At 65.7% G+C, this 57,671-nt stretch carries 48 protein-coding genes and 1 pseudogene (2 of these 49 cut by a window edge); 18 read left to right on the top strand and 31 right to left on the bottom strand.

The features are described 5' to 3' along the window. From M3I54_RS16745 to M3I54_RS16730, 4 genes are all read left to right on the top strand, one after another. A protein-coding gene (locus M3I54_RS16745; RefSeq protein WP_254337718.1) for a zinc-dependent alcohol dehydrogenase family protein crosses the window boundary here: on the top strand, window positions 1-952 show its 3' portion. It extends 86 nt beyond the left edge of the window; only the last 952 of its 1,038 coding nucleotides appear in the window; its start codon lies beyond the left edge, outside the window; its stop codon occupies window positions 950-952. 560 nt (window positions 953-1,512) lie between these two features. Next, window positions 1,513-2,952, top strand: a complete 1,440-nt coding sequence (locus M3I54_RS16740; RefSeq protein WP_254337716.1) for an MFS transporter — start codon at window positions 1,513-1,515, stop codon at window positions 2,950-2,952. A 21-nt stretch (window positions 2,953-2,973) separates the two neighbouring features. Beyond that, a complete protein-coding gene (locus M3I54_RS16735; protein WP_254337758.1) occupies window positions 2,974-4,173 on the top strand; it encodes a CoA transferase in 1,200 nt (399 codons plus the stop codon). Window positions 4,174-4,175: 2 nt separating this feature from the next. Further along, window positions 4,176-5,018, top strand: a complete 843-nt coding sequence (locus M3I54_RS16730; RefSeq protein ID WP_254337714.1) for a citryl-CoA lyase — start codon at window positions 4,176-4,178, stop codon at window positions 5,016-5,018. A gap of 74 nt (window positions 5,019-5,092) precedes the next feature. Here the strand turns inward: M3I54_RS16730 and M3I54_RS16725 are convergent, their stop codons facing one another. From M3I54_RS16725 to M3I54_RS16630, 20 genes are all read right to left on the bottom strand, one after another. Beyond that, window positions 5,093-5,863, bottom strand: coding sequence for an IclR family transcriptional regulator (locus M3I54_RS16725; protein WP_254337712.1), 771 nt, complete (start codon window positions 5,861-5,863; stop codon window positions 5,093-5,095). 125 nt (window positions 5,864-5,988) lie between these two features. Beyond that, window positions 5,989-6,996: a substrate-binding domain-containing protein gene (locus M3I54_RS16720; RefSeq protein ID WP_254337710.1), complete on the bottom strand. Its 1,008-nt coding sequence runs from the start codon at window positions 6,994-6,996 to the stop codon at window positions 5,989-5,991. 35 nt (window positions 6,997-7,031) lie between these two features. Beyond that, entirely contained in the window at window positions 7,032-8,129 is a 1,098-nt protein-coding gene (locus M3I54_RS16715) for an ABC transporter ATP-binding protein (protein WP_254337708.1), read from the bottom strand. A 9-nt stretch (window positions 8,130-8,138) separates the two neighbouring features. Continuing rightward, window positions 8,139-9,068 (bottom strand): carbohydrate ABC transporter permease, encoded by a 930-nt coding sequence (locus M3I54_RS16710; protein ID WP_254337706.1) that lies wholly within the window; start codon window positions 9,066-9,068, stop codon window positions 8,139-8,141. Then, the gene (locus M3I54_RS16705; protein ID WP_254337704.1) at window positions 9,065-10,009 is read right to left on the bottom strand and encodes a carbohydrate ABC transporter permease; all 945 of its coding nucleotides are present in this window, start codon (window positions 10,007-10,009) and stop codon (window positions 9,065-9,067) included. Before M3I54_RS16705 ends, M3I54_RS16710 begins: the two co-directional genes overlap by 4 nt. 8 nt (window positions 10,010-10,017) lie before the next feature. Further along, entirely contained in the window at window positions 10,018-11,256 is a 1,239-nt protein-coding gene (locus M3I54_RS16700; RefSeq protein ID WP_254337702.1) for an ABC transporter substrate-binding protein, read from the bottom strand. A 241-nt stretch (window positions 11,257-11,497) separates the two neighbouring features. After that, window positions 11,498-12,901: a GH1 family beta-glucosidase gene (locus M3I54_RS16695; protein ID WP_254337700.1), complete on the bottom strand. Its 1,404-nt coding sequence runs from the start codon at window positions 12,899-12,901 to the stop codon at window positions 11,498-11,500. Between the two features lie 208 nt (window positions 12,902-13,109). Next, a complete protein-coding gene (locus M3I54_RS16690) occupies window positions 13,110-14,786 on the bottom strand; it encodes a SulP family inorganic anion transporter (RefSeq protein ID WP_254337698.1) in 1,677 nt (558 codons plus the stop codon). 195 nt (window positions 14,787-14,981) lie between these two features. Continuing rightward, window positions 14,982-16,706 (bottom strand): SpoVR family protein, encoded by a 1,725-nt coding sequence (locus M3I54_RS16685; RefSeq protein ID WP_254337696.1) that lies wholly within the window; start codon window positions 16,704-16,706, stop codon window positions 14,982-14,984. Beyond that, complete coding sequence (locus M3I54_RS16680; RefSeq protein WP_201697064.1) at window positions 16,703-17,971, bottom strand: YeaH/YhbH family protein; 1,269 nt, start codon at window positions 17,969-17,971, stop codon at window positions 16,703-16,705. The genes M3I54_RS16685 and M3I54_RS16680 overlap by 4 nt, the downstream gene beginning before the upstream one ends. A gap of 175 nt (window positions 17,972-18,146) precedes the next feature. Then, complete coding sequence (locus tag M3I54_RS16675) at window positions 18,147-20,069, bottom strand: PrkA family serine protein kinase (protein ID WP_254337693.1); 1,923 nt, start codon at window positions 20,067-20,069, stop codon at window positions 18,147-18,149. Window positions 20,070-20,853: 784 nt separating this feature from the next. Further along, window positions 20,854-21,615 carry a 2-keto-4-pentenoate hydratase gene (locus M3I54_RS16670; RefSeq protein WP_254337691.1) on the bottom strand — a complete coding sequence of 254 codons (762 nt, stop codon included), beginning with the start codon at window positions 21,613-21,615 and terminating at the stop codon, window positions 20,854-20,856. 378 nt (window positions 21,616-21,993) lie between these two features. Continuing rightward, a complete protein-coding gene (locus M3I54_RS16665) occupies window positions 21,994-23,778 on the bottom strand; it encodes a methyl-accepting chemotaxis protein (protein WP_254337689.1) in 1,785 nt (594 codons plus the stop codon). A gap of 192 nt (window positions 23,779-23,970) precedes the next feature. Then, window positions 23,971-24,912, bottom strand: a complete 942-nt coding sequence (rbsK, locus tag M3I54_RS16660) for a ribokinase (protein ID WP_309249613.1) — start codon at window positions 24,910-24,912, stop codon at window positions 23,971-23,973. Window positions 24,913-24,956: 44 nt separating this feature from the next. Further along, the gene (locus M3I54_RS16655; protein WP_254337687.1) at window positions 24,957-25,994 is read right to left on the bottom strand and encodes a LacI family DNA-binding transcriptional regulator; all 1,038 of its coding nucleotides are present in this window, start codon (window positions 25,992-25,994) and stop codon (window positions 24,957-24,959) included. Between the two features lie 139 nt (window positions 25,995-26,133). Beyond that, a complete protein-coding gene (locus tag M3I54_RS16650) occupies window positions 26,134-27,222 on the bottom strand; it encodes an ABC transporter permease (protein ID WP_254337685.1) in 1,089 nt (362 codons plus the stop codon). Next, window positions 27,219-28,922, bottom strand: coding sequence for a sugar ABC transporter ATP-binding protein (locus M3I54_RS16645; RefSeq protein WP_254337683.1), 1,704 nt, complete (start codon window positions 28,920-28,922; stop codon window positions 27,219-27,221). Before M3I54_RS16645 ends, M3I54_RS16650 begins: the two co-directional genes overlap by 4 nt. Window positions 28,923-29,188: 266 nt before the next feature. After that, window positions 29,189-30,151, bottom strand: a complete 963-nt coding sequence (locus tag M3I54_RS16640) for a sugar ABC transporter substrate-binding protein (protein ID WP_254337681.1) — start codon at window positions 30,149-30,151, stop codon at window positions 29,189-29,191. A 155-nt stretch (window positions 30,152-30,306) separates the two neighbouring features. Next, window positions 30,307-31,284, bottom strand: coding sequence for a magnesium/cobalt transporter CorA (gene corA / locus M3I54_RS16635; protein WP_254337679.1), 978 nt, complete (start codon window positions 31,282-31,284; stop codon window positions 30,307-30,309). A gap of 206 nt (window positions 31,285-31,490) precedes the next feature. After that, on the bottom strand, window positions 31,491-31,937 hold the full coding sequence (locus M3I54_RS16630) for a hypothetical protein (RefSeq protein ID WP_254337677.1): 447 nt from the start codon (window positions 31,935-31,937) through the stop codon (window positions 31,491-31,493). 153 nt (window positions 31,938-32,090) lie between these two features. Between M3I54_RS16630 and cydX the strand changes: the two genes are divergently transcribed. Together cydX and M3I54_RS16620 are read left to right on the top strand one after the other, a co-directional pair. Further along, entirely contained in the window at window positions 32,091-32,270 is a 180-nt protein-coding gene (gene cydX, locus M3I54_RS16625) for a cytochrome bd-I oxidase subunit CydX (RefSeq protein ID WP_254337675.1), read from the top strand. Continuing rightward, a complete protein-coding gene (locus M3I54_RS16620) occupies window positions 32,267-32,860 on the top strand; it encodes an ATP-binding protein (protein ID WP_254337673.1) in 594 nt (197 codons plus the stop codon). The genes cydX and M3I54_RS16620 overlap by 4 nt, the downstream gene beginning before the upstream one ends. Window positions 32,861-32,864: 4 nt before the next feature. Here M3I54_RS16620 and M3I54_RS16615 read toward each other — a convergent pair whose 3' ends face one another. Further along, window positions 32,865-33,968 (bottom strand): saccharopine dehydrogenase family protein, encoded by a 1,104-nt coding sequence (locus M3I54_RS16615; protein WP_254337671.1) that lies wholly within the window; start codon window positions 33,966-33,968, stop codon window positions 32,865-32,867. A gap of 221 nt (window positions 33,969-34,189) precedes the next feature. Beyond that, the gene (locus M3I54_RS16610) at window positions 34,190-34,654 is read right to left on the bottom strand and encodes an Lrp/AsnC family transcriptional regulator (protein ID WP_254337669.1); all 465 of its coding nucleotides are present in this window, start codon (window positions 34,652-34,654) and stop codon (window positions 34,190-34,192) included. 226 nt (window positions 34,655-34,880) lie between these two features. On the opposite strand from M3I54_RS16610, the gene M3I54_RS16605 reads away from it, so the two are divergent. Both M3I54_RS16605 and M3I54_RS16600 read left to right on the top strand, forming a co-directional pair. Continuing rightward, a complete protein-coding gene (locus tag M3I54_RS16605) occupies window positions 34,881-35,432 on the top strand; it encodes a Spy/CpxP family protein refolding chaperone (protein ID WP_254337667.1) in 552 nt (183 codons plus the stop codon). Between the two features lie 159 nt (window positions 35,433-35,591). Then, on the top strand, window positions 35,592-36,026 hold the full coding sequence (locus M3I54_RS16600; RefSeq protein WP_254337665.1) for a PGDYG domain-containing protein: 435 nt from the start codon (window positions 35,592-35,594) through the stop codon (window positions 36,024-36,026). A gap of 54 nt (window positions 36,027-36,080) precedes the next feature. Here M3I54_RS16600 and M3I54_RS16595 read toward each other — a convergent pair whose 3' ends face one another. The 8 genes from M3I54_RS16595 to M3I54_RS16560 all read right to left on the bottom strand — a co-directional run bounded on the left by M3I54_RS16595 (window position 36,081) and on the right by M3I54_RS16560 (window position 43,814). Next, window positions 36,081-36,446, bottom strand: coding sequence for a DUF3022 domain-containing protein (locus tag M3I54_RS16595; protein WP_254337663.1), 366 nt, complete (start codon window positions 36,444-36,446; stop codon window positions 36,081-36,083). Between the two features lie 33 nt (window positions 36,447-36,479). Beyond that, window positions 36,480-37,289 (bottom strand): YhfC family intramembrane metalloprotease, encoded by an 810-nt coding sequence (locus tag M3I54_RS16590; protein ID WP_254337661.1) that lies wholly within the window; start codon window positions 37,287-37,289, stop codon window positions 36,480-36,482. Between the two features lie 153 nt (window positions 37,290-37,442). After that, the gene (locus tag M3I54_RS16585) at window positions 37,443-38,522 is read right to left on the bottom strand and encodes a substrate-binding domain-containing protein (RefSeq protein ID WP_254337659.1); all 1,080 of its coding nucleotides are present in this window, start codon (window positions 38,520-38,522) and stop codon (window positions 37,443-37,445) included. Next, on the bottom strand, window positions 38,519-39,484 hold the full coding sequence (locus tag M3I54_RS16580; protein WP_254337657.1) for a D-glycerate dehydrogenase: 966 nt from the start codon (window positions 39,482-39,484) through the stop codon (window positions 38,519-38,521). The genes M3I54_RS16585 and M3I54_RS16580 overlap by 4 nt, the downstream gene beginning before the upstream one ends. Before the next feature lie 20 nt (window positions 39,485-39,504). Beyond that, window positions 39,505-40,788 carry an MFS transporter gene (locus tag M3I54_RS16575; RefSeq protein ID WP_254337655.1) on the bottom strand — a complete coding sequence of 428 codons (1,284 nt, stop codon included), beginning with the start codon at window positions 40,786-40,788 and terminating at the stop codon, window positions 39,505-39,507. 108 nt (window positions 40,789-40,896) lie between these two features. Continuing rightward, the gene (locus tag M3I54_RS16570; protein WP_254337653.1) at window positions 40,897-41,874 is read right to left on the bottom strand and encodes a sugar kinase; all 978 of its coding nucleotides are present in this window, start codon (window positions 41,872-41,874) and stop codon (window positions 40,897-40,899) included. 64 nt (window positions 41,875-41,938) lie between these two features. Beyond that, window positions 41,939-42,736: a TIM barrel protein gene (locus tag M3I54_RS16565; RefSeq protein WP_254337651.1), complete on the bottom strand. Its 798-nt coding sequence runs from the start codon at window positions 42,734-42,736 to the stop codon at window positions 41,939-41,941. A gap of 157 nt (window positions 42,737-42,893) precedes the next feature. Next, the gene (locus M3I54_RS16560; protein ID WP_254337649.1) at window positions 42,894-43,814 is read right to left on the bottom strand and encodes a LysR family transcriptional regulator; all 921 of its coding nucleotides are present in this window, start codon (window positions 43,812-43,814) and stop codon (window positions 42,894-42,896) included. Between the two features lie 152 nt (window positions 43,815-43,966). On the opposite strand from M3I54_RS16560, the gene M3I54_RS16555 reads away from it, so the two are divergent. From M3I54_RS16555 to M3I54_RS16530, 6 genes are all read left to right on the top strand, one after another. Then, a complete protein-coding gene (locus tag M3I54_RS16555) occupies window positions 43,967-45,040 on the top strand; it encodes a YeiH family protein (protein WP_254337647.1) in 1,074 nt (357 codons plus the stop codon). 231 nt (window positions 45,041-45,271) lie between these two features. Continuing rightward, window positions 45,272-46,006: a glutathione S-transferase gene (locus M3I54_RS16550; RefSeq protein WP_254337645.1), complete on the top strand. Its 735-nt coding sequence runs from the start codon at window positions 45,272-45,274 to the stop codon at window positions 46,004-46,006. A 159-nt stretch (window positions 46,007-46,165) separates the two neighbouring features. Then, a complete protein-coding gene (locus M3I54_RS16545; protein WP_254337643.1) occupies window positions 46,166-47,911 on the top strand; it encodes a ClcB-like voltage-gated chloride channel protein in 1,746 nt (581 codons plus the stop codon). A gap of 148 nt (window positions 47,912-48,059) precedes the next feature. Further along, window positions 48,060-49,418 (top strand): C45 family peptidase, encoded by a 1,359-nt coding sequence (locus M3I54_RS16540; protein WP_254337641.1) that lies wholly within the window; start codon window positions 48,060-48,062, stop codon window positions 49,416-49,418. A 247-nt stretch (window positions 49,419-49,665) separates the two neighbouring features. Then, a complete protein-coding gene (locus M3I54_RS16535; protein ID WP_254337640.1) occupies window positions 49,666-49,938 on the top strand; it encodes a hypothetical protein in 273 nt (90 codons plus the stop codon). 245 nt (window positions 49,939-50,183) lie between these two features. Further along, window positions 50,184-50,414, top strand: coding sequence for a DUF2795 domain-containing protein (locus tag M3I54_RS16530; protein ID WP_254337638.1), 231 nt, complete (start codon window positions 50,184-50,186; stop codon window positions 50,412-50,414). Between the two features lie 34 nt (window positions 50,415-50,448). Here M3I54_RS16530 and M3I54_RS16525 read toward each other — a convergent pair whose 3' ends face one another. Then, a complete protein-coding gene (locus M3I54_RS16525) occupies window positions 50,449-51,066 on the bottom strand; it encodes a TetR/AcrR family transcriptional regulator (protein WP_254337636.1) in 618 nt (205 codons plus the stop codon). A 253-nt stretch (window positions 51,067-51,319) separates the two neighbouring features. Here M3I54_RS16525 and M3I54_RS16520 point away from each other — a divergent pair. The 4 genes and pseudogenes from M3I54_RS16520 to M3I54_RS16505 form a co-directional block, all read left to right on the top strand. Beyond that, a pseudogene (locus M3I54_RS16520) lies at window positions 51,320-52,445 on the top strand (efflux RND transporter periplasmic adaptor subunit). Next, window positions 52,442-55,597: an efflux RND transporter permease subunit gene (locus tag M3I54_RS16515; protein ID WP_302058978.1), complete on the top strand. Its 3,156-nt coding sequence runs from the start codon at window positions 52,442-52,444 to the stop codon at window positions 55,595-55,597. The pseudogene M3I54_RS16520 and the gene M3I54_RS16515 overlap by 4 nt, the downstream one beginning before the upstream one ends. Then, a complete protein-coding gene (locus M3I54_RS16510; RefSeq protein WP_375542154.1) occupies window positions 55,594-57,177 on the top strand; it encodes an efflux transporter outer membrane subunit in 1,584 nt (527 codons plus the stop codon). Before M3I54_RS16515 ends, M3I54_RS16510 begins: the two co-directional genes overlap by 4 nt. An 88-nt stretch (window positions 57,178-57,265) precedes the next feature. Continuing rightward, window positions 57,266-57,671, top strand: partial view of a 2-hydroxychromene-2-carboxylate isomerase gene (locus tag M3I54_RS16505; protein WP_254337634.1) — the 5' portion only. 215 nt of this gene lie beyond the right edge of the window; only the first 406 of its 621 coding nucleotides appear in the window; the start codon lies at window positions 57,266-57,268; the stop codon falls past the right edge of the window.

Here is a 57,671-nt window from a genome sequence, read left to right as displayed (position 1 = left end):
CGTCAAGATCTCGAAGACGACGATCTGCGGCACCGATCTCCACATTCTCAAGGGTGACGTGCCGAGTTGCGAGCCGGGCCGCATTCTCGGTCACGAAGGTGTGGGCGTCGTCCATGAAGTCGGCAACGGCGTGTCGACGCTGAAGGCCGGCGACCACGTGCTCGTCTCGTGCATCTCGAGCTGCGGACAGTGCGAATACTGCCGTCGCGCCATGTACTCGCACTGCAAGACGGGCGGCTGGATTCTCGGCAATCGCATCGACGGGACCCAAGCCGAGTATGTGCGCATTCCGCACGCGCAAACGAGCCTGTACCGGATTCCCGACGGCCTCGACGAGGCCGCGCTCGTGATGCTCTCGGACATCTTGCCGACGGGCTTCGAATGCGGCGTGCTCAACGGCCGGGTTGAACCCGGCAGCACGGTTGCCATTGTCGGCTCGGGGCCGATCGGGCTGGCCGCGCTCCTGACCGCTCAGTTCTATACGCCCGCGCAGATCATCATGATCGATATGGACCCCAACCGTCTGGAATGCGCAAAGCGATTCGGCGCGACGGCGTGCATCGATCCGCGCGCGGGCGACGCCGTGGATGCGGTGATGAAGCTCACGGATGGCGTGGGCGTGGATTGCGCCATGGAGGCCGTTGGCGTGCCTGCGACGTTCGAGCTGTGCCAGCAGATCGTGGCGCCGGGCGGCGTGATTGCGAACATCGGTGTGCATGGCGTGCCGGCGTCGCTTTTTCTCGACAAGCTTTGGGACCGCAACGTGGCGATCACGACGCGTCTCGTCGACACCGTGAGCACACCCATGTTGCTCAAGACCGTGCGCGCCGGACGGATCGATCCAAACCGGCTGATCACGCATCGGTTTGGGTTCGACGACATGCCCAAGGCGTATGAGACGTTTTCGCAGGCGGCCAGCACGCAGGCGTTGAAGGTCATTGTCGAGATGTGATGCGGTGGATTCCGATGTTTGAGAACATTAAAAACATCGATAATTTATCTTATGTTAAATAAGAAAAATACTCGGGTGACATCGCCGGGCAAGTATTCCCACCCGTCGGCCGCGTGGCGTTCTGGCCGTTGTCGAGCACGACTTCGGTCGAAGTGCCCGCATTGACCTCGAACCGGCACAACGTGCGCAGATAAGCGCCCATGGCATTGAGCGCGTTGATCGCCTGCTGATCGACGGCGTGCTGCGCCGCGCTCGTGGGGGCGGTTCCCTCGCCGTTGTCGAGGTCGGTGAGCGGCGACAGAACAGTCGATTGCGCCTGCGTCTACCCCCGCTCTCCGGACGCGCGCGACCGCCCAGCGCGCTGTTGGCGCTCACCAGGATACGGCCCCATGTGACGCATGTGCACCGCCCTCTCCCTGCGCGGTCTCATCGCGTCCCACTCAGTAAAAGCCCTGGTCGGTTAGCTCAACGCCACGCAGTATCATCGAGCCATATTTATAGAACGATGTTCTGCCCACCAGAACGCCCAGACGCACAAACGAAGCTTTCAGGAGAGTCCGATGTCCAGCTTGCCAATCGGAGCGACGCGTGCGCCGCTCCGGGACGATGCCGCCGCGCCCCCCAGTGCGGCCGAGATCAACGCGCGCATTGACCGCCTGCCGGCCACACGCGCCATCTGGACGCTCGTGCTCCTCCTTTCGCTGGGCGGCTGGTTCGAGTTCTACGATCTGTTCTTCACGGCCTATGTCGGGCCGGGCCTCGTGAAGAGCGGCCTCTACTCGACCACCACGGCTTCGTTCTTCGGCTTCTCGGGGCTCGGCGCATTCGTGGCGGCGTCGTTCGCGGGGCTCTTCATCGGCACGTTCTGCCTGACCGGTCTTGCCGACCGCTATGGCCGCCGCACCCTGTTCACCGCATCACTGCTTTGGTATTCGGTTGCGACCTGCATCATGGCGCTGCAGACGAGTGCGCCCGGCATCAACCTGTGGCGCCTGATCGCTGGCATTGGCGTGGGGGTCGAGCTCGTCACCATCGACACCTACGTGAGCGAACTCGTGCCCAAGCACATGCGTGGCCGCGCGTTTGCGTTCGTGCATCTGGTGCAGTACACAGCCGTGCCGACCGTCGCGTTGCTCGCATGGTGGTTCGTGCCGCGCGCGCCGCTCGGCTTCGACGGCTGGCGCTGGGTCGTGATGTTCGGCGCGTTCGGCGCGCTCATTGCCTGGGCGATCCGCCGCCGCGTGCCCGAGAGCGCGCGCTGGCTCGCCCAGCGCGGCCGCACCGAGGAAGCCGCGCGCATTCTCGCGAGGCTCGAAGCAAAGATCGAAGCGCAGCATGGGCGCTTGTTGCCCGCGCCTGTCGCCGAATCGGCCAGCGTGCAAATGCTCGCCAAGGCGCGCTTCGCCGAGATCTGGCAGCCGCCGTACCGCCGCCGAACGATCACGCTGCTCGTGTTCAATTTGTTTCAGGCCATTGGCTTCTATGGCTTCGCCTCGTGGGTGCCGACGCTGCTCGTTTCCAAGGGCGTCACGGTCACGCACAGCTTGCTCTACTCGTTCGTGATCGCCGCGTCGAATCCGTTCGGCCCGCTGATCGGCATGGCGATTGCCGACCGCATCGAGCGCAAGACGCTCGTCGTGCTCTCGGCGCTCGCCATCGCCGTCTGCGGCACGCTGTTCGCCATGCAGACGTCGGCCGGCATGCTCATGTTCCTCGGTGTGCTCATCACACTGGGCGGCACGCTGCTCTCGGTCGGCTATCACGCGTACCAGGTCGAGCTGTTCCCCACTCGCATGCGCGCCACGGCCGTCGGCTTCGTTTATTCGATGTCGCGTCTCTCCGCGATGTTCTCGGGGTTCATGATCGCGTTCGCACTGCGCCACTTCGGTGTGCCAGGCGTTTTCGCGCTCATCACCGGCGCGATGATCGTGGTGATGGCGGCCATCGGCATCTTTGGGCCGCGCACGAAAAATCGCGCGCTCGACGACATCTCCCACTAATTTTTTCAATACGAGGCTGCAATCATGCTCCCGTTAGCCGGCGTGCGCGTCCTGGATCTGTCGAATGTGCTCGCGGGTCCGTTCTGCGCCTATCAACTCGCGCTCTTCGGCGCCGAAGTCACCAAGGTCGAGCATCCAGAAGGCGGCGACCTCGCGCGGCGTCTGGGAGCCGACAAGGATGCCGCGGCGCGCAATATGGGTGCGTCGTTCGTGGCCGTGAATGCAGGCAAGCGCTCGATCACGCTGAATCTGAAAGACCCGCGCGGCAAGGCCATTTTGCTCGATCTGGTACGCCGCGCCGACGTGCTCGTCGAAAACTTCCGGCCCGGCGTGATGGACCGCCTCGAACTCGGCTACGATCAGTTATCCGAAGTCAATCCGGCGCTGGTCTACTGTGCGATTTCCGGTTTCGGCGACGAAGGCGAGCTTTCGCGCCGCCCGGCGTACGACCAGATCATTCAGGGCATGTCCGGCGTGATGAGCGTGACGGGGGACGCGGGCAGCGCGCCGCTGCGCGTGGGCTATCCCGTCTCCGATACGGTGGGCGGCCTCACGGCTGCGTTCGGCATTTGCGCGGCGCTCGTCAACGCGCGAGCGAGCGGACGCGGGCGGCGCCTCGACGTTTCGATGCTCGAAGCCACGCTCGCGACCATGGGCTGGGTCGTGTCCAACTATCTGAACGCCGGGGTCGAGCCTGCGCCGATGGGCAACGAGAATTTCACGGCCGCGCCTTCGGGCACGTTCCGCACCGGCGCGGGCCTGCTCAATATCGCGGCAAACGAAACGCGCCAGTTCGAAAGCCTGTGCGAGGTGATCGGCCGCCCCGACCTGCCGCGCGACGAGCGCTTTTGCGCGCGCCATTCGCGCAAACAGTATCGCGAAGCGCTCAAGGCCGAGATCGAAACCGCGCTCGCCGCGGACAGCGCGGCCAACTGGGAAACGCGCCTGCTCGAGCGCGGCGTGCCCGTGGGCCGCGTGCTCTCGGTGCCCGAAATCCTCGCGCATCCGCACCTGGCCGAACGGCGCTTCATACGCGAGTTCGCACCGGCACAGGGCGAAGCCGCGCAACGCGTGACGCGCGCGGGCCTGCGGCTCGCCGATGCAGACGCCGCGCCCGCAACACCCGCCCCGACGCTCGGCGCCCACACGCGCGAAACGCTCGCACGACTCGGTTACGAAGCCGCCCAAATCGACGCCCTCCACCATGACGGAGTGATCTGACCATGCCGACGACGAACCCAACCACGCCCGATCTCGCCGCCCTTTGCGCCGACTACTGGAGCACCTCGATCACCGACATCCATCCGGGCTCCATCAAGGTGCGCGGCTATCCAATCCAGGAGCTGATCGGCAATGTGAGTTTCCCGCAGATGATCTGGCTGATGCTGCGCGGCGAGCTGCCCGGCGACGAAGAGGCCACGCTGCTCGAAGCGGCGCTCGTGGCCTCGGTCGATCACGGGCCACACGCGCCTTCGATCGCGATTTCGCGCATGGCCACGAGCTGCGGCTTGCCGATCAACGGTGCAATGGCCTCGGCGCTCAACGCACTCGATGACGTGCACGGCGGCGCTGGCCAGCAGGCGGTCGAACTCTATGCCGACATTGCCGCACGCATCGTGGCGGGCAGCCCGTTCGACGCGGCGGTCGAAGCAGGCGTAGACGAGTTCATCGCCGCTCATGGCAAGTATCTGCCGGGCTTCGGCCATCGCTTTCATCCGGTCGATCCGCGCGCCGGACGGCTGCTCGCGCTCGTCGATGCACGTGTGGCGTCCGGCACGATCAAGGGCCGCTATGCCGCGATTGCGCGCGGCATCGAAGCCTTGCTGAAAAGGCGCAAGGACCGTCCCGTGCCGATGAACATCGACGGCGTAACGGCCGTTATCTACGCCGAACTGGGCTTTGCGCCCGAACTGGCGCGCGGCGTGTTCTGCCTCTCGCGCGCGGTGGGCATCCTTGCGCATGCGTGGGAGCAGCGCGGGCGCGGCGAGCGTAACAAGGGACCCATGCCGCGCCAGATTCCGTATGCCTATACTGGTGCGCCGGAGCGCCATCTGGAGCAGTCCTGATCAACTCGCCGGGAAGGCGGCCGCGTGCAAACGGCGATTTTCGGCCGCAGTGTTTCCGCTAGCCTCGCGTGGATTCAGGCGTCCTGGCGTGTGCGCGCAGCCTGTGCGCGTTGGGCGGCGCGCAGCGCGCGCGAGTCGCCGCCGAGCGCGTCGGTAGCGCGTACCGCACAATCGAACAGCGCGTCGAGATGGCGCTCGACGAACGCGCCGTCGATGCGCGAACTCGGCCCGGCGAGCGTGAGCACGCCACGCAAGATATCGTGAACGCCGAACACTGGCATGGAAACGCCGGCGGTCTCGCGGTCGCGCTCACCGATCGAGATGCAGTAGAAGTCGCGGCGAATGCTCTCGAACGGCTCGCCCGGCTCGCCGCCGAAGGCAAGCAGCGCGCGGCCGCCAGATCCACTATCGAGCGGCAGCACGTCGCCCTCGCGCACATGGTGGCGCACCACATGATGTGAATCGACGCGATGCAGGCACACGCGCACGGCGTTGTCGCGCACGTAAAACGAAACGCTTTCCCCGCTCGCAGCGGCCAGATCACGCATGAGCGGCAGCAGAATGTCGCCCATGTTGAGGCTGCGCTGATAGAGCGCGCCCAGGGCGAACGTGGCCGGGCCGAGCTGGTAGCGTCCGTCGTCGAGGCGCAGCAGCAGGCGATGCTGAATCAGCGCGCCGGCTAGCCGCAGCAACGTGCTTTTATAGAGGCCCGTGCGCGACGCGAGTTCGGCGAGCGTGAGCGCGCTGTCTCCGGGTCGAAACGCGAACAGAATGGCACACGCGCGGTCGATGACAGCGACGCCTTCTTCTTTCTTGACCGTACCAGCCGGGTCGTGCGCGGGCATGAATGGAAAAGGTGGGGATTGGGAATGCGTTCGATTTTACGCGACTTGCCGCCTCCCGGGTGCGGCTCCCCACCCTCACCTTCGACTTCACCGCTGTTGCTCGATGCACGCGACGCGCGCGGGCGTTACTTCGCCGGCGCCACCGAATCGCGCATCGTCACGCTCACCGGAAACGTGCGCTCGATCGGCCACTGTGTGCCGTAGCATTGGTTGATGAGCCAGCGCACCGCATTGCGCGTGAGCTCCGCGGTGGGAATGTGCACCGAGGTCAGCGCCGGCGCCATGTAGGCCGCCGAATAATCGTCGTCGTAGCCGATTACCGAAACGTCGTGGGGCACGCGCAACCCTGCCTGCTGCAGGCGCGCGAGCGCACTCATGGCCATCGTGTCGTTCGCGCAGAAAAGCCCTGTGAAGCGGTGTTTGCGTTCGAGAAGGGTCCCGGCCGCCACATAGCCGCCTTCGGGCGAGAAGTCCGAGACGATATGCGGCACGGTTCTGCGCTCGATGCCGTGACGCGCCAGCTCGGCGAAAAAACCATGCAGACGTGCCGCATTGTCTGATGACGTGGACGGCCCGCCGATCACCGCAAGCTCGCGATGGCCGTGCTCGATGAGCGTGCGGGCAGCCATCTCGCCGCCGTGAAAGTGATCGGCGCAGAACGATGCTTCGGGTAACTGATCGAATGCGCGGTTCAGGAAGGCCATGCGCGGGTGCATGGCGTGCAGCATCTGCAGGTCGTCGTCGTACAGATCGTGGCTGATGACGACCACGCCGTCGCAATCGCGGCCAATCAGGAAGCGCACGGCCTCCATGGCCTGCTCGCGCGGCGAAGCTTCGCCGCAACCGGTGGCCACCACCACATGGCGCCGCACGGCGCGCAACTGCGTATCGGTTTCCTTCAGGATGGTGCCGTAGTACGAGCCGAAAAACGTCGGTACGAAGATACCGATGATGCCGAGCGACTTGGTAGCCATCGCGCGGCCGATGGACGAAGGCCGGAAATTGAGTTGCTCGATTGCAGCCTGTACGCGCGCGGCCGCCTCCGCCGACACCGGGCCGTTGCCCGATATCGCCCGCGAAGCCGTCGAAAGGCCCACGCCGGCCAGCGCCGCCACGTCTTTCAGGGTCGCCACGTTCCTGGTCTCTCTTTCTTTGTCGGTTGTGTGCATCAGATCCGCGCGCCGGTTTCTTCGTCGAACAGCGAAACATGTGCACCGTCGATCGAAAACGGCACCGCCGCCGCACTTGCAAGCGGCGTCTTGTCCTGATCGATCGACGCGATCTGCCCCCCCTGGTGCTCGATCCACAGTACACGATGATTGCCCATGGGCTCCACGAGCGTCAAGCGGCCTTCCCACGCCGCTTCGTGCGGGCGCACCGAACCGCCTGCGCGCACGTCTTCCGGACGCACGCCGAGCACGCAGGCGCGCGTCGGATCCGGCGTGCCCTTGAACGCGTAAGCCGAAACATCCACGTCGAGGCTTGGCCCGCGAAAGCGCAGCCGGCCCTCGTCGGCTTCGAGCCTGCCACGCAGCAGGTTCATCGGCGGCGCGCCGAGGAAGGTTGCGACGAACAGGTTCTCGGGACGCGCATAGACTTCGGCCGGCGTGCCGAACTGCTGGATCGCCCCGCCCTTCATCACCGCCATGCGCGTGGCAAGCGTCATCGCCTCGACCTGGTCGTGCGTCACGTAGATCATCGTCGCGCCGAGTCGCTGGTGCAGCTGCTTCAGCTCGCGGCGCAATTCGGTGCGCAACTTGGCGTCGAGGTTCGAGAGCGGTTCATCGAACAGGAACACGTCCGCCTCGCGCACGAGAGCGCGCCCAATCGCCACGCGCTGGCGCTGGCCGCCCGAGAGCTGCGCGGGTTTGCGCGAAAGCAGCGGCCCGAGCTGCAGCATGTCGGCAGCGCGCTTCACGCGGCGGTCGATCTCCGCCTTCGGCGTGCCATTGATACGCAGTGCGAACGAGAGATTGCGCTCCACGTTCATGGTCGGATAAAGCGCGTACGACTGGAACACGAGCGCCACGCCCCGGTCCTTCGGGTCGGCCCATGTCATGTCCTCGCCGCCGATCTCGATGCTGCCGTCGGTCACGTCGACGAGGCCCGCGATGCTGTGCAGCAAGGTGGATTTGCCGCAGCCCGATGGCCCGAGCAGCACGACGAACTCGCCTGCGCGCACATCGAGATCGAGTTCGTCGATCACCGTGTTCGCGCCGAGGTCGATGCGCAGATTGCGTACGGAAACGTTCGTCAGATTGCCCATGCCCTGCTCCTAGCCTTTCACTGCGCCCGAGGCGATGCCGCGCACGAACCAGCGCCCCGAAATGAAGTAGATCGCGAGCGGCACGGCTGACGTGAGGATCGTCGCGGCCATGTTGACGTTATAGATACGCTCGCCGGTCGTCGTGTTGATGATGTTGTTCAGTTGCACCGTCATCGGCAGGTTTTTCGTGCCCGCGAACACGAGGCCGAGGATGTAGTCGTTCCAGATGCCGGTGACCTGCATGATGATCGCCACGACGATGATCGGTACCGACATGGGCAGCATGAGCTGCACGAAGATGCGCCAGAACCCGCCGCCGTCGATGCGCGCGGCCTTGAACAGCTCCTGCGGCAAGGACGCATAGTAGTTGCGGAACAGGAGCGTCATGACCGGCATGCCGAAGATCGTGTGAATCACGACGATGCCCGTCAGCGAGCTGAAGAGATGCACGAAGGCCAGCACGCGCACGAGCGGGTACACCATCACCTGTACGGGAATGAAGGCGCCCGCGAGCAGAATGCCGAACAGCACGCCCGCGCCGCGCGGCCGCCAGAACGACAGCGCGTAGCCATTCACGGCGCCCACGGCGATAGAGAAGACCGTGCTCGGCACGACGATGCGCACCGAATTCCAGAAGCCCACGCGAATGCCGTCGCAGTCGAGACCCGTGCACGCGGAGGCCCACGCGTCGCGCCACGGTGCGAGCGTGAGATGCACCGGCAGCGCGAGCAGATGACCGAGGCGGATCTCGGCCATCGGCTTAACCGAAGTCACCAGCATCACATAGAGCGGCAGCAGGAAAAACAGCGCCGCCGTGAACAGAAACGCATACACGCCGAGCCGCGCGGGCGTGAAGCGGCTGCGCGGCTTGCGCCGCTTTGGCGCCGCACGCTGTCGAGCAGGCGCGGGACGCAGCGAATCGGCCAAAGGCGTGCTCATGCCCGGTCTCCTTTGAGCGCCGCGCGGCTGCGCGCGTAGAAGAATGGCGCAAGAATCGCGAGCACGGTGGCGAGGAGTACGATCGACGCTGCCGAAGCGAGCCCGATGTTCGCGCGATTGAACAGGTAATCCATGATGAATTTCGCGGGCACCTCGCTCGCGGTGCCGGGGCCGCCCTGGGTCATCGCGACCACGGCGTCGTAGAGTTTCACGACCATCACGAAGAGCAGCACGAATGCCGTGGAAAGCGAGGTCTTGAGCATTGGCACGACGATGCTCGCGTACACGCGCCAGCGCGGAATGCCGTCGAGGCGCGCGGCCTTCCATATTTCGTCGTCGATGCCGCGCAGGCCCGCGAGCATGAGCGCCATCACGAGGCCCGAGGCCTGCCACACCGTGGCGATCACGAGCGTGTAGATCGCAAAGCGCTGCGTGACGATCCAGTCGAAGCGCGCGTGCTCGAACCCCATGTGCCGCAACACAGCCTGCACGCCGAGTTCGGGGTTGAGGATCCACTGCCAGACGAGGCCCGTGGCGACGAACGACATCGCATACGGATAGAGAAACACCGTGCGCAGTGCGCCTTCCGCCACGACGCGCTGGTCGATGAAAATCGCCAGCAGCAGCCCGATCACGAGACACGCCGCGACGAAGCACGCGCCGTAGATCACGAGATTCTGCAGCGACAGGATCCAACGGTCGTTCTGGAAAAGCCGCACGTACTGCGTCACGCCCGCGAAGGTGTTGGTGGGCAGCGAGCGCGAGAAGCTGAACGAGACGCGCGCCGTCCACAGCATGGTGCCGAGATACGCGAACAGGACCGTGGCCACCATCGGCGCGAGCGCGATCCAGGCGGCGAGCGAGAGCCGCCGCCGTGCGGGGCGCGCGCTGCGCGCTTGCCCCGCTTGACGTTTGGCCGGGTGCAGCTTGGCGGCGTACATGGTTGCGCTCAGCTCTGGATTGCCGTGGCGAAGGCCTTCTGCGCGTCTTCGGCCGACTGGTTCTTGTTCCAGAAGTTCGTGATGACGTCCTGGAGCACGCCCTGGACATCAGGCGGAATCAGCATTTCCGGATTCGGCAGTTGCCGCGGCTTGTCCTTCATGATCGCCATGCCCTCCTTCGCGCAGACGTCGAAGCCCGAGGTGTCCACGTCCGGGCGAATCGGAATCGAGCCCTTCTTCTGGTTGAACGCGACCTGCGCGGCAGGCGACGTCATCACCGTGGCGAGCAGTTGCTGCGCCTTGACCTGTTCGGGATTGTCGGTCTTCGGGAACACGAACACGTCGCCGGCGATCATGTACGGCGACTTCGGGAAACCGGGGAAACATCCGAAGTCCTTGCCCGCCACCTGGTTCGCGGCCGAAAACTCGCCCTTGGCCCAGTCGCCCATGATCTGCATGCCCGCCTTGCCGGAAATCACGAGCGCCGTGGCATCGTTCCAGTTTCGGCCGGGCGAGCCCGGATCCACGTAATTATGCAGCCGCTTGAAGGTCGTGAGCACGTTGCGGAACGCAGGTGAATTCACGGCGTTCGCGTCGCGGTCGCGGTAGACCTTCATGTAGAGATCGCGGTCCATGTCGGCGAAGATGGCGTCGAAGGTGATCTTCTCCTGCCATGCCTGGCCGCCCAGCGCGAGCGGAATCAGGCCAGCCGCCTTGAGCTTGTCGAGATCGGCGAAGAGTTCGTCGAAATTCTGCGGTTCGCTCTTGATCGCGGCCTTGGCGAACGCGGGCTTCGAATAGAAGAACCAGTCCTGCATGTGGATGTTGACGGGCGCCGCGTAGTAATGCCCTTTGACCTTGATCGCCGTGAGAATCGATTCAGGGAAGGTGCCGCTCCAGTTCTCTTTCGTTGCGACCGCATCGACATTGTTCAGGAGTCCCTGGTCGATGAGATCGTGAAACTGCTTGGACGTATTGAACTGCGCTGCAGTGGGCGGATCGCCGCCGACAATGCGGTTGATTGCCGTTGCGCGCGCCTGGTCCGCTCCGGCGATCGCGTTGTCTACCCACTTCCCACCCGCCTGATCGTAGGCAAGCGCAAACTGCTTGATCGCGGCCGACTCGCCGCCCGACGTCCACCAGTGAATCACGTTGGCCTTGAGCGGCTCCGCGGCATGGGCCGCGAGCGCGCCGGCCAGCGCGAGAGCGGCCACAATGCCGCGCAGAACGGGTACGTTGTGCTTCATTGCGTCTCCTGTCGATCCGGAGTTGGCGCTTCAGCTGTCGCCTGGCGTCAGTGCTTCAGCACCGACGTCGGGCCCATGCAGGGCTCCGGTTGCTCCGGGTTGGTCTGCAAAAGCTTTTGGTTGGAAGTTTCGCGGCCACGGCGCATCAAGCAGCATGCCCGAGCGTCGCATGTCGTGCCGTGGTTGTCACGCTAGTTGTTGCCCTTGCTCGGTAACCCTGTCAAACGCCCTTGAAGTGCCATCAAGCGCCGTCAAGCGCACGCCGCTGCGCGATGAAATGCGCAATGAGTTCCGCGCTGCGCTTGGGCGTGCGAACCTGTGTGTCGTAATCGACATGCACGACGCCAAAGCGCCGCTCATAGCCGAACGCCCATTCGAAGTTGTCGAGCAGCGACCAGACGAAATAGCCGCGCACGTCCACGCCGGCCTTGATCGCGGCGTCCACCGCGGCAAGATGGCGCTTGAGGAACGAGATGCGCTGCGTGTCGTTCACCTCGCCGTCGCTCACGCGGTCGTCCGAAGCCATGCCGTTCTCGGTGATATAGATGGGCGGCAGGTTCTCATAGGTGCGCCCGAAACCAATCAGCAGGTCGCGCAGACCGTCGGGGTGAACTTCCCACCCCATTTGCGTGCGCTCGACGTCCTTCAGCGGCACTTCGACGAAGCCGTGCGCGCCGTCGCTCTTCACGTTGGTGCGGAAGTAGTAGTTGATGCCGACGAAATCGAGCGGCGCCGAGATCGTCTTCATGTCGCCTTCGAGCACGAGCGGCTCGGTGCCCGGCCACAGCTCGAAGAGTTCTTCGGGATACACGCCCTTGAGCAGCGGATCGAGAATCCACGCGTTGTGCTGCACTTCGAAGCGGCGCGCGGCGCGCTCATCTTCCGGCGACTGCGAATCGGGCGTGCCGCGCCCCACGTTCGCCACGATGCCCTTGGTCGAGCCCGGATCGTTCGCGCGCAGCACGCCGGTGGCCAGGCCGTGCCCGAGCAGCAGATGATGCATGGCCTGGGTGGCGAAGCGACCGTTTGCGAGCCCCGGCGCATGATGGCCGTTGCCGTAGCCGAGGTACGCCGAGCACCACGGCTCGTTGAGCGTCATCCATGCGTCGACGAGGCCGGATAGTTCGCGGCTCATGAGGTCCGCGTAGTCGGCGAAGCGGTATGCGGTATCGCGGTTGAGCCAGCCGCCGCGATCTTCCAGATGCTGCGGCAGGTCCCAGTGGTAGAGCGTGGCAAAGGTGCGCACACCCTTCTCCTTCAGGTGCTCCAGCAAGCGCTTGTAGAACGCGATGCCTTTTGCATTGGGCCGCCCTGCTTCGTCCATCACGCGCGGCCACGCGATCGAAAAGCGATATGCCTCGAAGTTCAGGCTTTCGAGCAGGTCGAGATCGGCCTCCCAGCGGTGATAGTGGTCGCAGGCCACGGCGCCCGTGTCGCCTGCGAGCACCTTGCCTGGCGTAGCGCTGAACGTGTCCCAGATCGACGGCAGGCGGCCGTCTTCGTGAATCGCGCCCTCGATCTGATACGAAGCCGTGGCCGCGCCAAGGAGGAAGTCGCTACGCCACAGCGCGGAACTGGCGGGCGGAGTGAACGGATCGTCGGCAACTGCGGCGGCGGAATGCGGCGATGCGGTGTCCTGAGTCACGAAGCCTCCTGCGCGGGAATCACCGGTGTATGCGTTTTGGGCAGCCGGATCGGATTGGAGTGGAAGCGCTTCCACAGCGCTTGAGGCGCACAATAGCAGTGGCTAATTCCGGCGGGCAATCGGGGTTTTTCTGGAGATTTTTATGTAGCTGCTTCACATGTTTTTTGGACTACACAGCTCGTCGGCTTGTAGCATGGCTACACGAGCGTCACGCATCCGAGCGCGACGCCAGTTCGGGACGCACCGCCGCGAGCGCTTCGTGAAGGGTCGGGAAGATGTTCGCACGGCCCACCACGGGCGTGATGCCATGCCGATCCATGTCTGAAAGCAGATAGCGGTTCACGCGCCCGAAAATCACCTTCACGCCGCGCTCCGCGAGTGCCGAGCAAAGGTCGATCACGGCGCGCCCCGCGGAATAATCGAGATCGGTAATTGCCCCCGCATCCACGACCACGCAACGCACGGGCGACGGCGCCCGATCGATCAGCGCGCGCAGTTCGTCGACGAACAAGTGGTCGTTCGCATAGAACAGGTCCGCACCGAACCGGTAGACGATCAGCCCCGGCGCCGTGAGCTGGCCCGCTTGCGCGGGTTCGGGCAGCCAGTGCCCCTCCTCGTTCGGCACGAGCACCATGGTGTGCGGCCGGTAGCTATGGCGTACGTGGCGCAGCAATGAAAGGCCGATGGCGATGAGGATGCCGTTCTCCACGCCGATCACGACAACGGCGAGCGCCGTCGTCACCGCAAGCCGGAATTCGCCGGGACTTTCGCGGCGAATGTCGACCAGCTGGCGAATGTTCACGAGTCCCACGGCAATCGTGAAGACGATCGCGGCCAGTACGCAATGCGGCAGATACTGCAGCAGGCGGCTGAAGAACAACAACACCACGAGCACGACGCCCGCAAACACGAGCTGCGCGAACTGGCTGCGCGCGCCGGCCTGATCGGCCATGGCGGTCTGCGTGAGGCTGCCGTTCACGACGAAAGCGCCGCTCATCGAAGCCGCCGCATTGGCCGCCGCGAGGCCGAGGAGGTTGGCGTCCTCGTCGGTGCGCTCGCCGTAGCGCTCGGCAAACGCGCGGCTCGTGGCAGCGCTCTGCGCGACGATGATGACGAAGCACGACGCCGCCACCTGCAGCAAATCGATCATCTGGAACCAGCCCACGGCGGGAAAACTCATGCGCGGCAAGCCGCCCTGCACCGGGCCGATCACCGAAATTCCGTGGCCCGCGAAGTTCAGCATGGCGCTCGCTGCGATGCTCCCCACCACGGCGACGAGCGGCACCGGCCAGCGAGGCCGGAACTTCTTGAAGATCAGGATCGCGGCCACGACGACCACGGCGATGCCAGGCGTCGGCCAGTGAATCGTGCCCAACTGCGTGACGATCTGCTTGACCTGAAGGACCGTGCGGCGTGAATTGACAGTAATGCCAAGCATGTCGCCGAGCATCGCCACGCCCACCTGCACGCCCACGCCCGTGAGAAAACCCGCGAGGACGGTGCGAGACAGAAAATCCGCGAGAAAGCCGAGACGAAACACGCGCGCGATCAACAGCATCACGGCCGTGAGCAAGGCGGTCATGCCCGCGAGCGCGACATACTCGGCGCTCGAAGGCGCCGCCATGGTCGTGAGGCGGCTCGCGAAAATGGTGGCCGTGGCGGAATCGGCGGCGACCACGAGATGACGCGACGCGCCGAAGAGCGCGAACGCAACGAGCGGCAGAAAGCCCGTGTACAGACCGGTTACGGCAGGCATGCCCGCGATGCGCGCGTAGCCAAGCAGTTGCGGCACGTTCATCGAGGCAAGCTGCACGCCGGCGAGCGCATCGCGCAGTGCAGACGTGCGAGAAAGCGGCCGCACGCCGCGAAACAGTTCAAACGCCATTACGCCATCCTTTCGAAATCCGCCTCTACGCGCGGTGTTTTTTAGCTGCGGGTTCACTGGCGCAGTATGTTAGCGCGCGTGGGCGCTCCAGTACGTTCTCGATTGCAACGTCGTTGCACGCGCATCAATGAAAGAGGCCAGCCCGCAGGCTGGCCTCATGACTTATGCGCTCAATCGCGTCACGTAGCGAGCTGGCTATACCCGGATCGGCGGCGGCATATAACGGCATTCGTAGCGTTTTCGGACCGTGCCGTTCTCGTCCACGCTTTCGAGGAACACGTCGAACTGCCAGAGGCGCGCCATGTGGCGCAGCACTTCGTCGGTGTCGCCCGTAAGGTGACGATTGTCGCTCATGAAGTGACGCAGCGTGAGGCTGCGATCGCCGCGCGTGTTCACCGACCACACCTGAATATTCGGCTCGCGGTGATGCATGTCGTACTGACGCGAGAGCGCCTGGCGTACGTACTGGTAGCCGCTTTCGTCGTGGATGGCCGAGACTTCGAGCGCGTCGCGCATATCGTCGTCAAGCACCGAGAAAAGCCGCATTTCGCGGATCAGATGTGGCGACAAATACTGTGCCACGAAGCTCTCATCCTTGAAATTGCGCATGGCATAGTGCAGCGCCTTGAGCCATGGACTGCCGGCCAGCTCAGGGAACCACTTGCGGTCCTCCTCCGTGGGGTTCTCGCAGATGCGGCGAATGTCGCTCATCATCGAGAATCCGAGCGCATACGGATTGATACCGCTGTAATACGGCTTCGTCACCGGCGGCTGATAGATCACGTTGCTATGCGAATGGAGGAACTCCATCATGAAGCCGTCTTCGAGCTTGCCCTGCGTATAAAGCGTATTGAGCAGGGTGTAATGCCAAAACGTGGCCCAGCCTTCGTTCATGACCTGGGTCTGCCGCTGCGGGTAGAAGTATTGCCCGATCTTGCGCACGATGCGGATGACTTCGCGCTCCCACGGTTCGAGCAGCGGCGAGTTCTTTTCCGCGAAATACAGCAGGTTTTCCTGCGGCTCCGGTGGAAAGCGCTCGTCGATCTCCTCGGCAACGGGCATTTGCTGCTTGGGCAGCGTGCGCCAGAGCTCATTTACCTGGGACTGCAGATAAGCCTCGCGGTCCCGGCGCAATGCGGCCTCGCGTTCCAGCGATAGCTTTTGCGGACGTTTGTAGCGGTCTACGCCGTAATTCATGAGCGCGTGGCACGAGTCGAGCAACTCTTCCACGCGGTCGAGACCATAGCGTTCCTCGCATTCAGCGATGTAATTCTTCGCATAGACGAGGTAGTCGATGATGGCGTGCGCATCCGTCCAAAGACGGAATAGATAGTTGCCCTTGAAGAACGAGTTGTGCCCGTACGCGGCGTGCGCGATCACGAGCGCCTGCATCGTCATGGTGTTCTCTTCCATGAGATACGCAATGCAGGGGTTGGAGTTGATGACGATCTCGTAGGCGAGACCCATCTGGCCGCGGCGATAGCTCTTTTCGGTAGAGAGAAAGTGCTTGCCGAACGACCAGTGGCGATAGTTCACCGGCATGCCAACGGACGCATAAGCGTCCATCATCTGCTCGGCGCTGATCAATTCGAGCTGGATCGGATAAACATCCAGTTCGTATTGCTCTGCAACATGCGAGATATGAGTGTCGTACTCCTCGATGAGTTCGAAGGTCCAGTCGGAGGGGCACGGCAACGGCCGTTTGTCGGCTACGTTCATTTGCACTTCCCTTTGCTGGGCGAGCCCATGCTCCTTGTGGCGAGCAGCCCCGGCGGCAGGTCCGGGCGCTTCGGCGTCTTCGCGGTGGCCGGGCTTGCGCTCGTCACCGTGTTCACCATGATGCCCTTTTTCGTGGCCGCTCGTCTTCCGGCGCTCCGGCTGGTAGCCGCGCGCCTCATTGTGCAGGTGGCGTGTCGTCATGAGTGCTCCACCTGCTTTTCGAAAAGCTCCCGGAACACCGGGTAGATGTCCGCCGCGGTGTCGACTTTTTTCATCGCCAGATGCGGTTCGGTGAGTGCGAGCTGCGCGTATTCAAGCCAGAGGTTCTGCTCCTCCGGCGTCACCTGAATATACGCAAAATAGCGCACCTGAGTCAGTATGTCATCCGCGAGAATCTTGCGGCATTTGGGTGAATCATCAGTCCAATTGTCGCCGTCCGAAGCCTGTGCGCCGTAGATGTTCCAGTCGCTGGGCGAATAACGGTCCTCGATCACTTTTTTCATCAGTTCCAGCGCGCTCGACACGACCGTGCCGCCGCTTTCGGTGGAATGAAAGAAGGTGTCCTCGTCCACTTCCTCGGCGCGCGTGTGGTGGCGAATGAAGACCACCTCGATCTTTTCGTAATTGCGCTTGAGGAACAGGTAGAGAAGGATGAAGAAGCGCTTGGACAAGTCCTTGCGCTGCTCGTCCATCGAGCCCGACACGTCCATCAGGCAGAACATCACCGCCTGGCTCGACGGTTGCGGCTGCTTCACGCGATTCACGTAACGCAGATCGAACGGGTCGATGAACGGAATGCGCCAGATGCGCCCGCGCAGGTGATGAATCTGCTCTTCGAGCACCGCGATCTCTTCGCGCCGGTCGGCAGGGTCGGCCTTGAGCGCTTCGAGTTGCTCTTCGAGTTCGTGCAGTTCGTTGACGAGCGGCGCACCGAGCGCGATGCGCCGGCCGAGCGCACTGCGCAGCGAGCGTACGACGTCGATGTTGTTCGGCGTGCCCTCGGCAGCCCAGCCCGCGCGGATGCTCTTCCACGTAGGCACGGCCATGAGATGGGTTTTGACGAGACGCGGCAGTTCGAGGTCGTCGAAGAAGTACTGCATGAATTCTTCGCGCGAGAGTTCGAACACGAAGTCGTCCTGACCTTCGCCCTCGTTGCTCGCCTGGCTGCCGCCACCGCCCCCGCCGCCCTGTGGCCGCGGAATGCGGTCGCCGCGAATGTAGTCCTCGTTGCCTGGGTGAACCATTTCGCGCTTGCCGCCAGGGCCGTGCCGGAACGACGGCTCCGCGATGTCCTTGCGCGGGATGGTGATGCTCTGGTTGCTTTGTATGTCCTTGATGCTGCGGTCACGCACCGCTTCCGAAACGGCGTGACGAATATAGTTCTTCACGCGGCGCAAAAAGCGCTCGCGGTTAGCGATGCTCTTGTTCTTTCCGGCTAGCCTGCGGTCGATGATTTGATGAAGCACATTCAGTCTCCCGCTCCAGTTGCGAATGGGCGAGGTGCGCAGTGTTCATTGCCGCGTCCGCCATCGTGCGTGCCGCGTTCACCCGCTCATGGCCACGCCGCCTACGCCCCGCCTGGGGTCCGCTTGCGCCGCCGCAAAACTGCGGCAGCGCATTCGGACGGTAAAGCCTCTACGTTCACGACGACTTGCGCACCCGCAGATACCAGTCGCAGAGCAACCGGACCTGCTTCGGCGTGTAGCCCTTCGCCACCATGCGGTTGACGAAGTCTTCGTGCTTGCGCTGCTCTTCCGCCGAGCCTTTCGCATTGAACGAGATGACCGGCAAAAGTTCTTCCGTGTTCGAAAACATTTTCTTTTCGATCACCACGCGCAGCTTCTCATAGCTGATCCAGGCCGGATTCTTGCCGGCATTGGCGGCACGCGCGCGCAGCACGAAGTTCACGATCTCGTTGCGGAAGTCCTTCGGGTTGCTGATGCCCGCGGGCTTCTCGATCTTCTCGAGCTCGGCATTCAACGCCGCGCGGTCGAAGCTTTCGCCCGTGTCGTGGTCGCGGAACTCCTGGTCCTGAATCCAGAAGTCGGCGTACGTGACATAGCGGTCGAAGATGTTCTGCCCGTATTCGGAATACGACTCGAGGTAAGCGGTCTGGATTTCCTTGCCGATGAACTCCGCGTAACGCGAGGCCAGCACGTCCTTTACGAACGACAGATACTTCTGTTCGGTTTCCGGCGGGAACTGCTCGCGCTCGATCTGCTGTTCGAGTACATACATGAGGTGCACTGGATTCGCGGCCACTTCGGTCGAGTCGAAGTTGAACACGCGCGAGAGAATCTTGAACGCGAAGCGCGTGGACACCCCGTTCATCCCTTCGTCCACGCCCGCGAAGTCGCGGTACTCCTGGTACGACTTCGCTTTTGGATCGGTGTCCTTGAGGTTTTCGCCGTCGTACACCTGCATCTTCGAGAAGAGACTGGAGTTCTCCGGCTCCTGCAAGCGCGTGAGCACCGACATCTGCGACATCATCTTCAGCGTGCCCGGCGCACACACAGCCTCGGCCAGTGACGAATTGCGCAACAGCTTCTCGTAGATCTTCATCTCTTCCGAGTAGCGCAGGCAGTACGGCACCTTCACCACGAAGATACGATCGAGCAGTGCCTCGTTGTTGCGGTTGTTGCGGAACGCCTTCCACTCCGACTCGTTCGAGTGCGCGAGGATGATGCCGTTGAACGGAATCGCCCCGAATCCTTCGGTGCCCTTGAAGTTACCTTCCTGGGTGGCCGTGAGTAGCGGGTGCAGCACCTTGATCGGCGCCTTGAACATTTCGACGAATTCGAGCAAGCCCTGATTCGCGAGACACAGGCCGCCTGAGTAGCTATACGCGTCTGCGTCGTCCTGTGCGTATTGCTCGAGCTTGCGGATGTCCACCTTGCCGACGAGCGACGAGATGTCCTGATTGTTTTCGTCGCCAGGCTCGGTCTTCGCAATGCCGATCTGGCGCAGGATGGACGGGAAGCGGCGCACCACGCGGAACTTGCGGATGTCGCCGTTGTATTCGTGCAGGCGCTTCACCGCCCACGGGCTCAAGATGCTCCTCAGGTAGCGGCGAGGTATGCCGTATTGCTCTTCGAGTATGGGACCGTCTTCGTCGTAGTCGAAAAGCCCTAGCGGAGATTCGTTCACGGGCGAGCCCTTGATCGAGTAGAACGGCACGCGCTCCATGAGCTGCTTCAGACGCTCGGCGATGGAGGACTTGCCGCCGCCCACCGGACCGAGCAGATAGAGAATCTGCTTCTTCTCTTCGAGTCCTTGCGCCGCATGGCGGAAGTACGCGACGACCTGCTCGATCACGTCTTCCATGCCATAGAACTCGCGGAATGCGGGATACACCTTGATGACCTTGTTCGCAAAGATGCGCGACAGACGCGGGTCGTTGCGGGTGTCGATCTGTTCGGGTTCGCCGATTGCCGTCAGCATGCGTTCGCCAGCCGTGGCGTACGCATTGGGATCTTCCTTGCAGAGCGCGAGATACTCCTCGAGCGAGAACTCCTCCTCTCGCGTTTTTTCGAAGCGGGTCGCGAAGCTGCTGTAGATATCCATGCTACCTCCTCGCCGAGATCTGCGACCGATGTCGTGCGCGGCGCGCTATTCGGAAACGACATCGCTCAAATTCATCCTAAACCCTTTTGAAATTTTTCGCACCGTTAAATCGCGCCGGATGTGCCCTCGAAAGCTAAGCATTTTTGAGCGCTTGGAGGGCGCCAGACAACGACTTACAATGATCTTCCCCACTGGTGCAAATTTCAGACCGGGGTCACGCTCCCTCTCAAACGCTGTGCCGCGTGTTGGCCAATTCTGTCGGGCCGGGCATTCGCAGCAACAAGCTTTTTACCTGATGTTCGACCGGTTTTCGCCTTGTCATCCGGCTTGTCCGGCGCAACGGCATACGCAGCGCCTCTTCATCAAACGCACCATTGCAGCGCCGGTGCACACCCACTCGTTACGATTTGTTCGCGAGCCCGCATAGCGCGCTCGCATTGCGCACTGCCACGCAATTGTTGTGAGCACGCGTCAATGCGAATTTTTTCCCTTTTTACGCGTCGATTCCGCCATCGTCGGTGACCTGCCGCGCATTCTTGCGCGGATGCGAGCCGACGCTGACAAGCCCTGTCGGCAGTAGTGGTTTTCCCGCTCCAATCGAACGACGCGCGAACGACGCGCGCACGCCTGCGATGAAGATGACGCGCGTGACAGGTTGCCAGGTTTACACCCATGAGGTGCACAGCGCGCACAAAAAAATAAAGCCGCCGCGCGATGCGCGCGGCGGCCGTTCGTTAGAACAAATGTGACAGGTGCGACAGTTACATGGCGCGCCCTGGGCTACCTAGACGAACTCGACTTCGACTTCCCCTAACCCGTCGATATGGCCGTGCAGGAGACCCGGTGTATCGATGCGGTGCGCACCGACATAGGTGCCGGTCGTAATGGTCCATTCGGGCTCGATCGTGATGCCCATTGCGGCGCAATGATTGACGAACCAGACGAGCAGTTCGCGTGGATCGCCAGCGGGGTTGCCCGGCGCCTCCGGCACGAGCGAGGCGCCGTCGAACGTCAGTTCGAGCTCGGGTGCTACAAAATCGAGCACGCGGGCAAGCGCTGGGTAGGGCAGCGCATGGCCGGTCACGAGTGCGCCATTGTTCTGTGCATCGGCGAGCTGGGCGAGCGGCGCGACGTTGGGCCACTGCGCGAAACGGCTATCGACGATCTCGATGGCCGGCAGGATCTGGCCGACGCGCGCGAGCACCTCGTCGCGCGCATAGGCTTCGGCGCGAGGGACGATCGGTTCCGAAAAGCGAAACGCGATCTCCAGTTCCACGAGCACGCGGAAGAAGTGGCGACGCTCGAAGCGCGCCGGCGAGGCGTGCACGAGCGGCGCCGGGATCGGCGCGCCGGAGGCGGGGCCGCCCGGGGCGCGCGCGCCCACCTTCCAGCCGCCCGTGGTCGTTTCGAGCCCGGCGAGCACCGCCTGCTGGATCGCGTAGGCCGTGGCCGCATCCGGCGGTATGCGCTCGGGTTCCAGCGTTTCGATCAGATGATGATGCCGGCGCGCATTCACGAGGCGTTGCGCGAGATCGTCATGCGTCATGTCGGGTTCCTTGTTTGTGCTGTCATGCGGCACCGGCGCTCGATGCCGGCGCAATCCGTCCTGCATGGCGCTGTGCGCCCTCCCTTGCTGTGCGGCGCGGGTCCTTCCCCTCCGGCGCCACCCCGTGCGGTCCGCTCGTGCGTGGGCACGGGCTGAACCGTCCAGCACAGCGCCATGCCGCTCGCGGGCACCGCTCGGCGCCGCAGTGTAGCGCGCCGACCGGGCCGCGCAGATGACACGGCTGACAATGTACCGTAACGGCGCGCGCATGGCGCACGGCGGGGCCGCACAACGGGGTCAAAGACGCAAAAAAAAGCCGCTGCGGCGCAGCGGCTGGCTATCGTGCGCGGACGGCCCGCGCGTCTGATCGGAAGAACTTCAGAAGGTTTCCCAGTCGCCGTTCGAACCGGCGCCCGACGCCACAGCACTCACGGGCGCGCTCGAGGCTGCCGCGGGCCGTGCGGCCGGCTGGACGGGAGCGGGAGCGGGAGGGCGGCGCGGCGCGCGCTTTGGCGCAGGCGCAGAAGCCCCGCTGGCCGATGCCGGGCGCGAGACGGAACGGGAGACAGAAGCCGCCCTGGCGGCTACCCGCACGGGCTGCACCGGCACCACGCCGCCCGCTGTGTCATCCAGGTTAAACACCGCGACAGCCTGGCGCAGGCGTCCGGCCTGGTCCTCGAGCGACTGCGCCGCGGCCGCCGCCTCCTCGACGAGCGCCGCGTTCTGCTGGGTCACCTCGTCCATCTGCGTGACCGCGCGCGCGACCTGGTCGATGCCCCCCGACTGCTCCTGCGAAGCCGCCGCGATCTCGCCCATGATGTCGGTCACGCGCTGCACCGCGGCGATGATCTCGGTCATCGTGCGGCCCGCCTCGTCGACGAGCGCCGAACCCGCCTGCACGCGCTCGACCGAGGTGTCGATGAGCCCCTTGATCTCCTTGGCCGCCGCCGACGCGCGCTGCGCGAGGCTGCGCACCTCGCCCGCCACCACGGCGAAGCCGCGCCCTTCCTCGCCCGCGCGCGCCGCTTCGACGGCCGCGTTGAGCGCGAGGATGTTGGTCTGGAAGGCGATGCCCTCGATGATCGTGATGATGTCTGCGATCTTCGCGGAGCTGTCGTTGATGTCGCCCATCGTGCCGACCACCTGATTGACGACCGAGCTGCCCTTGTTGGCGATTTCCGAGGCGTTAGCGGCGAGCGCGCTGGCCTGGCGGGCGTTGTCGGCGTTCTGCTTCACGGTGCCCGTGAGCTGCTCCATGCTCGAAGCGGTCTCCTGGAGCGCCGAAGCCTGCTCTTCGGTGCGCGACGAGAGGTCGAGGTTGCCCGCGGCGATCTCGCGCGTGGCGGTGGCGATCGATTCGGTGCCCGAGCGCACCGAGCGCACCGTTTCGGTGAGGCTGCGCTGCATTTGCGCGACACCGCCCAGCAGTTCGCCCATCTCGTCGTTGCGGCGCACGACCACGGGCCGGCGCAAATCGCCGGCGGCGATCGCATGGAAAGCGCCGAGCGCTTCGCCGAGCGGCTCCGCAATGGCGCGGCGCAGCGAGAAGAACGAATAGGCGGCCGCGCCAATGCCCACGAGCAACGCCGCGATGCACGCGATGCGCAGTTGCGAGAACGCGCCCTGGGCGTCGTCGAAGCCCTGCTGGGCTTGCGTCATCTGGAACTTGTCGAGCACGGCGTCGGCCTTCGAGAGCCCGTCGTAGGCCTCCTTGAGTGCCTTGGCGCCCGCCACGACCTTCGCCTGATCGCCCGACTGGACGGTCGTCATGAACTGGTCCGCGATCTGGTGCAGGGCGTCGCGCCGGGCCTCGACCTCCTGGGCGAGGCGCGCTTCCTCACCGTCGTGCGGCAAGGCCATGTACTTCTTCCAGAAGTCGTCCGACACGCCACGCAGCATCCGCGCGCGATCAATCGTCGCGGCGGCGTCGGACGTACCCAGTTCGAAGGCGGCCCGGTCGAGTGCGAGACGCTCGCGCGCCGCGTAGATCTCGGCCAGGTTGACTGCGTGCGAACTGGGCATCTGGTCGGTGAAGGTCTCGCGATACGCGTCGTTCGAACGCGTGAGGCCCAGCAAGCCGACAGCACTGATCGCGACAATCAACGTCGCCAGAAAGCCCATTGTGATGCCGATGCGCGCCTTGATACTGATGCCCTTGCCCATGACTCCCCCAACGCTTGTGGTGTGGTCGGGCCCAGCGCCCGACATCGAGCTGTCGCTCTAACAGGCGTTTACGGCACAGGTTTTCATGGTCTTGAAATGTGTATATGGTATGAAGTATTGTTGAAATACATTCATGCATGGCGGGAATAACTCGCGCCGCGGCAGCTATGGCTGCAAGACGTGCAAATACGTTCAGCCCGCGAGTTCGGCGAGCGTTGGAATGGAAGGTTGAGCGCCCGCGCGCGTGACGGAAACCGACGCCGCACGCAATGCGAAAGCGATGGCTTCGAGCGCAGGGGCACCGACGGCCAGGCGCGCGGCCAGGCCGCCGATGAAGGTGTCGCCGGCCGCCGTCGTGTCCACCGCATTGACGCGTGGCGCGGGCAGATGGGCGGCCGCAGTGCCATCGAGCAGCACGCATACACCCTGCGCACCGAGCGTGACCAGCACGTTGCATGCGCCCGCCTCGCGCAGCGCCAACGCCGCGCGCGCCGCCTCTTCGGGCGTGCTCGCAGGCAAGCCGGTGAGCGCGGCGGCCTCCAGTTCGTTCGGCACGAGATAGTCGATGAGCGGGAGCCACTGCGCGGGCAGCGGCCCCGTAGCGGGCGCTGGATTCAGGATGGTGATCTTGCCGAGCCGCCGCGCGGCGGCGAGCGCGGCCGCCACGGCGTCCGTGGGTATTTCGAGCTGGCAGACCACGACGTCGGCCTGCGCGAGCACGGCCTCATGGCGCGCGATCGTTTCAGGCGTGACCTCGCCGTTGCTGCCAGCCACGATGACGATCGCATTCTGGCTCGCGTCGTCGACCACGATCAGCGCCACGCCAGTCGGCGCACCCGGCGACGTTTCGAGCGCGCCGCAGTCGATACCTTCTGCCACCAGCCCCGCACGCAATACCTCGCCGTTGCTGTCGGCGCCGACCCGGCCGACCATCGCCACCTGGGCGCCCAGGCGCGCCGCGGCCACTGCCTGGTTGCCACCCTTGCCGCCGGCCACCTGGGCAAACGCATTGCCCGCGAGCGTCTCGCCCGGAGCCGGCAAGCGCGGCGCACGCGCGACGAGATCCATATTCAGACTGCCGACCACGGCCACGCGAGCACGCGCGTCGGTCGGCTTTGCTGCATCAGTCGTCACGATGCCTCCTGAATGGCTAACGCCTGCGGTACGACCGCCCTGCCTCAGGCCGCGAGCGGCGCGTATTCCTCCGCGCCGACCCAGGGCCCCGTCGATTCACGAGCGAAGAGCGTAGGCGGCATGACGCGGCGCCGCGCCCTCGCGCCTTCCTCGCGCGCGTTCGCGATGCGCTCGATCAGCGTGAGCGCCGCCATGTCGCCGAGCGCGCGCGCCGGCTGGCCGACCGTCGAGAGCGCGGGCCAGGTGAAGTTGCCGAGCTCGATATCGTCGAAACCGATGATCGAGCAGTCGCCCGGCACGCGCAACCCGCGCTCGGCGGCCGCGCGCAAGGCGCCGATGCCCATCATGTCGTTGCCGGCGAAGATCGCCGTCGGCCGCACGCTGTCGAACAGTTGCGCCGCCGCGCAGTAACCGCCCGCGCCGGAGAAGTCGTTTTCTACGATCGCACCCGGCGCGATCTCCACACCCCGCTCAGACATGGCGCGCAAGAAGCCGTGCATGCGCATCGCGCTCACCGCGGTCGTCACCGGCCCGATGATGCAGCCAATGCGCGAGTGCCCGAGTTCGAGCAGATGCCGGGTGGCGAGCCAGGCGCCGCGCTCGTGGTCGATCTGCACGAGATCGGCGTCGAGTCCCTCGATGTTGCGGTCGATGACGACGATCGGCTCGCGGGTACCGGCAAGCGTCGAGGCCAGCACGGCGTCGTCACCGGCCGAGGCGACGATGAGGCCGTCGATGCGCTTTTCCTGCAGCACGCGCAGGTAGCTGCGCTGCTTGGCCGGGTCGTCGTCGGAGTTGCAGAAGAACACGCAGTAACCCTTGCGCGCGCAGGCGTCCTCAACGCCGCGCGCAAGCTCCGCGAAATACGGGTTGGTGCCGTTCGGCACGAGCAGACCCACGGTCGCCGTGGCACGCGCCTTGAGCGAGCGCGCCACCGCCGACGGCACGTAATTCAGGTCGAGGATCGCACGCTCGACCTTGGCCCGCACGTCCGCCGACACTGGACGCGAATTGTTCACCACATGCGACACCGTCGTGAAAGACACCCCCGCCACGGCGGCCACATCCTTGATCGTCGCCATATTTATGTTGCTCCTGCTTTTTTGCTGCCCTGTTGCTGCCGGCTCTCGGCGCGCCCGTTGTTGGTTTGGTCTGGCGTCGCGTCCCCGGTCATTTCCGCCGGCCCGCGTTGCGTTGCGGACCGCGCCCTCGAAAAATTTGTTATGCCCTGCTGCCTCTACGACTTCGCCTGCTGCGGTACGTGTCGAGCACGACCGCCACGACGATCACAGCGCCGGTGATGATGCGCTTGGTGGGCTCGTTCGCGCCGATCTGCGCGAGGCCCGCGGCCAGCACCGAGATGATCAGCACGCCGAAGAACGTGCTGATGACCGACCCGCGCCCGCCCATCAAGCTCGTGCCGCCGATTACCACCGCCGCGATCACCTGTAGCTCCAGCCCCACGCCCGCGTTCGGATCGGCGGCTTCGAGGCGCGAAATCTGGAACAGCGCCGCGAGCCCGGAAAACGCACCCATCAGCGCGAACACGATCACCTTGTACGGCCGCGGATCGACGCCCGCCAACCGCACCGCCTCCTCATTGGTACCGATACCAATCAGATAGCGTCCGAACACGGTGCGCGTCAGCGTGAGCTGCGCGATCACCATCACCGCCACCGCGATCAGGAACGCCGGCGAAATGCCGAATGCGATCGGGTTCGAGAGAAAGTCGAACGCGTCGCCGATATACGCCGTGCGCGAATTCGTCATCTGGTACGCAAGCCCGCGCGCCGCTTCGAGCACGCCGAGCGAGACGATGAACGACGGGATGCGCCAGCCCACCGTCACCGCGCCCGTGAGCGTGCCCGTGGCCGCCGCGGCGACGAGGCCGAGCAGCGCCGCCGGCAGCGCGCCCCAGCCCCACTTGAGCGACGCCACGCTCACCACCGAAGCGCCGAGCGCGAGTACCGAGCCTACCGAAAGATCGATGCCCGCGATGATCAGCACGAAGGTCATGCCCACGGCCATTACCACGAGATCGGGAATCTGGTTCGCGATCGTGATGAACGTATCGTACGTGAGGAAGTGCGAACTCAGCAGCGAGAACAACACGATCATCGCGATCAGCGCGAGCGCGAGGCCCAGGTAGTTCGACAAGCCAAAGCGCGTCCCCACGGGCTTGCCGCTCGCCTGCATCGCACGCGGCGCCGACTCCGGCGCGGCGGCCGGCACAATTTTGGCCGAACCGGTTTGCCCACTGCTTTCGTCACCCTGCGGCGACGGTTGCCCGCGCAACGGGTCGTTCGTCATGAAGCGCTCCCTCGTGGGTCGTCGTTTCGTTGCTGCAGCTTGCGCGTTTCTACGTGTGGCGGTACATCGCCCGTCCCGGGCAGATCGCACGCGTCGGCGACGAGCGCATCCTCGGCGCGTAGCCCCGCGAACGCAGCGGCCAGCAGCTTATCCTGGCTCCACTCGTCGCGACCGTAGATGGCCGTCATCTTCCCCGCCGACATCACGCCGATGCGGTCGCAGATCAGCATCAGCTCGCGCAGGTCGCTCGACACCACCACGAGCGCCCGGCCTTCGCGCGCGAGCGCGCCCATCAGCGCGTAGATGTCGAACTTCGCGCCGACGTCGATGCCGCGCGTAGGCTCGTCGAACAGCACGACGCGCATCGACTGCGTAATGTCGCGCGCGAGCCAGCGGCCGATCACCACCTTCTGCTGGTTGCCGCCCGAAAGCTCGCCCACCGGCTGCGCGGGTCCGGACGTGCGGATTCGCAGTGCGTCGATCTGCGTGCGCGCCAGCGTGTTCTCGCGCGCCGCGTCCACCACCCCATAGCGCGATACCGCGCCCACGTTGCCAAGCGTCACGTTCGCGGCGAGCGGCTGCGGCAACAGCAGCCCTTCGCCCTTGCGGTCCTCGGTGATGAGCGCGATACCGAGCCGAACCGCGTCGGCTGGCGAGCCGATCTGCACCGGCTCCGGCGTCGCGCCCGGCGTGGGCGCCAGCGCCACCGTGCCGCGCTCCATGCGGTCGGCGCCGTAGATGAGCCGCATCAGCTCCGTCCTGCCTGCGCCGATCAGTCCCGAAACGCCGAAAAGCTCGCCTGCGCGCACGTCGAACGACACGTCGCGCACGGCCTTTGCGCGCGTGAGCCCGTCCACCTTCAAGAGCGGCGCGCCGATGCGCCGCTGCCCCAGATCGATGCGCTCCCCGAGCTCGCGCCCCACCATCAGCGCGACGATGCGCTGGGGCGTGAGGTTTGCCATGGCGTCCACACGCACGAGCTTGCCGTCGCGCAGTACCGCGACGCGCTGCGCGATGCGTTCGAGTTCTTCGAGCCGGTGCGAGATGTAGACGATCGCCACGCCGCGCGCCTTCAGCCGCGCGATCTGCTCGAACAGCAGTTCGACCTCGCGAGCCGTGAGCATGGCCGTCGGCTCGTCGAGGATCAGCACGCGCATGTCGCTGCCATCGGCACCGTCGGCGCTGCCGATCAAATTGCGCGCGATCTCCACGAGTTGCTGATGCCCGATACCCAGCTCCCCCACCGGCGTGTCGGGGTCGATCGCCTCGAGCCCGACTTGCGCCATCGCGGCCCGCGCGTTTTCACGCAGCCGCTTGCGATCGATCCAGCCGAACCGCAGCGGCCCCGACTGCGGCAGGCGGTCCAGAAAAAGATTCTCCGCGACGCTCAGCGTAGGCAGCAGGTTCAGCTCCTGCATGACCATGCGCACGCCGAGCGCCTCGGCTTCGCGGCGGCTCGCCGGGGCGTAGGGGCGGCCCATCAGCGCCATGCTGCCCGCGCTCGGCGCCGTGAGGCCGCTCACGATCTTCGAGAGCGTGCTTTTGCCCGCGCCGTTTTCCCCCGTGAGCGCAAGCACTTCGCCGGCGTGCAGCGCGAGGCTGACGTCGGCGAGCACCGGCTGCTCGTAGGTCTTCCCGACGCCCGTAACCGTAAGCACGGCGGGCGCAGGTGACACTACGTCGGGGACATTTGCATCCATCACGATCCTGTAGTCGCGAGCCGCGCCGCCGGGTTCAACCGGTGAGTCGCGCCGCCCGGATACTGCGGGTCCGCACCGCCGCCGCACGCTCCGGTAGAGCGTGCATCGAACGGCGCGCTGGGCAGCGAATCGCCACACAGCGGAAGACGACCGCCCATGCGGCCATCCCGGTACAAATAACGGCTGCGCGGCGAGATTCTTGAGCGTTTATTGAGTTGCGCACGCAAATACCGCCGCGGCACGCCGTGGCGCCTGCCAGCGGCGCTTTACTTCGTGACGAGCACCACAGGCGTTTCGACGATGCCCGACAACTCCGACTGCTTCTTGTGCTCCTTGAGCGCCTTCAGGGCCGTGTCGATGCCGAACACGGCCTGCTTGGCCGCGTACTGGTCGGCGGTGGCGAGCACGCGGCCGTCCTTGAGCATGGGCTTGATGGCGCCAATGTTGTCGTAGCCGACCACGTACACCTTGCCCTGCTTGCCCGCCGCGCGCACGGCCGACACGGCGCCGATCGCCATGTTGTCGTTGCCGCACAGGAGCGCCTTGATGTCCGGGTATTCATTGAGCATCGCGGAGGCGACGGCGTTGCCCTTGTCGATCTCCCATTCGCCCGATTGCGTCGAGACGATCTTCGCGCCCACGGTATCCATCGCGTCCTTGAAGCCGGCGGTGCGCTGCTGCGCGTTGGTCGTGGTGGAGACGCCCTCGACGATGCCCACCTGGTCGCCCGATTTCAGGCGCTTGGCGAGATAGTCGCCCACGAGGCGGGCGCCCTTGCGGTTGTCCGGGCCGACGAACGGCACGTTCAGGTCCTTGGACTTGAGCACGTCGGCGTCGAGCTTGTTGTCGATGTTCACGACGATGATGCCCGCGTCCACCGCCTTCTTCACGACGGGCACGAGCGCCTTGGAGTCGGCGGGCGCGAGCACGATGGCGTCGACCTTCGAGACGATCATCTGCTCGACGATCTGGATTTGCGCGGCGGTGTCGGTCTCGTTCTTGATGCCGTTGGTGATGAGATCGAACTGGTCAGCATTGTGCTTCTGATAGTCCTTCGCGCCGGTCTCCATGGTGAGGAAGAACTCGTTGGCGAGCGACTTCATGACGAGCGCGACCTTCGGCTTGTGAGGCGCCTGCGCGCGGGCCGCGAGCGGCAAGGCGCCGGTCACGGCGGTCGTGGCGAGCGCGCTGGCGGCGAGGAGGATGCGGCGGCGAATGCGGGAGTTCATTTTTGGAAGTCTCCGGTTTGTCGGGCCCGGCTGGGCCCTGCTTTCTGGTTATGCGCAAACGTTTTCTGCCGGCCCATTCTCGGCGCAGGCGCTGAACGATGTCAACTCGGGTGTCGATGCGGCATCGCAGCAACCCGAAGCTGGCCCGCCCCGCCTCAGAGCCAGTTGATACGACGAAACAGGAAAAACAGGAAGATATCGAGCACGAGCATGGCAGCGAGGCAGATCTGGTAGCCAAACCTGAAATGTAGCTCCGGAATATGCTCGAAGTTCATGCCATAGATGCCCGCAATCATCGTCGGCACGGCGAAGAGCGCGGCGAACGAACCGAGCCGCTTCGTCACCTCGTTCTCCGCGAGCGAGATCATGCCGAGATTCACCTGGATGGCCGTGACGATCATTTCGCGGCGCGCGTCGATCATGTTGGACACGCGCCCGAGGTGGTCGTATACGTCGCGGTAGTACGCTTGCATGCCCACGCAGATCTGCGGAATGCGCCCGCCCACGAGCTTGCCGACGGCATCCACGAGCGGCGTGACGTGATGCGCCAGGATCACGAGACGGCGCTTGAGCGAATAGAGGTCCTCGATGATCGCCCGCGAGCCCGCGAGGTCGTGCTTGTCGAAGATGCGGTCCTCCAGTTCCTCGATTTCGGCGGAGAGCGTTTCGAGCACCGGCGCGTAGCGGTCGACCACGCTATCCATGAGCGCGTAGAGCACGAACCCGGAGCCTTCGCGCAGCAAATCGGGCTCGCGCTCGCAGCGTGCGCGAACGTCGGTGAAACCCTGCTGCGCGCGGTGGCGCGCCGAGAGCACGAAATTGGGGCCGGCGAATACGTTCACCTGGCCTATGATGACTTCGCCGTCGTCGTCGAGTTCGAGCGTGTGGAGCACGCAAAAGAGCGTGTCGCCGTATTCCTCGATTTTCGGCCGCTGGTTGCCGTTCATCACGTCTTCGATGGCGAGCGTATGCAGGCCGAACTCCTCCTTCATCGCCGCCATTTCGCCGGCGTCGGGATCCTTGAGCGCGACCCATACGAAACACTCGGGCTTCGCCAGATAGTCGCTGATGGCTTCGACAGTGACGTCGGCCAGTTTCTTGCCGCCTTGATACGCGACGCAGTTGATTAGCATGTTCCTTTTCTTCCGGGCGGCGGGTCGCGCCCGCGCCGCTTCGAGTTGCACCGGTTGCCAAGTGTAAGGTCTTCTGTCGACCGGCGGCGCCTGGACGGGATTCCCTGCGCCCGTCTGACGGGGCCTGACTGGCGCCTGAGCCCTGTCCGTGCCCGCTGTGCAACGGCGGCGGCCTGCTGGCGGCCGCCTTCCGGCCTACTGCGGGCCTACTGCGCGACGCGGCGCATGCCGATGCTGTCATCCTTGTCGAATGTGACGCTCGCGCGGTTGGTGTAGCGCGGATCCACGAGGAAGCGCAGCTCGATCACGGGATCGAACTGCGTCGTCACGCCGATGCGGTGCACGCCCGGCTTGAGGTAGAACGTGACGTGCTCGCCGTCCATGAGGTCGGTCACGCGCTCGCCGTCGATGTAGACGGGCGCGTCGCGAAATTTGACGATGACGTTGCGGGTGCGCTCGCGGCGCACGTCCACGGCCACGAGGCCCTCGCCCGGCTGGGTGTAGCCCGGCTTCAGGATGCGTTCGGCCGGTACGGGCTTGAATGGCATGGGCTGCGGCTGCTCCTCGGCGCAGCCGCCGAGTGCGAACGCGGTTACCGCCGTGACGGCGGCGGCGAGGCTCGCAATCGACCTGCGCGATGGCATAGGCGGCATGGGCGCTTTCCCGTTCTCGGACCTGCCGTACCCGGCCTGGCTCCTGGTTCGCGCCCATCATATACGTACGGGCGCCAGAGCGATCATCGTTGTTATATGCTGCGGGGAATGCGCGGCAGCGCTCGCAACCGGCATCAAGAGGAGGCAACGGCCATGTGGTACTTCTCGTGGATCCTCGGCATCGGCGTTGCGCTCGGTTTTGGCATCATCAACGTGATGTGGCTCGACGCCAACGGCAAGTTCCTGAACGGACACGGCCCCGGCCAGACCGGCCCGGAAAACGCTCCCTCTGGAGACACCGACACGCAACGCGGCGAGGCACGCCGCCCGTGACAAGACTGGTGTTCTTCTGCGGCCACGCCGGCGCAGGCAAAACGTCGCTCGCCAAACGTCTGTTCGCCCCGCTCGCACGCCAGACCCGTGAGCCGCTCTGCCTGCTGGACAAGGACACGCTCTACGGCAGTTATAGCGCCGCCGCGATGGACGCGCTCACGCACGACCCGAACGATCGCGACAGCCCGCTCTTCCTGCAACATTTTCGCGATCCCGAGTACCAGGGGCTCATCGACACCGCCCGCGAAAACCTCGAGCTTGACGTGAGCGCGCTCGTGGTCGGCCCGCTTTCGCGCGAAGTGCGCGAGCGCAAGCTGTTCGATCGCGCGTGGCTTGGCGTCGGGCAGGAGGTAGGGCTCACCGTGGTGTGGGTGCATACGAGCGAGGACACGGCGCACGCGCGCATCGTCGCGCGCGCCCATCCGATCGACGCCTACAAGCTCGCTCACTGGGACGAATACCGGCAGCGGTGCTTCATGCCGTCGGGCGCGCAGCTCGACGGCCTTCTGCTCTTCGACAACACCGCGCCCGCCGCGGCCGACTACGACGCATTGCTACAACGCATCGTGTCGGCAACGGCATCGACCTGAGATTTCAGGCCACCACCTTCGCGCGGCTGTCGAGCGTCGCGCCTTCGTACACCTGACCAAAGCGGTTCGCGAGGAACTGCTGGAGCGACACCTGCTCCTGGCGCACGAACCCGGCTTGCGGCAGACGCTTTTCGCGGAACAGATCGAGCACCGCGCACATGGCGCCGGCGGTGGTGATCTGGATCGCGCTCATGGGCACGCCGCACACCGTCTTCGCGAAGATCTTGCGCGTGAACACTTCCTGCACGAGCTTGCCGTCGCGCATGCCGGTCACGGTCATGAAGATGAGCACGACGTCCTGCTCCGTGGCGGGCACCGAGCGGCGCATGATGGACTTGAGCGTGTCGCGGTCGCTGGAAAGGCGCAGGTCTTCGAGCAGGAACTGCATGAGCGCGCGATGCCCCGGATAGCGCACCGACTTGTAGTCGAGCGACTCCACTTTGCCTGAAAGCGTCTCGCAGAGCGTGCCCAGGCCGCCCGAGGTATTGAAGGCCTCGTACTCCACGCCGTCGAGCGAAAAATGCTCGAGGCCTTCGAGCGGCTGCACCCACTGCGTGCGGCCGTCGCGGATTGCTTCGCACGGCTGGCAATACTCGTTGATGAGACCGTCCACGCTCCACGTGAGGTTGTACTTGAGCGCGTTGGTGGGGAACTGCGGCAGCGCGCCCACGCGCATCTTGACGTCGCGGATCTCGGTGAAGCGGCTCGCGAGCGCATGCGCCGCAATGCCGATGAAGCCGGGTGCGAGACCACACTGCGGCATGAAGACATGTTCGGAGCCTTCGGCGAGCGCGCGGATCGCGTGGGTCGCGCGCACGTCCTCGGTCAGGTCGAAGTAATGGACGCCCGCGCCCTTCGCCGCCGAGGCGACGTTCACCGCCAGGTAATACGGCAGCGCGTTGATCAGCACGTCGTAACCTTCCAGCGCGCCGCGCAGCGCGGCGGCGTCGCCGGAATCGACACGCGCGGTGGGGATGCCCTGCGCCGCAAGCGGCTCGAGCGCCTTCGCATCGCGGTCGAAGGCCGCGACTTCGTAGTCGCCGCTTTCGCGCAGCATGTGGGCAATGGTGTGGCCGATCAGGCCGGCGCCTGCAATCGCAACTTTCATGTGTCATCTCCTTTGGTTTTCTATGCTTGGGGATGGGCAGCGCCCGCTCAAACACAGTCTAGGGAGAGACAAAAACGGTTCATAGACGCAAAACGATGCGTTTCGACCGAGATTTTCGTCATTATGACGATCAGTTTCGTCGAAATGACGAAAACGTTCCATTTCGATGGTGCATGCCTCGTCGTTCGGCCCGCATTTCAACCTTCGGTTTAGCCCTCGGTTCAGTCCATCACCGAGCCGCGATCGACCTTGCGCGCGAGCACGATCGACGTGGTCGTGCGCTCCACGCCGGGCATGCCGCCGATCTGGTCGAGCAGGTCGTTGAGGCGGTCGGGCGAATCGGCGCGCAGCCACGCCACGTAGTCGTACTCGCCGCTCACCGCGCATAGCAACTGCACTTCGGGCATCTTGCCGAGGCGCTTTTGCACGTCGGGCCCATGGCGCGGCGCGATGATGAGCCCGACCCATGCCTGCAGGCTCGCATCGAGCACGTCCTGGCCCAAGCGCACGCCGTAGCCTGCGATCACCTGTGTGCGTTCGAGCCGCTCGATGCGCGCAAGCACCGTGGTGCGAGCGACGCCCAGGCGCCGTGCGAGATTCGCGACGCTTTCGCGCGCGTTTTCCTGCAGCAGCGCGACGAGGCTGCGGTCGAGGTCGTCGAGTTGATCGAGGCGCGGAGGTCTCATCGGGCGGCGGTCTGTATGGGAAGTCTGAACGGCGTCATTATCGCGCGTGGCTGCGCGCCCCGGGCGGCGCTCGCGGCTTGCAAGCCATGCGCGACGGGTATTTCCACGCGTTTCGTTTGTAAGCAAGTGTCGCAGCCGGGGCGTGGCGTAGCGAGAACGTGGTACTAATATCGGCTGCAGCCCTTCTGGCCATGCTACCCGCTACGAAATGATTCAAGGAGTCACAATGAAGAAAGCTTTCGTCATCCTTGCCGCCTCGCTCTCGATGAGCGGCGCGTTCGCGCAAAGCGCCGCGCCGGCCGCTTCGGCAACCGCCGCGGCCGCGTCGAGCGCCGACGTGCGCGCCGCGCAGCATCAGCAGCGCGTCGAGGAGCGCATCACGTGGCTGCATACGCAGCTCAAGATCACGCCCGAGCAAGAGCCGCAATGGAAGACGTTCGCCGACGTCATGCGCAGCAACGGCGAGACCATGTCCAGTCTCTTCAAGCAGCGTGCGGAAAGCGAAAACTCGCGCAACGCGCTCGACGACATGAAGCAGTACGCGCAGATCGCCCAGGCGCACGCGGACGACATGCAGAAGCTCGTCTCGGCGTTCGAGCCGCTCTATACCAGCCTCTCGCCGGAACAGAAGAAGCTCGCCGATCAGTCCTTCCGCCACGGCAATGAGCACGGCCCGTCGGGCAAGCCGATGAAGCCGAAGCACAAGGGCCACGCCAAGCCGTCCGCAGGCGCCGCAGGTAGCGACACCGAAGCGGCCAGCACGCCGGCCGCGCAGTAAGACGGAGTCAGGCGCACCCGCCAATCGGGCCACGCTCCCATGCGTGCGCGACGGCCCGATCCAGGGTACCCTTGCGGACCGCGCGACGGCCGGGCAGTTTCGCCCGGCCGTCGCTTTTCTGGAAGCCGTTTTTTGTCAAGCAGGTCCGCTGCTGCCGCCATGATTGAACTGACCCAAGTCGACCTGCGTGTCGACCCCGCCGCACAGCGCGTCGTCAAGGACGAGACCGTGAGCGTCGAGTTCGCAGCCCTCGCCGGCGAGCTGATGAGCCTGGAAGGGCCGAACCGCTATGCGCCAGGCGACGCGATCATCACCGGTTCGACCGGCGATCGCTGGGTCGTATCGCGCGATCGATTCGATGCGAAGTACCTGCCGGGAAGCGACACCCTCGCCCACGGCGACCCAGGCGCGTATCGCAACCGCCAGGTCGTGGTCCTCGCAAGGCGCATGGACGAGCCGTTCACGCTCGTGCGTTCGGCCGGCGGCGACAGGCTAAGCGGCGTGGCCGGCGACTGGGTCATGCAATACGCGCCCGGCGACTATGGCGTCGTGCAGGCCGCACGTTTCGCCAAGGTCTACAAGCTCGCCGACTAAGTCTCAGCGCAACGCCGACCGGGCGCGATGCGCCCGGCGCTTCAAGCAAACCCTTTACGCAAATTCTTCGTCCAGCGCGATCGTCACCTCGCGCGGCACGTCTTCGCCCTTCGCGTGCTGTTCCTCGAGCGATTCGATCGTCGTCTCCACGTAGACTCGCAACACCGCGAAGCTGCGTGAGCGCAGCCGCGGCGGCAATGCGCGATAGCGTGCGAGCGCGGCGGGCGCGATTGCGACCGTGAGCGCCATGCGGCGCGCCTTCGAGCCGAAGCGCATCGCCACCCAGTGCACGACCAGTTGCGGCACGCCGCTCTCGTTCGGCTCTTCGGCAAAGCGCGTTTGCTCGGGAAAGATGTCGGCGATCACGCGGGCGAGTTCGTCGAAATCGGGGCTCGCGCATTCAAACAGATAGGCTTCCATTGACGCCAGAATAAAGTAGTGAGACGCGCGCACTCACGCCGCGCGTGCGACGCGCCGCTGCGGGCGGCACGTCCTGAAAAGCACGATGGCGACCACGACGGCCGCCACCCCATACAAACCGTCCACGGCCACGAGCGGCGCGAGTTGCGCCTGGTACATCGCGGCAGGCACGTCGATGAGCGCGTGCACGAGGATCGCGAGCGGCAAAATCCCCTTCCATCCCGCGCGCACACCGCGCCACATCAGCACCGACAAGGCAATCTGGAACACGAACGCGGCCGTGCGCTCGAGCGCAAACACGCCGGCGAAAAGTGGCGAAAGGCTAGCGAGAATCAGATGCAAGCGCAAGACCGAGTCCATCGTGAGATTGGAGAGATGCTCGTCGAGATCGCCGCGATTCGCGAGCACCGCGAACACGATCCATTGCAGTTGCACGAGCACGCCGACGAACCACGCCTCCGCACCCGCATGGCCGATGCCGTAGCCGAGCGCCGCGCTGTCAGTGGGGGCGTTGGGCTTGCGTGCGCTGCGGCGCGCGATGATCCGCATGGCGATATAGCGCCCGACTTCCTCGCACACGCCCGCGGCGAACGCGCCGTACAGGACAAAGAAAACGGGATTCGAAAGCACCTGCGCGGCGGCGGCGTTCTCGTGCAGCAGGTAGTCGTTGATGGCGCGCTCGATCACAGTCGCGAAAAACGCGAAGATGGCGACGCCCGCGATCGTATCGCGCCAGTCGAGCGCGAATGGCACGCGCAGCCGGCGATAGAGCGATACGGGCAAGGCGGCGACGAACAGCGTCGCGAGCGAGAGGCAGACGAGCGTGACCGGAGCTACGGACATGGGCTTCCTTATGACGTTCGGCACGCACGCACGCGCGCCGCAGCCCGAATGATCGCAGATATCGGCGCCTGCGCGCAGCCCTGGCTGCGCACGAGACCAGGAATCGCACCGTCGGACCTCTCCGTCAGGACGAAACGAGTGCCCGCGCCATAGTCACCCCAGCGTCGAAGCCCTCACCACCAGTTCGCCCTCGAACGCCGCCGCGCGCGCCTTGGGCGCCGCGCCCTCGATGCGCTCGTGCAGAAACTCCACCGCGCGATAACCAATCTCGCGCGTAGGCTGGCGGATCGTCGTAATGCCGGCAAGCTCGGCCCACTCCGGATCGTCAATGGCGACGAGCGCCACGCGCTGTTGCCACTGCGCGCCGAGCGCCGCTTTCAGATGCAAGGCGAGGCGCAGCGCCACCGGCGCGTTGGCCGCGAACAATGCGCAACGCGCACCGCGCGCGAGCGCCTGGGCCACGTGGGTGTCGAGCGTGGCGAGCGCGGCTTGCACGGCGGCTTCATCGTGGAGATCGAGCACGTGCGTGAGGCCACGCGCCGCGCCCTTCGTCGCCTGCATCGACTCGCGAAACGCCGCTTCGCGCTCGCGCCGCGAACTTACCTGCTCGAACGGCTGCACGACGAACACGATGTCGTCGTAGCCACGCGCAAGCAGATGCTCCGTGCCGAGGCGCACGGCCGCCGCGTTGTCGAGGCCGACCATGTCCGCATCCAGGCCGTCGACGGTACGGTCGATCAGCACCGCCGGAATGCCGCCGCTGGCCACGGGTTTCAACATCGATTCACGCACGCCGAGTGCATTGACGATCACGCCTTCGACGCGATACGTGGTGAGCAGCTGAAGATAGCGCCGCTCCATGTCGATTTCGTTCGCCGCGTGGCAGATGAGCGGCATGTAGCCGAGCGCGTGACACGCCTCCTCCACGCCCTGCAGAATCTCCACCGAATAGGGATTGGCGAGATCGGCGAGCAACAGGCCGAGCAGACGGTTGCGGCCGCGCTTGAGGCCGCGCGCCATCTGGTTGGGGCGATAGTCGAGCCGCTCGATCGCCGCTTCGATGCGCGCGCGCAGGTCGGGCGAAAGCACGCCCAGCTCGCCGTTCAGATAGCGCGAGATGCTGGTCTTGCCGGTGCCGGCTTCACGCGCGACGTCGCTGATGGTCGCGCGGCGCGGCGCCGTGGCCGCGGCGCCCTGTTCAGCGTGATCCGTGCTGCCCGGACCCGCGCTCATCGCGCGAGCACGTCGCGGTTGACGACGTTCACGTCGAGCGTGCCAGCGAGCGCCGCGACGAGGTTCTCCGCTGCGCAGCGCGCCATCGCGTGACGCGTCTCGTGCGTCGCCGAGCCGATGTGCGGCAGCGCCACCACGTTCGGCATGCTCAGGAGCGGCGACGCGGGATCGATCGGCTCGCGCTCGAAAACGTCGAGGCCCGCGCCGTGGATCGTGCCCGCTTCGAGCGCCGCGATCAGCGCTTGTTCGTCGACGGTCGCGCCGCGCGAGGCGTTGATGAGAATCGCGCTCTTCTTCATCTTCTTCAGCTGCTCTGCGCCGATCAGGTGGCGCGTGGCGTCGGTGAGCGGCACCTGGAGGCACACGAAGTCCGAGCTTGCGAGCAGTTCGTCGAGTTCGACGCGGCGCGCGCCATAGTTGCGTTCGGCCGCTTCGTTCGGGCTGCGGTTCGTGTAGAGCACCTTCATGTTGAAGCCGAGTGCCGCGCGGCGCGCGACGGCGCCGCCGATGCGCCCGAGCCCCACGATGCCGAGCGTTTTGCCCTGCACGTCCACGCCGAATTGCGCCGCGCCGATGCTGCCCTTCCAGTGGCCCGCCTTGACCCAGTCGGCCAGTTCGACCACGCGGCGTGCGCTCGCGAGGATGAGCGAGAACACGGTGTCGGCCGTCGATTCGGTCAGCACGTCGGGCGTGTGGGCGAGCACGATGCCGCGCTTCGTGAGATCGGGCACATCGAACTGGTCGTAGCCCACGGAGATCGTGGAGAGCGCCTTCACGCGCGAACCGTCCAGCATCGCCGGTGTGATCTTCACGCTCGCGCCGATCGCGCCGTCGGCGTCTTTTAGCGCGGCGGCGAGTGCGCCGGGCTGGTCGGCGTCGACATCAATCAGTTCGGCATGCTCGCGCAGATAGTCGGCGACATCGGCGGGCAAGGCTTTGTAGACAACGATTTTCGGCTTCATAAGTGCGCTAGAAAAGAGAGTTATTTTCCGTGTGCCGGCGATGCATAACCACGGGCGGCGTCGCGCTGCGGCTTGACGGCGAGCGTGAGGCCCACCGAAACGAGCAGCGCCGCGCTCATGAACGCATAGGATGCCGCAGGCGAGCCCGTCGCGCCATTCAGATACCCGACCACATAGGAGCCGACGAACGAGCCGAGCGCGCCCATGCTGTTGATCAGCGCCATCGCGCCGCCGGCGACGTTCTTCGGCAGCAGTTCCGGCACGATCGCGAAGAACGGGCCATACGGCGCGTACATCGCCGCGCCCGCCACTACGAGCAGCGCGTAGGATACCCAGAAGTGCGTCGAGCCGAGCGCGTAGGAGCCCGCGAAGGCCAGCGCGCCGACCAGCAGGAACGGCCACACGAAGGCACGGCGATTGTCGAGCTTGTCCGATGCCCACGAGGCGGCGAGCATCGCAATGGTCGCCGCGAGATACGGCACGGCGGAGAGCCAGCCCGTTTCGACCATGCCGAGCGCCGAGCCATTCTTCACGATCGAGGGCAGCCACAGCACGAAGCCGTACACGCCAATGCTCCAGCAGAAGTACTGCGCCGAGAGCAGCATCACGGCAGGCGTGCGGAACGCCTCGGCGTAGTTGCGCACCGGCTTGATGGCGGCCTGCTCGGCGCGCATCGCGGCGTCGAGCGCGCGCTTTTCATCGTCGGAGAGCCAGGTGACCTGTGAGGGCTTGTCGCGCACGAGGAACCACCAGCACACGGCCCACACGACAGCCGGCACGCCTTCGGCGATGAACATGTGGCGCCAGCCGAAGGCATGCACGAGATAGCCCGAGACGACCGACATCCACAGCACCGTGACCGGATTGCCGAGGATCAGGAACGTGTTGGCGCGCGAGCGCTCCTTCTTTGTGAACCAGTTGCTGATGAAGATGAGCATGGCGGGCATCACGGCCGCTTCGACCACGCCGAGCACGAAACGGATCGCCATGAGCGACGGGATGTTCGTGACGACGCCCGTGAGCGCCGCGCAGCCGCCCCACAGCACGAGGCTCGCGAACACGAGCGTGCGCACGCTGCGGCGCTCCGCATACATGGCGCCCGGCAGTTGGAAGAAGAAGTAGCCGAGGAAGAACAGCGCGCCGATCAGCGACGAGAGCGCCGGGCTGATACCGAGATCGCGGTTGATGCCGGCCGCCGAGGCGAAGCCGTAGTTGGCGCGGTCGAGATAGGCGAGGCTGTACGTGATGAACACGACGGGCATGATTGCCCACCAGCGGCGCGGTGCGAGCGAGGTTGAGGTCATCGGTGTCTCCAGTTGATTGGGGCTCGGTACCTGACAGTGCCGCCCTCTGGTCTCATGTCATCTGGCGCGCCGCATGCGAATACGCTTTGCGTGGCGCCCCTTGTTCCGCTATGCGGCTGCCGCGGCAGCCTGCGTTTGCGCGCCTTCGAGCGCGTCGAGCTGCGCGCGCGTCGGCAACCCTTCCGAGTCGCCGATCACCTGGACGGCCAGCGCGCCGATGCGGTTGCCGCGAGCGACGGCCGCGGCAAGCGGACGCCCCTCGAGCAGCGCGCTCACCACGCCCACGGCGAAGCCGTCGCCGGCGCCCACGGTATCGACCACGCACTCCACGCGCTGCGCCGCAACGCGGCCCTGCTCGCCTTCGGCCGTGGCGTAGTACGCGCCTTCTGCGCCGAGCTTCACGATCACGCCGCGCGCGCCGCGCGCAAGGTAGAACTGCGCGATGGCTTCCGGGTCGTCCGAGCCCGTCAGCACGCGGCCTTCACCGACGCCCGGCAGCACCCAGTCGGCGAAGCTCGCGAGTTCGTTGAGCGTGCCGACCATTTCGGCTTGCGAGCCCCAGAGCGTTGGGCGCAGGTTCGGGTCGAACGAGATCGTGCGGCCCGCGGCGCGCATCTCGTGTGCAAGCTTGAACGCCAGTTCGCGCGACGACGAGGAGATCGCGGGCGCCACGCCGCTCAGGTGCAGATGGCGCGCGCCGAGCACGTAGTCGGCCTGATAGTCGCGAGCCGAGAGCTTGCTCGCCGCCGAGCCGCGGCGGAAATATTCGACAGCGGGATCGCTGCCGTCGTCGTTCCTCGACTTGAGCTGAAAGCCGGTCGGAAAGCGCGTGTCGGTGCTCACGCAGCGCGCGTCGATGCCTTCGTGCGCGAGCACGTCGCGCACGAACTGGCCGAACGAATCGGCACCCACTCGGCTCACCCAGCCCACCTTGAAACCCAGGCGCGCGAGGCCGGTCGCGACATTGAGCTCCGCGCCCGCTGCGCGTTTCGTGAAATGCGCGACCTGGGCGAGCGGCCCCGGCTCCGTGGCGACGAACATCGCCATGGCTTCGCCGTAGGTAATGACATCGAGTGCTTCGGTCATGAGATGCGTTCCTGATGAATCGTATGGGGAGCCTGGGGCTCGACTTCGAGGCTTCGCGCGGAGCTCAAGCGGCCGCGAGCCACTCGACGTAATGTGCGGCGGCGGCGTCCACGCGCGCCGGATCGAACGGAAACTCGATGCCGCGCGGCACGTGCGTCGGCAGCAGTGCGAGTGCGGCGCGGCACAGCGTGTCGTCATCGCCCGGCGCAGCGGCGAAGCGGCGCGCGCCCTCGCCCACCACGGCCTTGCAATGGATGTATTCGACGTACGGCGCGAGCGCGGCGGCGGCGAGCAGCGTCGGCTCGCCCGGCCATTGCCAGTTGCCGATGTCGAATGTCATGCCGATCACACCCGGCGCACCGCCATCGCGCAACGCGTTGAAGAGGCCGATGAACTGATCGAGCTTACCGCCCTGCTCGAGCTGGCCGTTCTCGACGACGACGCGCGGGCCGTTGCTCGCTGCAACGGTGTCGCCGGTGCGCGCGCCCAGTTCTTCGAGCAGGCTCGCGAGGCGCGCCGCGCTGGCGTCGCCTGCGAAACCGCCGAGTTGCAGCTTCACGAAACGCGCACCGAGCGCACGTCCCGCGGCGACCGCGGCGCAAAGTGCCGCCTCGTCGAGCGCGCCATCCTCGCCGTACAACGCGTCCGGCGTAGACCAGACGCGCCACAAACCCTCGCCCGCAAGCGCCGTTCCGAGCGCTCGCAACGCTTCGGGCTGCGCGTCGGCATCGTGCATCAACTCGCGCCGTACCTCGAACGCCTGCGCGCCCGCGCGCCGCGCCGGCCGGCTCCACGCCGCGTGACCGTCACGCCAGATTGCCTGCGCGCCGAACGCGCTCGCCACGATTGCTACTTCCGCCATTGCCTTCTTCCTGTTGCCTGCCACCGCGCACTTTGCTTTTCTTGGAACCGGTTCCAAATCTCGCCCGAAAAAAAGCGCCTGTGCGCCGGTTGATTAGGCCGGATAGTGCGCGCTAGCGGTTCGGGCCGCCATTCTGGATTGCCCTGGGTCAGGTGGATCAGGCTCCCGGAACGTCCGCGAGACACAGTTCCAGGAAGCGCTGCGCGACGCGCGAGGCCGCGCCCGCATGCGGCACCAGAATCGAAAAGCGCCGCGCAAGCGGTTCTGGGCCAAGGCTGATCTGCCGCAACGCGCCATTTTCGTGACGCATCGACATGGCCGAGACGAAGCCGATGCCCATGCCCGCCCGCACCGCCTCCTTCACGCCTTCCACGCCTGCGATCTCCAGCGCCACGCGCATGGGCACGCCCGCGCGCGCGAACGCGCGCTCGACCATCTGGCGCACGCCCGACCCATCCTCGCGCAGGACCAGCGGCCACTGCGCGAGCGCTTCCACCGTGATGGCCGGCATCGGTGCGACCGCCTCCCCTTGCGCGTCGAGCTGCGACGCCAGCGCGTGAGAGCGAGGCACGATCGCGACGATTTCGTCCTCGAGCCATGGATGCACGGCGGTATCCGGCGGCAACTGCTCGCCCACCGGACCCTCGATCAGCGCGATATCGACTGCTCCGAGCGTACCCACGACGTCCGTCGTATTCCCGCTCGACGTTTCGAGCTTGACCTGCGGATAGCACCCGTGGAATTGCGCCACCAGATACGGCAGCCGGTAGCTCGCGGGCGTGGTGGTCGCGCCGATGCGCAGCGTGCCGCGCTCGAGGCCGCGCAACGCGTCGCGGTAGGTGAGCGCGTCGCGCCAGGTGTCGCGCAAGCGCGCCGCGTAGCCCGCGAGCTGTTCGCCCGTGGGCGTGAGGCGCACGCCCCGGCCGTCGCGCAGATAAAGCGGCTCGCCGATCTCCTCCTGCAGCAGCCGCAACTGGCCCGAAACGGCCGGTTGCGACAGATGCAATGCCAATGCAGCTCGACTGATATTGAGATGCTCGGCGACGGCAGCGAAAGTTATCAGTTGTTCCGGGGTCATCGTGGAAAACCATCGTGTTGTCCTATATATTACTTCACAAATCACGATTTTTCATATCGATATATCTAAATTAGGATTAGACCATTCGATAGCGACCTGTTCGCTACCCCATTTTTCGACCGGCTCGCCCGGTAGAGAGAAGAGAGGCCGTCATGTCTACACCCAGTCTTGCGCACGCGTTGCCGTCCACCCGCGGGCAGCTCAACGGCGTACTGTTCGTCGCGCTCTTCGCGGCAGCCGTCACGAGCATCGCCTCGCTGCCCGCGATCGCCGGGCTCGGCATGAGTCCGCTGATCGTCGGCATCGTCGCGGGCGCGATCTATGGCAATGCGCTGCGCGACGGCATGCCCGAAAGCTGGGCCGCCGGCGTGAACTTCTCCGCGCGCAAGCTGCTGCGCATCGCCGTGGCGTTCTTCGGGCTGCGCGTGAGCCTGCAGGAAATCGGCCAGGTCGGCGTGCCGGGGCTCGTCGAATCGGTCGCGATCGTCGTGAGCACGCTCGTGATCGGCACCTGGGTCGGCATGAAGCTCCTCAAGCTCGACCGCGACACCGCCATTCTGACTGCGGCCGGCAGCGCGATCTGCGGCGCGGCGGCCGTGCTCGCCTTCGAATCCACGCTGCAATCGAAGCCGCACAAGAGCGCCATGGCAGTCGGCAGCGTCGTGCTGTTCGGCACGCTTTCGATGTTCCTCTACCCGGTGCTGTTCCGCGCAGGCTGGCTGCATCTGGATACGCTCGGCGCCGGGCTCTTCTTCGGCGGCACGATTCACGAAGTGGCGCAGGTGGTGGGCGCGGCGAGCAATGTGAGCCCGGAGGCCACGCACATCGCCACCATCGTCAAGATGACGCGCGTGATGCTGCTCGTGCCGGTCCTGCTCGTGCTCGGCGTGTGGCTCAATCGCGCCGCGCGCAGCAAGGCAGCAGCCGACGGCCACGCCAGCCACGGCGGCGCGCGCAAGCTCGCGGTGCCCTGGTTCGCGCTCGGCTTCCTCGCGCTCGTGGTCGTCAATTCGCTCCACGTGCTGCCCGAAACGGCCACCCACGCGGTCAATACGCTCGACACCTTCGCGCTCACCATGGCGATGACGGCGCTCGGCATCGAGACGCGCGTCTCGCAGATTCGCCAGGCCGGCCCGCGGGCGTTGACCGCCGGTTTCATCATCTACGTCTGGCTGGTCGGCGGCGGTCTCGCGATCACCTGGGGCGTGGAGCGCCTGTTCGGATGACCCGGCGCCCAAGGGCAGCGCGCCCCGACCCGATCCCCTGTGCGCCGGCGCTCCCGGCCACCGGCCCCGCTTGCGGCGGGGCTTTTTGCGTTTCTGCGCGCGGCACCCCAGCGCCGTCACGCGCGAACCAGGCGCGACGGTTGCGAGCGATACTGTGCGTTGCTGTCCGTTGCGTGGGCAGCGTCCGCGCAGGCCGTGGCGAGCACGGCAATGAACGCAAGGGGACGACCGATGGCATACGAACTCTATTACTGGGACGGTCTGCAGGGCCGGGGCGAATTCGTGCGGCTCGCGCTGGAAGAAGCGCAGGCGCCCTACGTGGACGTGGCGCGCGGCGAGAAGAAGGACGGCCTCGGCATCGGCGCGATGATGGGCGAACTGGAGAGCGCCGAGCCGTATCCGCCTTACGCCCCGCCCTTTCTCAAGGACGGCGACCTCATCGTGCCGCAAACCGCCAATATCCTTTTCTATCTCGGCGCGAAGCTCAAGCTCGCGCCGCGCGACGAGGGCTTGCGCATCGTGGCGAACGGCCTGCAGCTCACGATCGCGGACCTCGTGACCGAGGCGCACGACACGCATCATCCCATCGCGAGCGGGCTCTATTACGAGGACCAGAAGGACGCAGCGAAGGCGCGCTCGGCGGATTTCATCGCGCATCGCATGCCGAAATTCATGAGCTATTTCGAGCGCGTGCTCGCGCAGAATCCGGACGGCCCGCGCCACATGGTGGGCAACACGCTCACCTATGTCGATCTGTCGACGTTTCAGATCGTCGAGGGCCTGCGCTATGCGTTTCCAAAAGCGACGAAGCATTTCGCGGATCACTACCCGCATGTCGTCGCGCTGCGCGACGCCGTGGCGAAGCGCCCGAATATCGCCGCCTATCTCGACTCGGAGCGGCGGCTGCCGTTCAACGAAACGGGGATCTTCCGGCACTACCCCGAACTCGATCGGGCCGTGCGCTGAGTGCGCGCGGGCCGTGGATGGTGTCCGCAGCCGCGCGGTTTCATGCACGCGGCGCGCAGTTGCCGCGCAGTTGCCGCAGCGCACCCGTTATGCTTGCCGCCGCACGTCGCGCTCCGCGCACGCGCGGCTTTCTTTCACCCGTAACCTGACCCGCCCGCCGTGCTGTCATTCCTGCTGAAACTGCGCACCCGCGCCCGCGATCTCTTTCGCCTGTCCGACGCCCATACGATGCTGATCTGGTCGGTCATCGTCGGCGTTGCGGGCGCGTTTGCGACCGTGATCTTTCGCGAGGGCATCGCGCATGTGCAAATGCTTTTCACGGGCAGCGAAGGCAGCCTCGTCGAGATGGCGCGCCATCTGCCGTGGCACCGGCGCATCTGGATGCCAGCCGCAGGCGGCTTCATCGCGGGATGTCTGCTGCTGCTCGCGCGGCGCAAGGCGCCCAGCAATAGCGGTAAGGCGATCCATGCCGACTACATCGAGGCGGTGGCGATCGGCGACGGCGTCATGCCCGTCGGCACGAGCATCTGGCGCAGCCTCTCGTCGCTCTTCACGATCGCGAGCGGCGGCTCGATCGGCCGTGAAGGCCCGATGGTACAGCTCGCCGCCCTCGCCGCCTCGCTGATCGGCCGCTGGGTCCACTTCGATCCGACGCGGCTGCGCCTGCTCGTCGCGTGCGGCGCGGCGGCCGGTATCACCTCGGCGTACAACGCGCCCATCGCCGGCGCCTTCTTCGTGACCGAAATCGTGCTCGGGTCCATCGTGATGGAAAGCTTCGGGCCGATCGTCGTCTCCTCGGTCGTCGCCAACATCACCATGCGCGAATTCGCGGGCTACAAGCCGCCTTACGAGATGCCCGTGTTCCCGCCGGTGACGGGTGTCGAGGTGCTGCTCTTCGTGGCGCTCGGCCTCCTGTGCGGCGTGCTCGCGCCGCAGTTCCTCATGATGATGGCCACCGCGAAGAAGGGCTTTGGCCGCATCAACGCGCCGCTGCCCCTGCGGCTCGCGCTCGGTGGCCTCGTAGTCGGCATCCTTTCCGTGTGGACGCCCGAGGTCTGGGGCAACGGCTATAGCGTCGTGAACTCCATCCTCCATTCGCCCTGGACCTGGACCGCGCTCGCCACGGTGCTCGTCTTCAAGCTCATCGCGACGGCCGCGACGGTCGGCTCGGGCGCCGTGGGCGGCGTGTTCACGCCAACGCTCTTCATGGGCGCCGTGCTCGGCTGCCTGTTCGGCCAGGGCATGCACGCGCTCTGGCCCGACGGAACCTCCGCGCCGTACGCCTACGCGATGGTGGGCATGGGCGCGTTCCTCGCGGGCGCGACCCAGGCGCCGCTCATGGCCATCCTGATGATCTTCGAGATGACGCTGAGCTACCAGGTGGTGCTGCCGCTCATGCTCTCGTGCGTGGTTGCGTATTTCGTCGCGCGCGCGATCGGCAAGGCGTCGATGTACGAAATCACGCTGCATCGCAACCGCGAGGAGGCCGAGCGCATGCGCCTGCGCATGACGCAGATGCGCGAACTGGTGCGCCCCGCGCAGACGGTCGTGCTGGGGAGCGCTACGGTGCAGGAGATGACGCGCGTGTTCCTCGAGTATCCGGTGAAGTACCTCTACGTGACCGACGAGGCTGGGCGCTTTCTCGGCGCGGTGGCGCTGGCCGACATCACCTCGGACCTGCTGCAAAAGCGCGACACCTCGAATAAGCACGCCCGCGACTATCTGAAGCCGACCTTCGACGTGCTCACGCCCGACATGCCGCTCGCCGTCGGCCTGCAGCACTTCATGTCGTTCCAGGGCGAGCGCCTGCCCGTGGTCGAAAGCACGCGCGAGCCGACGCTCGCGGGCGTGGTGTACAAAACTTCGCTCCTCGACGCCTATCAGCGCATGAACGCCGAGCGGTAGGCGAGGCCAGCGCGCGAGGCGTGTGGCAAAGCGCGACGGATTTTCTAGAATCTAGAGGGAAACACGCTACGCGGCCGCGCTGTGCGCCCGCGTACGGACGCGCGCGCAGGAGGCAGCGAGAATCGACGCGGGGATGACCGGAGCGAAGATGAGCGAACCCTCACTCGAAGCCGTACGCCGCGACCACGCGGGCTGGATATTCGTGCACTTGCAGGGCGAGCCTTACGACCGCGGCGAGCAGCACGGCAAATTGCTTGCCACCGAAATACGCAACGCGATCCGCACCGCCCGCTACCTCGCGAAATGGGACACGGGTGAGGACTTCGACACCTTCATCAACGCGGCGATCGTGCAGTTCGCGCCGCGCCTCGACACCGAATTCGCCGACGAGATCCAGGGCATCGCCGACGGCGCGGGTCTCAAGTTCGCCGAAGTGCTCGCCTGGAACGGCTACATGGACCTGCTGCAGAGCTGGTGGCCGGTTCATGTCGCAGCGCAGCAGGCGCCCCTGGGGCAATCCGCGGTGCGCCCGTGGCGCGGGCGGCGCGGCCACCACTGCAGCGCCTTCATCGCGACGGGCAGCGCGACGCGCGGCGGCCGCATCGTTATGGCGCACAACTCGTGGGACCGCTACGCGGCCGGCGACGCCTTCAACGTCGTGTTCGATATCGTGCCCGACTCGGGGCACCGCATCCTCATGCAGGGCCTGCCCGGCTGCATCTCGAGCCTCACCGACTTCTGGATCAACGGCGCGGGCCTGATGGTGACGGAGACGACCATCTCGAACTTCGTGGGCTACCGCGCGAACGGCGCCCCGGAGTTCTATCGCTCGCGCCGGGCAACGCAATATGCGTCGAGCATTGCGCAATGGTGCGAGATGTTCGCGCAGGCGAACAACGCGGGCTATGTGAACAGCTGGCTTCTCGGCGACATCAAAACGGGCGAGATCGCGCGCTATGAACTGGGCCTGCAGCACGCGGGCTTCGAGAGCACGAAAGACGGCTTCTACAGCGGTTTCAACACGGCAACGGACCTCAAGATCCGCAACCAGGAATGCACCGGCGAAGCGGACGACTACACCGACGTGCGCCGCAACGGCGCGCGCCGCCTGCGCTTCATGCAACTCGTGCAGGAGCACCGCGGCGCGATCGACGCCGAACTCGCCAAGGCGATGATCGCGGACCACCACGACGTCTACCTCGAGCGCAGCGACAACCCGTGCTCGCGCACGATCTGCGGCCATCTCGAACTCGACGACGCGCGCTTCGGCGGCGCGGACCACGGGCCGTTCAACCCATGGGGCGCGAACGACGGCAAGGTGGTCGACAGCGAAATGGCGCGCGATCTATCGTTCTGGGCGCGCTGGGGCCATCCCTGCGGCCGCCCGTTCGACGCCCAGGCGTTCATGCAGCGGCACCCGCAATGGAACTGGCTCAACGGTTATATGCGCGACCGCCCGTCGTGGCCCTGGACGCGCTTCGAGGCGCTGCGCGGACCCTCCCTTTAGTCCCGCGTAACGGCCGCGCCGGCAAAAAAGCACGCGCGTTCGAGACGTGTCGACGCATTTCCTGCCATTATGGTATTTCCGTATGCGCCTCGCGCACATGAGCCGTCCAGGCGGCTCGTTGCGCGTTCGCGTAGCAGCGCGCCGGGCCGCCCCGGCTGGCGCGGCTGCCTGCGCCGCCACCAAGGCTGGCGGACGCGGTACGGCGCTTGCTGCGACCTGTGGGCCGCATGAGAAAGGAGGTCGAGCGATGAAAACCTCGACACTGATGACCACCGTGCTGTTGTCGGCGTCTTGCTTCGCCGCTCCGGTACGCACCGCGCAGGACTCACCGGTCGCCCAGGCCAGCGCTCACATCCCGCTCGCAAATGGACTGTCGCACGCCTACGACGCCCCCGTGGCGCCCCCCGCCCCCAACGTGCCCGTGACCGTGAACGGTCCGCAACGCTGGGAGTACCTCACGCTGCCCAGGTCGCATCGGCTGGACAAAACGCTAAGCCCGGACCTGCACGAGCAGACCTGAGCCTGACCGGTACACCGCTTGCGAACAAGCGGCAAGGCAATGCGGCGCATGAGCGGCAAATGAGCAGTGCGTGCACACGCCGCGAAGGCGTGCGAGGTGGATTGTGTATGCTTGAGGCGCGGCGCTAGCGCTGCGCGCTGCAATGCAAACACAAAGCGCGAACAAAATCTGAACAAAATCCGCACAACAAACGAGACGACGACGCGGACCGCCAACGCCGGCCGCCCGCGCAAAGGACGCCACGCATGTCAGCCTCTCGCATTCCCGACGAACCCATCGATCTGCAATTCGCCGACGTGCTGCGCGAAGTGCGCTGGCCCGCCAACAAGGACGAACTCGTGGACGCCGCGCGCGAGGCCGGCGCCAGCAACGAGGTGCTCGCCATCCTCGACGGCATGCCCGAGCAGGACTACCAGGACGTCGCGTCCGTTACGCGGCTGATCGGCAGCAACTACGGCCCTGGCCTCGGCGCCTGAATCGCGCGCGTCGTGGGCTGCGTGCGCGCTGGGCTCACGCGTCGCGGCCGAACACGACGCGCGCGAAAAAAGTCCCCAGCACGGTTTCGACGACCGGCGGCGTGACATGCTGCGGATCGGCCGTGGCCAGAAACTGCACCCCATCGCACAGACCCATCAGCCCGACCGCGAGCAAATCCGGATCGAGCGGCACTGGCGTGCCCACGCGCGCCGCAAATTCCTCGATATACACGGCAAGACTTTCGCGCTTTTCCTTCATGAACGCGTTAAAGCGCGTGCGAAAGCGCGCGTCGCGCGTGGCCAGCAGCTTGGCTTCCACCCACAGCAGGAAGACCTTGTTGTCCTGCGGCATGCGACTGTAATAGGCGAGCACGCGCGCCTCCATCTGCTCGCGCGAGACCTCGGTCTCGAACATGGCGCGCAGATCGGTCTGCATGGCTTCGTGATCGCGCCGCAGCAATTCCACGAGCAGGTCCGACTTGCCCGAAAAGTTCGAATAGAACGCGCCGCGTGTGTACCCCGCCGCATGCGCGATGTCCTCGACGCTCGTACCCACGAACCCTTTTTTCATGAACATGGCCTGCGCGGCGTCGAGCAGGCGCTCGCGCGTCTGGTCGCGGCTTTGTTCGCGGGTGAGTCGGATGCGCTTCATGGCGTGGGGCGTCGTTATGTGTCGCGGATTGACGCGAGTCTAGCACTGAAACATTCCTCGGATTCAGTTTCGCACTCAGATACAAGGTTGTATTAGAATCCGACTCATCATCCCAAGTCCGGGTGTGCGCGCGAGCCGCGCCGCGCCCGTGACTCAACGGTGGCGCAACCGGCCTGGCGGTTTTGTGGTCTGCGTGCGCACCCAGCCTATCGAGGTCCAGGTGAATCGTTGCGGTCGTGGCGCACCGAGCAGGATGCGCAGTGGTACCGGTAAATTCAGTGCGCCGTGGCGGCATGCCGCGAATGTGCTTCTCGTGCTCGGCGTTGCCGCGCTGGCTGCCTGCGGCAAGCAAAAGGAAGCGCCGCCGCAGCCGCGCCCGGTCGTCTCGATGACCGTGCACCCCGACGGCGGCGGCGTGAGCCCCGCCTACCCCGGCGATATCGAGGCGCGCAATGCCACGCCGCTTTCGTTTCGCGTGAACGGCAAGATCATCGAGCGCAGCGTGCGCCTTGGTGACAGCGTCAAGCCCGGCCAGACACTCGCGCGGCTCGATCCAGCGGACTTCGAAAAGAACGCGGCAAGCGCACAGGCCCAATTCGACGCCGCGCAGCATCGCCAGGCAGCAGCTCGATCGCGACACGGCCCAATCGGCGGCTAATCTCATCGCCCGCGCACAACTCGAACAGACCCAGGATGCGTACGCATCGGCCGCGGCCCAGCGCGATCAGGCGCAGCAGCAGCTCGCGCTGGCAACGAACCAGTTGCGCTACACACAGATCGTTGCCGACCACGCGGGCGTCATCACGGCCGAAAACGCCGATACCGGCCAGTACGTGCAGGCCGGCCAGGCCGTCTACCAACTCGCGTGGAGCGGCGACGTCGACGTGGTCTGCGACCTGCCCGAGCGCGCCGTGGCCGCGCTACACACCGGCGACACCGCACAGGTCACACTCGGCGCCCTGCCCGGCCGCCACTACACGGCGCGCCTGCGCGAACTCGCCGCCGCGGCGGACCCGCAAAGCCGCACGTGGCGCGCGAAGCTCACGCTCGAACATCCCGATGCCGACGTGCGTCTCGGCATGACCGCCAACGTGGCGTTCGCGGCCCCGAGCGAAGCCAACGCGCCGGCGGTCTTCACCGTCCCGGCTACCGCGCTCTTCCACGACGGCGAAGCGGCCGCCATCTGGGTCATACACGCGCCCGACGACGTGCTGCAGTTGCGGCGCGTGAGCATTGCGCGCTACGACGCGCGCACGATCACCGTGGCGGGCGGATTGCAGGACGGCGAGCGCATCGTGCTGCAAGGCGTCCACACGGTCCACGCGGGCGAGCAGGTGCGCCCGGTGGCGCCGCTGCATCCCGAGGACTTCGCGTCATGAGCCAGATGACTGGCTCGGGTCCCGGCTCCGATCACGAAGAGGGCCGCTTCAACCTTTCGGCGTGGGCGCATCGGCATCGGGCGCTCGTGACCTTTCTCGTTGCGCTGGCAACGATCTTCGGCGCGCTCGCCTATACGCGTCTCGCGCAATCGGAGGACCCGCCCTTCACGTTCCGCGTGATGGTCATCCAGACCTTCTGGCCCGGCGCGAGCGCGCGCCAGGTCGAAGACCAGGTGACGACCCGTATCGGCCGCAAGCTGCAGGAAACGCCTTATATCGACTTTCTGCGCAGCTATTCGCGGCCCGGCGAATCGCTCGTGTTCTTCACGATGAAGGACTCCGCGCCCGTGAGCGAAGTGCGCGAGACCTGGTACCAGGTGCGCAAGAAGGTCGGCGACATTGCGTACACGCTGCCCCAGGGCGTGCAGGGGCCGTTCTTCAACGACGAGTTCGGCGACGTCTACACCAACATCTACGCGCTGGAAGGCGATGGCTTTTCGCCTGCGCAACTGCACGACTATGCGGACAAGTTGCGCGAGCAGCTGCTGCGCGTGCCCGACGTCGGCAAGGTCGATTATTTCGGCGATCCGCAGCAGCGCATCTACATCGAGATTCCGAACACGCAGCTCACACGCCTCGGCATCTCGCCCACGCAGCTCGGCCAGGTGATCGGCGCGCAGAACAGCGTCTCCGCCGCGGGCACGCTCACGACCTCCGACGACCGCGTGTTCGTGCGTCCGAGCGGCCAGTACGAGGACCTCAACGCAATCGCCGATACGCTGATCCGCGTGAACGACCGCACGTTTCGCCTGGGCGACATCGCCACGATCCGGCGCGGCTACGACGAGCCGCTCGCCACGCAAATGCGCTTCCAGAACCAGGCGGTGCTCGGCATCGGCCTCACGATGCAGCCGGGCGGCGACGTGATCCGCCTCGGCAAGGCGCTCGACGCGCGCGTCGAGCAGTTGCGCGCGCAACTTCCCGCGGGCCTGAAGCTCGTGGAGGTGTCGAGCATGCCCGATGCCGTTTCGCGCTCGGTGGACGACTTCGTCGAAGCCGTCGCCGAGGCCGTGGGCATCGTGCTGCTCGTGAGCCTCGTTTCGCTGGGCGTGCGCACGGGCATGGTGGTCGTCATCACCATTCCGATCGTGCTCGCCGTCACCTCGCTCGCGATGTACCTCTTCGGCATCGGTCTGCACAAGGTTTCGCTCGGCACGCTCGTGCTCGCGCTCGGCCTGCTCGTGGACGACGCCATCATTTCCGTCGAGATGATGGCGGTGAAGCTCGCGCAGGGCTGGAACCGCACGCGCGCCGCCGCATTCGCCTACACCAGCACCGCGTTCCCGATGCTTACCGGCACGCTCGTCACCGTTTCGGGCTTCTTGCCCATCGTGCTCGCGAGGTCGAGCACCGGCGAGTACACGCGCTCGATCTTCCAGGTTTCCGCCATCGCGCTGATCGCTTCGTGGTTCGCAGCCGTCGTGCTGATTCCGCTGCTGGGCTACCGGTTGCTGCCGGAGCGCAAACCCGATCCGAATGCGGCGAACGCCGCCCATGGCGACGATCACGAGCACGAAATCTACGACACGCGTTTCTATCGGCGCCTGCGCGGCTGGATCGGCTGGTGCATCGAGCGCCATGCCGTCGTGCTTGTACTGACCATCGCACTCTTCGTGGCCGCGCTCGCGTGCTTCAAGCTCGTGCCGCAGCAGTTCTTCCCGAGTTCCGACCGGCCCGAACTGCTCGTGGACGTGCGCCTGCCCGAAAGCGCCTCGATCGATGCGACGCTGCGCCAGACGAAGCGCCTCGAAGCGGCGATCAAGGGCCGCCCCGAGATCGACCATTTCATCGATTTCGTCGGTACCGGCGCGCCGCGTTTCTATCTGCCGCTCGATCAGCAGTTGCAGCAGCCCAATTTTGCGCAGTTCGTGATCACGACGAAGTCGGTCGAAGACCGCGAGAAGCTCGCAAGCTGGCTCGAACCGATGCTGCGCGACAAGTTCCCGGCCATCCGCACGCGTCTCTCGCGGCTCGAGAACGGGCCGCCGGTCGGCTACCCCGTGCAGTTCCGCGTGAGCGGCGACGACATCCCGACCGTGCGCGACATCGCGAACAAGGTGGCGGCGACGATGCGTGCCGATCCGCGCACCGACAACGTCAATTTCGACTGGGACGAACCGGCGGGACGCTCGCTCCACTTCCAGATCGACCAGCAAAAGGCGCGCGCGCTCAATGTCTCGTCGCAGGACATCGCCAACTTCCTGCAGATGACGTACTCGGGCTATACCGTCACGCAGTTTCGCGAGCGCGACAAGCTCATCGGCGTCGATCTGCGCTCGCCCGCGGCCGAACGCGTCGATCCCGCCCGCCTGCTCACGCTCGCCATGCCCACGCCCAACGGCCCGGTGCCGCTCGGTGCGCTCGGGCATCTCGCCAACGATCTGGAATACGGCGTGATCTGGTCGCGCGACCGGCAGCCCACGATCACCGTGCAGTCCGACGTGCGAGCGGGCGCGCAAGGCATCGACGTCACCCATGCGCTCGACGGGAAACTGGAGTCGATCAAGCGCGCGCTGCCGCCCGGCTACCACATCGAGGTGGGCGGCTCCGTGGAAGAAAGCGCGAAGGGCCAGGCGTCCATCTTCGCGCAGTTGCCGGTGCTCGCCATCGCCGTGCTCACGCTGCTCATGATCCAGTTGCAAAGCCTCACGCGCGTGCTGATGGTCGTGCTGACCGCGCCGCTCGGTCTGATCGGCGTGGTGATCGCCCTGCTCGTGTTCGGGCAGCCGTTCGGCTTCGTGGCCATGCTCGGTGTAATCGCGATGTTCGGGATCATCATGCGCAACTCGGTGATTCTCGTGGATCAGATCGAAACGGACATTCGCGCAGGGCACAAGCGCTTCGACGCCGTGGTAGGCGCAACGGTGCGCCGCTTCCGGCCGATCATGCTGACCGCGGCGGCCGCCGTGCTTGCCCTCATTCCGCTCTTGCGTTCGAACTTCTTCGGGCCGATGGCCACGGCGCTGATGGGCGGCATCACGATTGCGACCGTGCTCACGCTGTTCTTCCTGCCCGCGGCTTACGCGGCCGCGTTCCGCGTGCGCAGCAGCGAGACTGACGAGACCGGCAAGACGCCGGAACAGGCATCATGAAGATGGATTCTTCGACATTGGCGTCGGGCGCGCGCAAAACGGCGCGTTTGCACGCGACACGTTTTCCGCTCGCGCCGGGCTTGCTCGCCGCTTGCGTCGCGCTCTCGCTGGCCGGCTGCGCGATGGGCCCGACCGGTGAGCCACCCGCCATGCCGCAGCCCGAGCACTACGGTGCGCAGGCGCAAGCGGCGCAGACGGCCGCCGCGCAGGGCGTCGCGCAGCAGTTCGTGACGGGCGCGGAACCGGTGCCGCAATGGTGGACGCTCTACGGCTCCGACGCGCTCGATGCGCTCGTGACCGAGGGGCTCACCAACAGCCCGAACCTCGCCGCCGCCGACCACAACCTGCAAGCCGCGCGCGAGCAGTTGCGCGGCCAGATCGGCAGCTCGCTCCTGCCGACCGTCGACGCCATCGGCATCGCGCAACGCCAGCAGCAACCCGCGATCCCGCAGTTCGGCATCGACCCGCTGCAATACGGGATTTTTGCGGGCTTGATCGACGTTCGCTACACCTTCGACGTGTTCGGCGCAACCCGCCTGAACAACGCGGCGCTCGCCTCGCGCGTGAACGTGCAGGCGTTCCAGTTCGAGGCCGCGCAGCGCGCGCTCGCGGCGAACATCGTGGCAAGCGCGCTCGGCGCGGCGACGCTGCGTACGCAGATCGACACGACCGAGCGGTTGATCGCACTCGCCAATGCTCAGGCCGACGACGTGCAAAAGCGCTACGCGCTCGGCTCGGCCTCGCGCACCGATCTGCTCAGCGCACAGCAGAGCGCGGCGTCGCTCGCGGCGAATCTGCCGGGGCTACGTCAGCAATGGGTCGCACAGCGCCACGCACTCGCCGTGCTGGTCGGCCGCACACCCGACCAGGCGCCACCCGACCTCGATCTCGCGAGCCTGAATTTGCCCACGCAGGTGCCCGTGGTCATCCCTTCCGAACTCCTGAGAACCCGTCCCGACATCGAAGCCGCCGAAGCCACGCTCAAGGCGGCCGCAGCTGGCGTCGGCGCCGCGACCGCGCAGATGTACCCGAGCATCACGCTTTCGGCGGCGCTCGGCCAGGGCGGCTTCAGCTGGCCGGTCGTGACTTCCGGCGCGGGCGCGCTGTGGGCGATCGGCGCTTCGCTTTCGCAGCCGATCTTCCACGGCGGCGCTCTCCTCGCGCAGCGGCGCGCGGCGTTGCAGTCCTACGAGGCGGCCAACGACACCTATAAGCAAACGGTGCTCACGGCGTTCCAGGATGTCGCCGACCGTCTCGCCGCGCTCGATCACGACGCCCAGGCCCTCGACGCGGCCAGTACCTCGGCACGCACTGCCCAGGGCGTCTACGAGGACACCAACGCGCGCTACAAGCTGGGCGCGGTGCCGTGGTACGCAGTGCGCCAAAGCGAGCAGCAATGGCGTAACGCGCGGCTCGACGAAATCCGCTATCGCGGCACGCGACTTTCCGATACGGCCGCCCTCTTCCAGGCGATGGGCAATCCGCCGGTCAACCCGGCGACGCTCGGCAGCGGGCGCGGGGCGGACACGGCCGCTGCCGCGCCTGCATCCGACACCGGAGCCACCGCGCAGGGCAAGTAACACTCGCGGTTTTCCGGGCGCGGTGGAGTACCATGTTCGGCAGCGCGCCGCGCACGATGGCGCAACCGCTTCATTGAGACGACACACCATGCCCCGCCCATCGCTCGACTTCTGGTTCGACCTGGCCAGCAACTACAGCTATCTGAGCGTGATGCGCATCTCAGCGCTCGCGGCGCGCAATAGCGTGGATGTCCACTGGCGACCCTTCCTCCTCGGCCCCATTCTCGACGCACTCGGCTGGGAAGGTCCACCCTTCGTCGTGCAGAAGGAAAAAGGCGCCTATGTGTGGCAGGACATGCGGCGGCAGTGCCGCAAATACGCGCTGCCGTGGCAACAACCCACCGAGTTTCCCCGCCGCACCGTGCTCGCGACGCGCATCGCCGTGCTCGCCGCCGACGAACTGTGGCTGCCCGACTGGTGCCGCACCGTCATGGCGCGCAACTATGGCGACGACCGTGAAGTCGATTCGCACGAGGCGGTCGCACAAATGCTCA

Origin of the sequence: Paraburkholderia sp. CNPSo 3274, assembly GCF_024206475.1 — a bacterium.
Classification (GTDB): domain Bacteria; phylum Pseudomonadota; class Gammaproteobacteria; order Burkholderiales; family Burkholderiaceae; genus Paraburkholderia.
This window is presented reverse-complemented; position numbering and strand designations above follow the sequence as displayed.

What these genes read in the sequence shown, in the direction of transcription:
- M3I54_RS16565 (WP_254337651.1), bottom strand. Translation starts at nt 42,736, where the DNA reads ATGGCGGAAGTAGCAATCGTGGCGAGCGCGTTCGGCGCGCAGGCAATC.
- M3I54_RS16615 (WP_254337671.1), bottom strand. Translation starts at nt 33,968, where the DNA reads ATGAAAGTTGCGATTGCAGGCGCCGGCCTGATCGGCCACACCATTGCC.
- M3I54_RS16550 (WP_254337645.1), top strand. Translation starts at nt 45,272, where the DNA reads ATGGCATACGAACTCTATTACTGGGACGGTCTGCAGGGCCGGGGCGAA.
- cydX (WP_254337675.1), top strand. Translation starts at nt 32,091, where the DNA reads ATGTGGTACTTCTCGTGGATCCTCGGCATCGGCGTTGCGCTCGGTTTT.
- corA (WP_254337679.1), bottom strand. Translation starts at nt 31,284, where the DNA reads ATGCTAATCAACTGCGTCGCGTATCAAGGCGGCAAGAAACTGGCCGAC.
- M3I54_RS16725 (WP_254337712.1), bottom strand. Translation starts at nt 5,863, where the DNA reads ATGCCCGCGCACGACCCGGCTGGTACGGTCAAGAAAGAAGAAGGCGTC.
- M3I54_RS16515 (WP_302058978.1), top strand. Translation starts at nt 52,442, where the DNA reads ATGAGCCAGATGACTGGCTCGGGTCCCGGCTCCGATCACGAAGAGGGC.
- M3I54_RS16555 (WP_254337647.1), top strand. Translation starts at nt 43,967, where the DNA reads ATGTCTACACCCAGTCTTGCGCACGCGTTGCCGTCCACCCGCGGGCAG.
- M3I54_RS16715 (WP_254337708.1), bottom strand. Translation starts at nt 8,129, where the DNA reads ATGGGCAATCTGACGAACGTTTCCGTACGCAATCTGCGCATCGACCTC.
- M3I54_RS16605 (WP_254337667.1), top strand. Translation starts at nt 34,881, where the DNA reads ATGAAGAAAGCTTTCGTCATCCTTGCCGCCTCGCTCTCGATGAGCGGC.
- M3I54_RS16595 (WP_254337663.1), bottom strand. Translation starts at nt 36,446, where the DNA reads ATGGAAGCCTATCTGTTTGAATGCGCGAGCCCCGATTTCGACGAACTC.
- M3I54_RS16710 (WP_254337706.1), bottom strand. Translation starts at nt 9,068, where the DNA reads ATGAGCACGCCTTTGGCCGATTCGCTGCGTCCCGCGCCTGCTCGACAG.
- M3I54_RS16560 (WP_254337649.1), bottom strand. Translation starts at nt 43,814, where the DNA reads ATGACCCCGGAACAACTGATAACTTTCGCTGCCGTCGCCGAGCATCTC.
- M3I54_RS16640 (WP_254337681.1), bottom strand. Translation starts at nt 30,151, where the DNA reads ATGAACTCCCGCATTCGCCGCCGCATCCTCCTCGCCGCCAGCGCGCTC.
- M3I54_RS16685 (WP_254337696.1), bottom strand. Translation starts at nt 16,706, where the DNA reads ATGACGACACGCCACCTGCACAATGAGGCGCGCGGCTACCAGCCGGAG.
- M3I54_RS16540 (WP_254337641.1), top strand. Translation starts at nt 48,060, where the DNA reads ATGAGCGAACCCTCACTCGAAGCCGTACGCCGCGACCACGCGGGCTGG.
- M3I54_RS16510 (WP_375542154.1), top strand. Translation starts at nt 55,594, where the DNA reads ATGAAGATGGATTCTTCGACATTGGCGTCGGGCGCGCGCAAAACGGCG.
- M3I54_RS16590 (WP_254337661.1), bottom strand. Translation starts at nt 37,289, where the DNA reads ATGTCCGTAGCTCCGGTCACGCTCGTCTGCCTCTCGCTCGCGACGCTG.
- M3I54_RS16655 (WP_254337687.1), bottom strand. Translation starts at nt 25,994, where the DNA reads ATGGCGACGATCAAGGATGTGGCCGCCGTGGCGGGGGTGTCTTTCACG.
- M3I54_RS16570 (WP_254337653.1), bottom strand. Translation starts at nt 41,874, where the DNA reads ATGACCGAAGCACTCGATGTCATTACCTACGGCGAAGCCATGGCGATG.
- M3I54_RS16600 (WP_254337665.1), top strand. Translation starts at nt 35,592, where the DNA reads ATGATTGAACTGACCCAAGTCGACCTGCGTGTCGACCCCGCCGCACAG.
- M3I54_RS16730 (WP_254337714.1), top strand. Translation starts at nt 4,176, where the DNA reads ATGCCGACGACGAACCCAACCACGCCCGATCTCGCCGCCCTTTGCGCC.
- M3I54_RS16670 (WP_254337691.1), bottom strand. Translation starts at nt 21,615, where the DNA reads ATGACGCATGACGATCTCGCGCAACGCCTCGTGAATGCGCGCCGGCAT.
- M3I54_RS16525 (WP_254337636.1), bottom strand. Translation starts at nt 51,066, where the DNA reads ATGAAGCGCATCCGACTCACCCGCGAACAAAGCCGCGACCAGACGCGC.
- M3I54_RS16575 (WP_254337655.1), bottom strand. Translation starts at nt 40,788, where the DNA reads ATGACCTCAACCTCGCTCGCACCGCGCCGCTGGTGGGCAATCATGCCC.
- M3I54_RS16530 (WP_254337638.1), top strand. Translation starts at nt 50,184, where the DNA reads ATGTCAGCCTCTCGCATTCCCGACGAACCCATCGATCTGCAATTCGCC.
- M3I54_RS16645 (WP_254337683.1), bottom strand. Translation starts at nt 28,922, where the DNA reads ATGGATGCAAATGTCCCCGACGTAGTGTCACCTGCGCCCGCCGTGCTT.
- M3I54_RS16580 (WP_254337657.1), bottom strand. Translation starts at nt 39,484, where the DNA reads ATGAAGCCGAAAATCGTTGTCTACAAAGCCTTGCCCGCCGATGTCGCC.
- M3I54_RS16700 (WP_254337702.1), bottom strand. Translation starts at nt 11,256, where the DNA reads ATGAAGCACAACGTACCCGTTCTGCGCGGCATTGTGGCCGCTCTCGCG.
- M3I54_RS16675 (WP_254337693.1), bottom strand. Translation starts at nt 20,069, where the DNA reads ATGGATATCTACAGCAGCTTCGCGACCCGCTTCGAAAAAACGCGAGAG.
- M3I54_RS16705 (WP_254337704.1), bottom strand. Translation starts at nt 10,009, where the DNA reads ATGTACGCCGCCAAGCTGCACCCGGCCAAACGTCAAGCGGGGCAAGCG.
- M3I54_RS16610 (WP_254337669.1), bottom strand. Translation starts at nt 34,654, where the DNA reads ATGAGACCTCCGCGCCTCGATCAACTCGACGACCTCGACCGCAGCCTC.
- M3I54_RS16650 (WP_254337685.1), bottom strand. Translation starts at nt 27,222, where the DNA reads ATGACGAACGACCCGTTGCGCGGGCAACCGTCGCCGCAGGGTGACGAA.
- M3I54_RS16585 (WP_254337659.1), bottom strand. Translation starts at nt 38,522, where the DNA reads ATGAGCGCGGGTCCGGGCAGCACGGATCACGCTGAACAGGGCGCCGCG.
- M3I54_RS16665 (WP_254337689.1), bottom strand. Translation starts at nt 23,778, where the DNA reads ATGGGCAAGGGCATCAGTATCAAGGCGCGCATCGGCATCACAATGGGC.
- M3I54_RS16740 (WP_254337716.1), top strand. Translation starts at nt 1,513, where the DNA reads ATGTCCAGCTTGCCAATCGGAGCGACGCGTGCGCCGCTCCGGGACGAT.
- M3I54_RS16630 (WP_254337677.1), bottom strand. Translation starts at nt 31,937, where the DNA reads ATGCCGCCTATGCCATCGCGCAGGTCGATTGCGAGCCTCGCCGCCGCC.
- M3I54_RS16690 (WP_254337698.1), bottom strand. Translation starts at nt 14,786, where the DNA reads ATGGCGTTTGAACTGTTTCGCGGCGTGCGGCCGCTTTCTCGCACGTCT.
- M3I54_RS16535 (WP_254337640.1), top strand. Translation starts at nt 49,666, where the DNA reads ATGAAAACCTCGACACTGATGACCACCGTGCTGTTGTCGGCGTCTTGC.